This window comes from Pelagibius marinus (assembly GCF_014925385.1).
Lineage (GTDB): Bacteria > Pseudomonadota > Alphaproteobacteria > Kiloniellales > Kiloniellaceae > Pelagibius > Pelagibius marinus.
On the sequence record NZ_JACSDK010000014.1, the window covers coordinates 1 to 57671 of the forward strand.

Here is a 57671-nt window from a genome sequence, read left to right on the forward strand (position 1 = left end):
TCTTCCTCGGCACCCGGCTGACGCTGAACGACGTGGAGGACACCACGCTGCTGGCCGGCGTCATCCTGGACCTCGACCAGGAGGAGCGGGTCTTCTCGGTCGAGTTCGAGCGCCGCCTCAACGACAGACTGAGCCTGGAGATCGAAGGCCAGATCTACGACAACATCGACGAGAACGACCTGCTGAACGGCTTCGCCCACGACTCCTTCATCGAGATCCGGCTGTCCTGGTATTTTTAGTGCTGGCCCGGTAATGTCTCCACCGGCAACGAGCTTCACCAAAGACGGTTCGAACAGCTGCCCTGTGCCCTGGACTGAAGGGGGCCAATGTCCGGCGGACCCGCTTCGTAGGGCCGGCCGCAGAGGTCCAGCCCGCCATCTTGGATGGCCACTCCTCGGCCGATGACGCTTTGGCGATTCTTCAGCCGCAGATCGCCGAGCTGGAGATTGAAGTAGACGTCGCGGCTGACGGTGTCGAACGGTGCCGCATCTGGCGGCGCCAGGATGTTACCCTCCGAAGTAAAGGTGGCTCCCTCAACTGCGCGAAGGTCGCCATCCACGATATTGTTGCGAATGGTCGCCGACGTGCCGCGCCCTCGCAGCAGGATGCCTCTTGTGGCTACAAGAGAGTTGTTATGGATCAGTGTATCAGCGCTCTTATTCAGATAGATGCCGGCATGGTTGGGACAATTCATGATGACGTTGTTTCTCGCTATCCCTCTCTTGTGCTCGACCTCGCAGCGCGCATCACGGCAAAAGCGACGGCCGGTGCCGCCGTCGCCGAAGGAGAAGCCGATACGATAGAGCCCGGAGTGACCGGCCTCGCAGCGTACGAGGTTCTGCTCGAAGATGTTGTCTTCCCCCGAACCTTTGAAGAAGGCACCGTAGCTCGTGTGGTTGCCGCCGACCTTGGCAAAGTCGGCAATCAGGTTCTTCTGGACCCTCCAGCGGCTCACTGACACGAGATCCAGCAGAGAGACCGGTTTGTCGGTAATTCTCGGGCGGCTGTTGAGAAAGGCATTATGGCGGATGAGCCCGTCATCCGGAAAACGTCCTGCCTTGCCATTCACTTTGACGGCGGCATTGAAGTCGACAACCCAATTGTTCTGTATGACGACGCCCACTGCGTCGCCGACGACGTGGAAGGCATGCTCGCAATGGCTGTCATCGTCGCAGCTGCTCTCGATGACCAAATTTTCGAACGTCCAATAGGGGGCGATGATGTGGAATCCGTCGAGGAGCGCGAACCGCAGCCGGGCACCGCCTACGGCAGGGGCGCGCAGGACGATGCGTCGATCCGGAAGACCCGGTTGGTCGACCTTTATGCTGGCGCCCGAGAAATCATAGGTGCCCGGCTGGATTTGGATCTCAGTTCCGGGCGTGGCAGTCCGGACAGCGGCTCGCAGGTCACTCGTCGTCCGCACCAGCACGGTCTTCAATGCCGGCGGGCGAGGTTCGTCAAGGCCGGCGGTGCGGGGGCCGACGAGAGACCCCTGCCATGTCTCCGGCCCGGAAAGCGATACAATCTCCGCGGCCGGAAGGGGAGATGGCCGATAGTCCTGGGCCGCCGGCGGCGTGGCGGTCAAAGTGCTGCAGCTTGTGGCGAAAACCGCGAGGGCGAATAAAGGCGTCCGCCATGGGGATGCTCCCCAGTTGTCCAAGCGAGGCGGCGTGTCAGCTTTTGCCGTGGGAACGCGGTCAGCGGGCGTAGTCGTCGTCCAGGCGTGTGATATCGCTTTCGTCCAGAGTTTCCCCGAGTTGAACCTCGACGAAGACCAGGGGTTCGGCGCCGGTGTTATGGATACGGTGCTTCGCCCCACAGGGGATGGCGACGTGGTCGCCTGGCTGCAGCTTCGTACGGGTCTCGCCGACAGTGGCCTCACCGCGACCTGCGACGATAATCCAATGCTCTGATCGGTGGCGGTGGAACTGCAGCGACAGTCGATGGCCGGTGCCCACTTCGACGCGCTTGGTAATGAATGCAGACCCGGCATCCACGACGCGCCAACTGCCCCAGGGGCGATCTTCGTGATCGCCGATATCATAGCGAACTGCGCTCCTGCTTCTGGCCGTGGCGTCCATTGTCCGCACTCCTTTCGGTCGTCATGCAGGTCACTTTTGTTCAAGTGCCTGCAAACATGCTGAGCCGAAAGACGAGAGCAGGTCAAAGCTATTAAGCGGCATTTATCGTTGTGTCGCATTCGTCGCGACTAGAGTTGAGACGGAATGGGTAGCAGTGTCTGCCTGGGAACCTCGGAGCCGGCATAGGCACCGAGGTAGGTGTCGTCACGTGGATTACCTGCGAAGTCCATCTCGGCATCCGCATAAGCCGCAAGGAGGTGGCTGTCGGATGCAGGGGTTCGCAGCCGGCCGGGTTGTGGACGCAAGTCAAGTGCCCGCCAGTCGCCAAAGGGGGCCCGGAGGTGAGAGCCGGCTGCAGCATAGCCGACTGCGAAATTGTCCCATTGCTCCCCGCCGTCGATTGGCTGCTCCGAAAACACCGCATTTCGTGTAACAATCTGACGAAAGTCGGGATCGCCGCCGCGAATGCGTATGCCGGTTCCTTTTGCAACAATCGTATTATGAAAGACCGCAATTTTCCGCGGGCGGTTGTGATGGGGCTGGATCCACAGGCCGTCGCCATGGTGGTTCACCAGCAGATTGTCGTGAAAGGCGACGTTGCCCTCTCCTTGGAATAAGGGCTCATTCACGAGATTCTGATAGAGCAGGTTGCCGTAGATTTCGTAGATATCTTCGATCCCGGCGCCCAGAGGCGGAAAGTGGCCGACCAGAAGGTTGGGGCGGGGACCTTGGAAGCCCGCCTGCGGTTGTCGGGCCTTGCTTATGATATTTTGACGAATGATTGTCGACCCTGCCTGTGTCGGCATGTCGGAGATTTCCGGCCGTTCGCCCTGATGCTTGATCTGCAGACCGTAGCCGATGGTATCGACGATCAAGTTCCGTTCAATCAGGCCGTGCACGAAGGGAGCGGCTCCATTGGAATTCCCGAGATAGAGCCCGGTACCGGCGTGACGGATAATGCAGTTCCGGATTACCCAACCCCAGGCAGGCGCTTTGGTGCTGATCGCGACGGTCTGCTGGTGATTTGCATGGTCAACGATTTCCAGGTTCTCGAGCGTGACGTGATGGGTGAGGGCATGGGCTTTCACACCGTCAACCCCCGGTGTGTTACCGCCATCCAACGTCAGGTTACGAAGTTCGAGGTGGGAGACATTGCGGAGCTCGACGGTGTTGTGGCCGCGCTGGGCAAGGAAGCGAGCCGATCGGTCCGCGGGCCCCTGGATGACGATGGGATTGCCCGGAGCGCCATGGAGATCACTCAGGATGAGACTGCGGCGATAGGTGCCGGTCGTGAGCAGCAAGCGGTCGCCGGCACGAAGGTCTGCGGCCCTGTCCAGGTAGGTGGATGGGGTGGCGGTCAGAGACTCGCCACGGCCGTGCCCTGGCCGGCTCCCGAAGCCGGCGAGTAGGGCGGCGGCGGCCGCGAGAGCCGAGCGGCGATTGATCTGCATGCTCTATCTCCTGCCTACGGTTGCGCCGCCGGATGGCAATCCGGCGGACGGCCCGCCCTGCGGCGGCAAAGGCGGAGGCGGCCCGGGCCGGTCAGAGACCGAAACGCCGGTGCCGGCGCTGATAGGCGCGCAAGGCCCGCAGGAAATCGATCTTGCGAAACTCGGGCCAGTCGATCTCCGTGAAATAAATCTCGCTGTAGGCACTTTGCCACAGCAGAAAGCCGGAAAGCCGGAGCTCGCCGCTGGTTCGTATGATGAGGTCCGCATCTGGCAGGTCCGGAACATAGAGATGCTGGGCGATGGTTTCGGTCGAGATCTCGTCAACTGCGGCATCGGGGTTTCGGGCCTCGTCAATCGTCTTCCGCAAGATCGACCGCAGCGCGTCAACGAGTTCCTCGCGGCCGTCATAGGCGACGGCGATGGTCAGGACGAGGGTCCCGTGCTCCTTCGTCGCCTCCTCCGCAGCCTCGATAGCCGCGCGGGTGGAGGTCGGTAAAAGATCCAGGCGCCCCGCAGCGCGGACGCGTACCTGGTGCTGATGGATGAGGGGATCGACGGCAAGCTGCGACAGCTTGTTCTGGATCGCCGCGAGGATTCCCGAGACTTCTCTAGCGGGACGTTGCAGGTTCTTGGTTGAACAGACCCAGAGCGTGATCGCCGGAATCTCCAAAGTCGTACACCAGCTTAGTAGCTCGTCCAGCTTGTCGGCGCCCAGGGCATAGAGGGCGCGAGGATCTTCGATGTTCCGGCGCCGACCAAAACGTCGATTGCCGTCCAGAATGATGCCAATGTGTCGCGGCAGCTCGCCTTCGCGCAGCTGCTCCATGAGGCGATGCTCGTAAAGACGATAGAGGATCTGCTCGACCCAGTGCCGGGCACCGCCAAGTCTCCGCCTGGCGCGCCACCAGAAGGGACTGCGCAGCCACCGGACGTGTCGTACCCGCGAGTAGCTGCCTTCTGCCATATGCTGCTGCCTCAACTCCCCGCTGTTCCTCGACTTCAGCCCTTTGCCTCTCTCTCGGCTCCGCGGACGAGAGATGCATAGCGCGGGTCCTCTGCCAGATGCCTCACCATAAGTGAGAGGTCTTGCGACCGCTCACGTGGGCAGACAAGAAGAGCGTCCCTGGTGCCTACTACCGTGAGTCCGTCCAGGCCCAGGGCGGCAATCGGCATGGCGGCACTGCGCAAATAGCTGTTGTTGCAGTCAACTGCAACGACGTCGCCGATCAGTACATTGCCGTGGTCGTCCTTGCCCGTGACCCGGTAAAGGGCTTCCCAGGAGCCGACATCGGACCAACCGATATCAATGGGGACAACGACACCATAGCTCGTCCGCTCAGAAACAGCTACATCGAACGAGAGGCTCGGTTGACTACTGAACGCGTCCTCGTCGAGGCGGAGGAAATCCTCGTCAGCGATGCCCCTTTCAAGGCCCCCCCGACAAGCCAGAACGATGGACGCTTCGTAGCGTTCCATCTCGGCTAGCAGCCGCCTGGCCGACATCAGGTACATGCCGCTGTTCCACAGGTACTGGCCGCTTGACAGGTAGCCCTCGGCGGTGGACCGGTCTGGCTTCTCCACAAAGCGGGCGATGCGGAAGCTGCCGGGGAATTCGGCGAGGCTCTCGCCCTTCTGAATATAGCCATAGCCGGTTTCCAGGCGGACCGGCCGGGCGCCGAAGGTCACAATCCAGCCGCTTTCCGCTGCCGCGGTGGCGCAGTCGACGGCTTCCAGGAATCCTTTCTCGTCCTGGACAAGGTGATCCGAGGGCACAAGCATGAGCAGGGCATCCGGGTTCTCGCGGGCGATCAGGAGAGCCGCCGTGCAGGCTGCAGCCGCGGTATTGCGGGCCACCGGCTCCAGCACGACGTGTTGGGGCGTGGCGGCTACCTGTTGCAGCTGCTCGGCGACGAGAAATCGGTGCGCCTTGTTGCACACGACCAGGGGAGCAGTGAAACGCTGCGGGTCGGCCAGTCGTGCGACGGTCATCTGCAACAGAGTCCGTTCTGCGGCCAGGGAAACAAAGGGCTTCGGATGCAGTGATCTGGATATCGGCCAGAGTCGGGTTCCGCTGCCGCCGGCGAGGACGATGGGATGAATCTGCTGTGATCTGGCCATGCTGGGTTCTCAGACCTCTTTCACCATGGCAAAAAGCGCATTCAACAAGCCGACTGTGGCCTGAGGCAATTCATACCCGGCCAATCCGGATATGAGCCTGCTGCGATCGTCGCACCGGATCGTTCGAGGGATGTGCCCCTCTGCTGCTGCGAGATATGATCGAGAATACCAACGACGCCCTGCGGCCCAGCTGGCGTGCAGGCCGCAGGCACCGGCATCAAAAGAATGTCTCCGGGATGATTAGGATGTCGCCCGGGAGCAAGGCCACATTGGCCGAGATGTCGCCGTCTTCGAGCAAGTCATCAAGCCGCACGCGGTATTCCGCCAGTTGGTCGCCCTGCGCACGCACCAGGGTCGTATTGTTGCCGTCGGCAAATTCCGTCAAGCCGCCTGTGGCGATGACGACGTCGAGCACGGTCATATTCGCGCGATAAAGAATGGCCTGCGGCGTGGCGGCTTCACCAACGACCCGAACCTGCTGGGGAAAGGTCCCGACGAACCCGCCGACCATGACCGTGACGAGAGGGTCTTGGATGTACACACCGAGCTTGGACTCGATCTCTCTGGAGAGTTCGCTGGGGTTTTTCCCTTCAACATAAAGATCCTCGATGAGGGGAACGGAGATTCGCCCGTCTGGCCGCACGGTGACTGAAGTGGTCAGTTCTGCGTTCCGCCAGACGAAGATCGTCAATCCGTCTCCGGCGCCGATCTGGTAAAGCGGCGGCAGTTCCGGAACTCCAGCCTCTGCTGGCGGTACGTCGGGCTTGCTTGAGCAGGCGACTAAGGCGGCTCCTATCAGGACGGTCCCGGCCAGAGCAGTGAAGAACTTCAGTCCGCCTCGAAACATCTGCAGAACTCCTTGTCGCCGCAACCCCCGTAGGCGCGGGCGCGGCCGAATGGAAGGGCTTCTGATGCTGGCGCGGCCGGCCGCATGAAGCACGCTGCGGAAAGGGTCCGGATCACAGCAGGCGTCCTCTCGGCGGGCCGCTATGGCAGCACGTACTCTATCAGCACCCAGTAACCGGAAAAAGACCCCAGCACCAATGTCGAGAGTGCCAGGAGCGAGCGGAAACGGCGCACCGAACGAGGAAACTTGCTAGTGGCCCGGTGAATCACATCGATTGACATCGTAACCTCTCCCATCTGGCTTCTTGCCGAAGCCTTCTTTTTGGCAAGAGACCGATACTACCCGGGGAGCTCTTTTTCCCCGGGGTTGCGGGACGTAGAAAGTAAACCCAGCTTGAAGAAACGCCTTCGCAGGTGCTGGCATCAAGGGACTGGTTGTGCCGTTTACCTGCTCCCTGGCTAAAATGCTATTTCTCGCCTGGCAACCTTGTCAACGCGCACACCCGATCAAGGATCGCCGCCGGAATCTCATGTGAAGAGCGGGGCGATCATGATTTATCAATGATGATTCGACGGGGGTCACTATGAAAACAGGCAGCGTTCTCATTACCGGCGGGGCGGGCTACATCGGGAGCCACGCGGTGTTGGCGTGCCGGGAGGCAGGCCATTCGATTGTGGTTCTCGACAATCTTTCCAAGGGTAACCGGGAGGTGTTGCCGAACGACGTCCCCTTCTACCAGGGGGACGCCGGTGACCCGACGATAATAGCTCGGATTATCAAAGGTCATTCCGTAACGGCGGTGATGCATTTTGCCGGCGAAATAGTGGTGCCCGAATCTGTGGAAGCGCCGCTCTCCTACTACCTGAGCAATACATGCAAGAGTCGCGCTCTGCTGCAATCGTGCGTCGACCATGGAATCACCTCCTTCGTCTTCTCCTCGACTGCCGCGGTCTACGGGGAGCCGGACGTGAACCCGGTGGGGGAGGGGGCCCCAACCCGCCCGGAAAATCCCTATGGCAGATCAAAGTTGATGGTGGAGTGGATGCTGCGGGATGCTGCGCGCGCGCATGGTTTACGGTACGTGATCCTGCGCTACTTCAACGTGGCCGGAGCGGACTGCGCCGGTCGTGCCGGCCAGTCGGCGCCCGGCGCCACCCATCTAATCAAAGTGGCTTGCGAGGTGGCGGTAGGAAAGCGGCCGGAGATGGAGATCTTCGGCACTGACTATGATACCCGCGACGGCACCTGCGTGCGCGACTTCGTCCACGTCAGCGACCTAGCGAATGCGCACGTGCTCGCTCTAGAGCATCTGTGGCGCGGGGGCGAGAACCTCACACTGAACTGCGCATACGGGCATGGACACTCCGTGCGCGAGGTTCTCGACGCGATCCAGCACATAGCCGGAAGACCTCTTGCGATCCGCAATGCGCCGAGACGGGCGGGCGATGTGGGTAGCTTGATCGCCGAGGCATCGCGCCTGCGCGACGTTCTCGGCTGGGTTCCCGAGTACGACAGCCTCGACGTTATTCTGCGGACGGCGCTTCACTGGGAGCAGCGGGTGACTGCCTGGAAGGTGAAAGGGGACGCGACGTAGCCCAGCCCCTACTGAACCGTAGTCTTGCCTAACCTGTCCTGTAAGATGTTCCGTGAAGTCGGCCCTAGGGAGGTGGCCGGATTCTTATGATATTTCGATAAGGTGCGGCCCACGGTGGGTTTGGTTGTGGTGCTGCCGCCAGACATATCTGTAGACGCCATCTCGGCGAGGGCCGATGTTCCTCAGGCTGCCGCAAAAATACATTACACAACCGTTCATCTTCCTGATGATCGGTGAAGCGGCCGCGTTCTGCTCGGCATTTTATCTGGCCGCACTCCTTCAGAAAGGGGGGCTGGCCGGGCTGGGTGGCCTGCCTCGCTACCACCTTTGGGACGCGGTGACTTTTACATTGGCATGCACCGGGTCCCTGTTCGCAATGGGGCTCTATCATGCGCGCAACTCGACCCGTTTTCGCGACGTTTTCATTCGCACCATCCTCGGATTTGGCCTCGCATTCCTGGTGCTGTCGGTCGTGTTCTACCTCTGGCCGTCGCTCGCCGTCTGGCGAGGCCTCATCTTCATTGGCCTGCTCCTCTCGCTGATGGCGGCATTTCTGCTGCGTTACGCCTTTCTATGCCTGGTGGATACGAACCTTATTGCCAGACGCGTCCTGGTTCTGGGTACCGGCGAGCTGGCCGCAGAGATCGAAGAATTAGAGAATTCCGCCGAGAGCTGCGGATTGAAATGCGTCGGCTTTCTCGACATCGAGGGCAACCACGTCAAGGTGTCGGCGTCGCGCGTCGTCAAACCCTTCAAGCCGCTTCCGCAGCTTTGTCTGGAGCGGCGGGTGAGCGAGATCGTGGTTGCGGTCGAGGAGAGACGGGGGATGACACCAATCGACGAGCTGATGGACTGCAAGCTGTCGGGCATACCGATTTATGATTTTCTGACGTTCATGGAGCGCGAGACGGGGCGCTGCGATCTGAATACGCTGCGGCCCAGCTGGTTTGTTTTCGCCGAGGGCTTCAGTGGAGGGAGCGTGCAGAGAAGCGTTAAGCGTATACTCGATGTCTTGCTGAGTGTCGCTCTGCTGATCGTGACACTGCCGCTTGCCGGCGCCACCGCTCTGGCAATCCGCGTGGAGAGCCCCGGCCCGGTGTTCTATCGGCAGACTAGGGTCGGGCTGAATAACAAACTCTTCGAAATCATCAAGTTTCGCAGCATGGCCGTTGATGCGGAGCCGGACGGCAATGCGGTCTGGGCGGCGCAGAATGACCCCAGGATCACCGACGTCGGGCGCCTCATACGCAAATTCCGCATCGACGAGCTGCCGCAAATCATAAATGTGATCAAGGGAGAGATGAGTTTTGTGGGTCCGCGCCCGGAGCGCCCCGAGTTTGTCGCCCAACTGGAGCAGCACATCCGGTACTACAGAGAGCGCCACCGTGTGAAACCGGGTATAACCGGCTGGGCGCAGCTGCATTACATCTACAGTGATTCGGTCGAGGGTGGCTTGGCCAAGTTGCAGTACGATCTCTATTACCTGCGGAACTACAGCCTGCTTCTGGATCTTTTCATCGTCATCCAGACAGTACGTGTCATTCTCTGGCCCGCCGGGGCGCGGTAGGTTCGCTTGACTGCGGTACCGGCCGGCAGCGTCGCCATCTCGCCTGATCGCCGCCAGGCGAATGCGCGACATCTTCTGCATGTCTTTGCAAGCTTTGGACATGGCGGGGTGCCGATCCGCATGTGTGATGTCATCAACGGCCTGACCGGCAGCTTCCGCCACACTGTAGTAGCGCTCGATGGCTGTTTTGCCGCTGCCGAGAGGCTGGCGTCGCATGCCGTTGTAGATCTCCGGCCCCTCACCCTGCCGAGGTACAATCTGCTGCGTGGCATGGCGTCGGTGCGGACTTTGGTGCGCGAGGCGGAGCCGGACCTGCTGTTGACTTACAATTGGGGCGCCATCGAGGTTGCGCTGGCAAACCGCCTGTTCGGCGTTTGCGATCATATCCATTTCGAAAGTGGGTTTGGTGTCGAGGAGGGAAATGGTCAGTTGTGGCGGCGCAACCTTTTTCGCCGTGTTGCGCTAGGCCGCGTCCGGAAGCTGGTGGTTCCTTCCGCCACGCTGATGGAGATTGCCGCTTCGGCCTGGTCGGTGCCGCCGTCCAAGCTGATTCGCATTCCGAACGGGGTCGATCATCTCAGGTATAGTGGTGAGGCGGGCGTACGTAGGCCCTTGGCGGCCGTCGGCGCCGGTCCTGAGACCGTCGTTATCGGTACCGTTGCACCCCTGCGGCCGGAAAAGAACCTGGGCCGGCTCTTGCGGGCCTTTGCGCGCTTGCCTGGAAGCCCCTACTGCAGGCTGGTGATTGCAGGCGACGGCGCGGAGCGTGAGGCGCTGGGCCGCGCGGCCGAGCGGCTGGGAATCGCCCGGCGCACGACTTTTCTCGGACATGTGGAGGATGTTCCCGCGGTACTGCGCGGCCTGGATGTTTTCGCCCTTTCGTCGGACACGGAGCAGATGCCCAATAGCCTTCTGCAAGCGATGGCGGCAGCCCGGCCGATCGCCGCAGTGGATGTCGGCGACGTGCGCCGCATCGTGGCGCCCGAGAACCGGCCCTTGGTTGTCCCACGCGACGATGAAGAGGCGCTTGCCGGCGCGCTCGCGGCTCTCGCTTGCGATGCGCGACGCCGGCAGGCGCTCGGCTACCGGAATCAGGAACGCGCCAAGGTGGCATACAGCCTCGATGCCATGGTCGTAGCCTATGATGCCCTCCTGGGCGCAGCGTGAGGCAAGGCGGTGACGAGCCCGAGCGGCGGCGGCAACCTGCGCATCCTGACTTTCACGACTCTCTACCCGAACACGGAGAGGCCGCAGTACAGCGTCTTTGTGGAAAACCGTCTGCGGCAGCTTGTCGCTTCCGGCGAAGTATCGGCACGAGTGCTGGCGCCCGTGCCATACTTTCCCTTCCGCTCGCGTCGCTTCGGCACCTACGCGTCCTTTGCCAGGACACCACTGCATGAAGCCCGATTTGGCTTAGAGATCGACCATCCGCGCTATCTGGCCATTCCGAAGGTCGGAATGAGCATGGCGCCCTACCTGCTTTATGATTGCGCGCGTCGCGCCTTGGGGCGCCTACAGAAAGAAGGGAGACGCTTCGACCTGATCGATGCCCACTATCTCTATCCCGACGGTGTCGCCGCGGTTATGCTGGGCCGGACTGCAGGGTTGCCGGTGACGGTGACCGCGCGTGGGACCGACGTGAACCTGCTGCCGGACTTCTTTCTGCCCCGGCGCCTCATTCGGCAAGCCGCCCGGCGCGCAGACGGGGTGATTGCCGTAAGCAGCGCACTGGCGGAACGCCTCGCAAGGCTGGGTGTGGACCGATCACGCATCACGGTCCTGCGCAACGGCATCGACCCCACCGTCTTTCGCCCGAGGACGCCGTACAGGCGGGCCGGACAGCCACCGCCCCGGCCGCTTGTCGTCTCGGTCGGGAACCTGGTGCCGTTGAAGGGGCACGACTTGGCCATCTCGGCGCTCGCGGAGATCCCCGGGCTGACGCTCTGGATCGTTGGCACCGGCCCCGAGCGGGGGCGGCTGGAGCTGCTGGCGCGGGATCTGACTGTCGCCGACCGCGTCAGCTTCCTGGGCAGCGTGCCCCACAAGCGCATGCCGGAAGTCTACAGTGCCGCCGACCTGCTGCTGTTGGCCTCGGAGCGCGAGGGCTGGCCCAATGTGCTGCTGGAGGCGATGGCTTGCGGTACCCGCGTGGTGACAACCAGGGTTTCCGATGTGGCCGAGATCGTTAATTCGCCGATAGCCGGCATCTGCCTCTCCGAGCGGCGTGCGGACTGCCTTGCCCGAGCGATCCGTCGGCTTCTGGCCGCGCCGGTACCTTGCGCGCAGACGCGTGCACACGCGCTGAATTTCACCTGGGATGCCACAACGGCGGGTCAGATCGCGCTGTTCAGAGAGATACTTAACCGGCGCCACTCAGATGGTTGTTAGACGCCGGGATCGCACTCGTCTTACACTATCGGCAACGAGGCCACGGCGGATCTCGGCTCGTCAAATGATAATGCTTCAGGCGCTATCATATCAAAAGTCGACAGTAGATTGATAGGTGTCGGAAGCGAAAGCGATCGGAGCGAGACGGGGTGATAGAGTTCTACAAGCTCTTCTTTCATTACCTCAATGCGCTGTGGAAGCGCCGGTATGTCGCGCTGCTCACTACCTGGGTAATAGCCATCGCCGGGTGGATGGTCGTCGCCTCCCTGCCTAGCATCTACCAGTCCTCAAGCCGCATCTATGTCGACACCTCCAGCGTGCTGCAGCCTTTGCTGCGCGGCATTGCCGTACAGATCGACCTGCGCACGCAGGTGCAGCTAATAAAGCAGACGCTGCTCAGCCGGCCCAATCTCATCAAGGTAGCGCACGAGACAGACTATGATCTGTCGGTCAGCAGCGACGCCCAAATGCAGGCCGTCATTAACAAGTTGGTACGGGACACCTCCATTTCCTCCGATCGCCAGAACATCTTCACGATTTCGTTCCGGGACAGCGACCGGCATCGTGCCCACAAAGTCGTCGAAGCGCTTCTGGCTCTGTTCGTGGAGAGCAATCTCGGGCAAAGCCGGCAGGACCTGGATACTGCAGAGGAATTCATCGATCGTCAGATCGCCGACTACGAGGCCCGGCTGGTCGAGGCGGAGAATCGACTCACCCGCTTCAAGCAGGAGAATATTGACGTCGTCCTCGGGGAAGGCAGCTACCTCTCGCGCGCAAGGGCGGCTAACGACCTAAAGCAACAGTATGAACAGTCGCTGGAGGTAGCCATTGCGCAGCGCAACCACCTGCGCAGTGAACTGAAGAGCATTCCCGAAACATTGCCCTCCGAACTACTTAATACTGGCCCACCGGATGATACGGAGCGCCGAATTGTGGCGATCGAGGCCCAGTTGCGCGAACTGCGCTCTCGCTATACGGAGAAGCATCCTGACGTGGTATCGCTGCGCCGGCAACTGGCTGCACTACTCGTAAAGCAGGAAGAGACACAGAATGCGCTTGCAGAGGCGGCGAAGCGCGACGACGGCGGCGGCGTTGCCGAAACGGTGGCTTTTGGAACACCCAACCCCGTATACGGCCAGATACAGTTGCGGCTGATCGAGATTGAGACGCAGGTGGAAGACCTCAGACGGCGTGCCGCCTCGGCGCGCAAGGAGGCAGATGCGCTGGCCACCAAGGCGGAGGACGTTCCCCAGGTAGAGGCGGAATACCAAAGATTGAATCGGGATTACGGAATCGTCAAGGCGCGTTTCGACGAGTTGCTGTCCAGGCGTGAATCGGCCCGAATGTCGCGCAGCCGCGATGCCATAGGCCAGCAGGTGCAGTATCGTCTGATTGACCCGCCTGTCGTGGCCTCCAAACCGATCGGCCCGAACCGACCGCTATACCTCAGCGCTGTTCTGGCAGTCGCTCTTTGCGCGGGATTGGGGGTGGCGCTTGTTCTGGCGCTCCTGGACACAAGCTTCGAGTCGGCTGCGGAGCTTCGCGACTTTACCGGCCTGCGGGTTCTGGGCGCCATCTCAGACACCAAGCGGCCTGTCGTGACAGTGGGGTCCAGCGCGGCCATCCTCCTTTCGGGTGTTGCCGCTCTCGTCGGAACGTTCGGCATCCTGCTTGTCATCGAGCAGCAGTACGGCTTGAGCACGATCGTCGCCGGCAAACCGGGAGTCGACACGATCGAGAGCGGAACGAGCTTCGTGATTAATAAGTTCAGGGATATCTCCGATTTGCTGGCAGCCCATCTGAATTGATAGGGAGCAAGGTGACGTGGCGGACGAGACTCGGGGAAGCAATGGCAAGCGCGATCTGGAAGCGCGGTCGGCCTCACTCATCGAGCGGGCGGCCGCGAAGCTGGCCGCCGAGGGCGCCAGTGGTCAACGCAAGAAGGCGGCGCCGGGCGCCGACCTCTCACCAAAAGCGGCCCTGCAGATTGACGACGCTGCAAAGAAGCAGGCAGCGGAGGGAGAGCAGGGGCGCCGCCGGCGTCGGTCGAAGTTGGTCACGATCGCCACAGAAGGCCTCGCCAAGCGCGGGATTTTGACGCCGGGCGTCGAGCGAAGCCGCACTGTGGAGGAGTTCAGACTTATCAAACGCTTGGTGTTGAGCCAGCGCTGGGAGATTCAAGGGAGGCCTGGCAACACCATCATAGTCACCAGCGCCCTGCCGACCGAGGGAAAGACGACAACGGCTATCAATCTGGCAATGTCGATTACCGCCGAGGAGGATCTGCGCGCGGTCCTGGTCGATGCGGACTTCATCAAACCGGACGCCCTGCGCCAGCTCGGCATAAGTGCCAGGAAGGGACTCGTCGACGTACTGCGGGACCCCAGTATGGACATTGGTGAGGTAATGCTGAGAACGAACATAGAAAAACTGTCGCTCATTCCCGCCGGCCAACTGGATAACCGCTGCACGGAACTTCTGGCCAGCGCCCGTATGGACGCCATCATCAAGGAACTTTCCAACCGCTATGAAGATCGGATTCTGATTTTCGACTCCCCGCCGATCTTGGCGACAACCGAATCAGTGGTGCTGACCGCCCACATGGGCCAGGTGGTCTTCGTCGTTCAGGCCGGCCGTACCAAGAGGGAATCGGTGAGCAGTGCGCTGGAGTTGATTGGCGAGCGTCCAAACCTCGGTCTCATCCTCAATCGCACTACGGGTGGCTTCGGCAAAACGGGCTTCGGCTCCTACTATGACGCCTACTACTACTACGGCTATGGCGCTAAGAAGGAGCTGGACGGTCAATCCGCAGCGTAAATGGCGGTGCCAGGCGGGCTGCTGGGCGGAACTCGGAACCGCCGTATCTATTCCTGATGGACGGGCCATGAGGCGACCGAACTTCTTCATTGTGGGAGCCGCCAAGTCGGGCACCACTTCAATGCAGATGTACCTGGGGCAGCATCCCGAAATTGCGATGCCCCAGAAAAGAGAGCCGATTTTCTTTGGGCGCGATTTGACTTCCCACACGAAGAGGACCGTGGCCATCGAGGACTATCTCGGGATCTTTTCCGGGTGCGGCCCGGAGAAGATCGTGGGCGAGAAGACCGTATGGTATCTCTATTCCAAGACCGCTGCCGACGAGATCAGCGAGTTTGACAGAAACGCTAAGATTCTGATCATGCTAAGAAATCCGGTCGAAATGGTGCATTCTCTGCATCGCCAATTTCTCTCGACCGGGAACGAGGACACCCGGTCGTTCGACAAGGCGCTTGGCCTGGAGGAGGAGCGGGCCGCCGGCAGAGGCGTGCCGAGGGCCGCGCATTTCCCTGAGGGCCTTCTGTACAGCCAGGTCCCACTCTATTGCGATCAGGTCGCGCGCTACTTTCGGGCATTCGGCAAGGAGCAGGTCCAGGTCATTATCTTCGACGAGTTTTCGAGCAACACCGCGGAAGCCTATTTCAGGACGCTTGCCTTCCTGGGAGTCCGTGAGACTTATGTGCCACGGTTCGTGACATACAACAAGAAGAGGAAGCCGCGCCTGAAGGGGCTGGACCGTATCGGTAAGAGCCCGTCGTCTCCGCTCAGGCTACTGCCGGCCTCGCTTCGGTGGCGGCTCCATCAGATCAATCGAGTCGAAGAGAAGGCGCCACCGATGTCGCCAATAACGCGGGCGAGTTTGCAGCAGCTGTTTCGCCCCGATGTCGAGCGCCTCAGTGAACTGCTGGACCGCGATCTTACGCATTGGTGTCGACAGGATGTGTCCGGGCAGAGCGCGGCTACGACCTCGTAGAAGGAACGCTAAAACGGCAAGGCGCGCGGCGAGTCGAACACGCAGGGAGGGTCTAGCCGGTGCAAACTTATTTTCTTGCCGCGATCGTGGTTCTGCTGGGCCTGTCGATCAGCCTGAATCTCTACCTGCTCCGAAAGGTCCAGTGGGTATTTCGCATGGCCGATCGTCTGAAGCACACGGTGGATCGCCGCTTTCGCCAACAGATGCGCCAAATCCAGTGCCTGCAAGCGCTGCAGCAAGATCTCTCCTTTGCCAGGAGCCTGCCGCCGGCTGGGGGCAAGGCGGCCAGCCCGGATTTTCTGAAGCTGCTGGCAGATCACATCTTGCGGGAAAAGCCGGAAGTCGTCGTCGAGTGCGGCAGCGGGCTGTCTACCATAGTCATATCGCGTTGCCTGCAGCTGAACGGTAAGGGGCATCTCTTCAGCCTGGAGCATATGGAGGAGTTTGCCGAACAGACGCGCAAAGAGCTGGATCGGCAGGGCCTGAGCCAGTGGGGAAGCGTGCTGGATGCACCGCTGGAGCCCTGCCAGGTCGATGGCCGAGCCTTCAACTGGTACAGGTCGCACGAGCTTCCGGACCTGGTGATCGATCTCGTTATTGTCGACGGCCCGCCGGCGCGGACGGGCACCAGTCCGCGCTATCCAGCCGGGCCGGTGCTGTTTCCCCGATTGTCTTTCCGTGGGGCGGTCTTCATCGATGATGCGGGCAGACCGGAAGAACTGGCAGTCATTGCCGAGTGGCGCCGGAATTTCCCCAGCCTGAACTTTCGCACCGACCTGGACGAGTTCGAGAAGGGCGTCTGTACCGTCAGAATTGCCGACTCTTCCGGAAGCCAAACCGCTGCGCGGGCGGCGGCAGGTGCCGGCAGCTGACCGGCGTCATTGAGCCGCCTGTGCAGAATCCCCGCCGATTACTTCTCGGAGCCAATCCTCAAGTTGATCAGTGCGTCGGTTCCAGTCGCCGAAGCGTGCGAGTGAGCGGCGCGCCTCAGGAGTACCGCGCCCGCCGGTGGTCAAAGCGTCCTCGATGGCCGCGGACCATTCCTCGCACGTGGATGCAATATGTACCATTTCGGAATAGGGAGACATGGTTTCCGCGTTCCAACTTATGACCGGCTTTCCGGATGCGAGGTACTCGTAGAGCTTTGTCGGAAAACCCACGCAGGACGCGTTGAATGGCAGACTCAGGATATCGCAGCCATGGAGGTAGGCGGGGATTTCACGCCTGTTTTTGACGCCGAGAAAATGCACGTTGTCGAGGCTGTTTACCCGGTCCCACTCCGCCTTGACCTTCGGCTGGGCATCAAAGCTGAAAGTATTGCCGATGCCTGTCGCGCCGACGAAGACCCAATGCAGTTCAGGGCGTCGCGCAGCGAGGTCGGCGATAAGCGGAAAGTCCAGCTTGAGATTCACGCGTCCTGTGTAACCGATTCGAGGGCGGGGAATGGCGGCCAGGTCTGCCGGGCAGGCGGCACCGGCCCCCGCAGTGACCGCCGCGAAGTCGACGCCATGCGGCAATATGCGCGCACCGCCGGGGCCTATCCCCGGCAGGTTTCGCGACATGTTTTCCGCTGTTGCAATGATCAGGTCGGCGCGCTGTACCAACTTTTCGTGACGGCGCTTCAGGTGGTCCGCCCAAGCGTCCGAGTTCCAGGCGTCGTGGATGTGATACACGACGTAGTCGGCCTCAAGCAGCTCGACGTAAGGCCAGAAGCGTGGATGCCACAGATATGCGAGGCGGCCGCTCTTGCCGGTTCCGGCCCGCAGCAAGTGGCGGGCATGGCGACCTGTAGCGAACGTGTTCCATGCCCCTTCACGCCACAGCGGCAGACACCGTCCTGGCTGATCGACGATCACCGCCTCGCTTCCGCCGGTTTCCACGCGCTCGCAGTTGTGCACGAATCCGCCCCTGCGCCACTTGTCGGTGTGGCGCTCCCAGAGAGATTGCGGACCTGTGCTGTAGACCACGGCCCATCCGCGCCTGGCGAGGCGGGTGAAGAGATGCTGGCGCGCCATCCACCACGGTGTGTGCCATTCGTTTGAAGCGAAGGCGAAAATCTGGGGCGGCTCATGCTGCATTTCAGATGCCCTTGCCCGCAGCGCGGGCGATGACCGGGGCTTTACGCCGGCGCATCGTGTCCCGCAGGTAGCCGATCAGGTAGCTTTCCGAGCTTTCGGCCGGCCGGCGGCAGCACCACCAGAGCAGAAGATCTGCTGCGATGTACACGACGACGCCGGCGCCGACTGATGCAGAAAGCAGGATGAGAGCGACCATGGCGCCGTCGCCCTGAACCGGTGGAGCGGCCTTCAGGGCGAGGAGAGTAGCAACCATGAGCAGGCAGGCCGAGAGCGCTCGCCAGCTTGCCCGCAAAAGTTCCGAAAAGGAAAGGGCGAGCAGCCTGTGCATGTAGTAGAGGCTGCAGAAGAGGACCGCCACCTGGGCAACGGCATGAGCGATTGCCGCGCCGATGATGCCATATTCGACGAGGCCGAAGTAGAGGCCCGGAAGGAACACCAGAGCGCGCCCGGCGGAGGCGTAAGCACCAAGGCGAGGACGGTTCATGGCGAGGTAGACCGGCCGGACGTGGCTGCTGAGCGACCGGAGGCCGCTACTGATGACCAGGATCTCGATCAGCGGGACCGCCCCGATCCAATTCGGTCCCAGCAGCAAGGGAACGTAGTATTCGGCGGTAAGCCCTATACCGACCGCCGTAGGTAGTGACACAAGAACCAGCAGACCGTAAGCGTCGATAAAGGCTCTGCGAAGCGCTGCGACGTCGTGAGCGATCTGGGCATAGCCGGGAAAGAGAACCTGCTTGACGGGGGCGATGAGTTCCGCGGCGGCCATATTGGCGATCTGGCCCGCAATGGAAAAGGCGCCCACTGCCGCGGCGTCGAGGAATTTCCCGACGAAAAAATGCCCGGCTTTGCGGTTTATGAAGGCAGCGATGCCGGTCAGGACGATCCACTTGGAGAAGTTCATGATTTCTCGCCATGCGGCGAGCGATAGTCGCGGCCGATAGTTGTGCATGGCGTAACTCATGACAACCCGCATTGACCTGCCGCAAAGGGTGCCCACGACCAGCGCCCAATAGTTCCGCCAAATGAAAGCGAGGGCTATGGTTACGATCACGCCGGCGATGCGTGGCACAATCCGGAAAACGAACTCCTTGTTGAGGGTAAGTTCCTTCCTGAACGCCACCGTTCCTATGTTGTTGAGGCTTTGCAGGAGCGGCACGACGGCAAGTACGAGGATGACGTTCTCAAGGCGCGGGTTCTCGAGGAAGGCAGCCAGCGGCTGCGCTGCGAGCAAGATACCGGCACAGGCCACAGAGCCGCGCAGCAGCCCGAGAGTCCAGGCCGTATCATAGTGGCGGCGGTCGGCTTCTTGATTCTGAATTAATGCCAGCTCAAGGCCGAACTCGCTGAAAACGGAAACCGCCGCCATTAATGCCGTAGCGAGGGCAACAAGGCCGAAATCGGCCGGCATCAGAAGACGCGCCAGCACGATAGTGCTGAGAAAGCCGACACAGCGGTCGGCAAAGCGCAACCCTATCATCCAGGTCGCACCGCGGACCATGCGTCGGTTGAGGCTGCCGCCTCGCTCTTGAAGCGTCTCAGCTTCCATGTCCCGACCTATGCCCGGTCATGCGCAGGTCCTGGTGAGATCGCGCCCCGAATGACGGAAAAGACTTTCCGCCACCCGTGCCGCCGTCTTGCCGTCCCACAGCGCCGGGTGCCGTGTCGTTCGCAGTCCGCCGGTTAGCGCTTGATCGACCATCTCAGCCAGGGTATCCGGCCGGACCAGTCTGTTGGTGCCCTGGGTTATCGTGATCGGCCGCTCCGTATTGGGGCGCAGCGTCAGGCAGGGAATGTTAAGGTAGGTGGTTTCTTCCTGGATCCCGCCGGAGTCGGTGATCGCCAGTCGGGCGCCGCAGGCCAGGTTCATAAACTCGTTGTATCGCAACGGCTCCGACAAGCGGATGCCATCCTGTCGCGCCAGCGCGGCATCGAGTCCGAAGTCGTGTAAGCGTGCCCGCGTGCGTGGGTGGACAGCGAAGACGAGAGGCAGTCGGTGAGACGTTGCAATCAGCACATCGATGATCTGTGCCAGGCTCGACCGGTCGTCCACATTGGAAGGGCGGTGCAGGGTGACGATTCCGTAGCGACCGCGCTCGACACCAAACCTTTCCGCCACGCAAAGCGAATCGATTTGCGGGCGCTGCAGCTCAAAAGCGTCGATCATGATGTTGCCGACCAGCTCGATGCGCTCGCCGGAGATGCCTTCAGCCTTCAGGTTATCATTGCCATCGCTTGAGGGCGTCCACAAAAGGTCGGCGAGACGGTCGGTGACGATGCGGTTGATCTCCTCCGGCATGGTGCGGTCGCCGCTGCGCAGGCCGGCCTCCAGATGGGCCAGAGCAATACACAGTTTTGCGGCGACCAGCGCGCAGGCGAGGGTTGAGTTGACGTCGCCGACGACGACTGTCCAATCGGGACGGTGCCGCAGGCAGATTTCCTCGTAAGCAACCATGACGGCGCCAGTCTGCTCGGCGTGGCTGCCGCTTCCCACGCCCAGGTGATAGTCCGGCGGCGGCAGGCCGAGGTCCGAGAAGAAGGTATCGGACATATTGGCATCATAGTGCTGGCCGGTATGGACCAACTCGGCCCGGCACCAATCCTGACGCTTGAGGACGTGGTACAGCGGGGCGACTTTCATGAAGTTGGGTCGGGCCGCCACAATGAGGTGGATGTTCTGTCGTATCATTGCGGCCCAACATCCCTTAATTGCGCCCGATCTATCTGACGGTTATCGGTACTGGCAATTGAATAACCTGCCATGTTGCCTTGGGCGATCAACCCTATTTCTGCAGCAGCGTCGGCCGGTTGACACCGCTCATTCGCCGCCTGTGGGGAACTCGACGAGATAGTACCGGAAGTACTTGGCGGCACCGACAGCCTGCCAGCGGGTGATGGCGCCGATGGTCCGGTAGTACACCGGCGCGAAGCCGACCTTGCCGGATTTCGACATGTTGCAGGCATCGCTGTCGGAGCGCGACCAGTCCGCGTGCCATAGGCGGAACATTGTCGGTTCCGAAGGCTCGAAGAGGCGCCCGTCCTCCCACTGCAGCAGCCGGGCCGCACACCAGTAGCGCAAGCCGATCCAGACACTCACCCTGCGTTTGGTCAGCCCGAACGCTTCCAGCAGGAACTTGTGGTCCTCCCAGCTGTCAACCACCGCGAGGCGGCCTCGCACGCCCTTGTACGCCTTAATGCTGGCGCGTTCTCGAGCCGCCATCCAGTGACCCGGATAGACGTTGTCCTTGAACAACTGAAAGTAGCTTTTGGAGGCTGGATTATAGATCGGGGTTTGCGGCAGCGGCAGTTCTGCGGCCAGCAGCGGCGCGCTGTAGAGGGTGCAGACGAGGAAGATCGCGACAGCGCGGATCATAACCCAATGATAAGCCCGTGGCTTCCCTTCCATGGTTTGACAAAAATAATCAACCCGCCGCCCGCCGGGTGCCATGAGCTGAGCTTCGCACGTTGCACTGTTCATGGGGAAGCAGTTCACTCGGAGTTGATGCCCTAGGCTTCTGTGAGACAATGGTGTACGCCCAGCAATACCTAAGCGGCCTCAAGCGGTCTGTGATGCGGCTCTGGCCGAGCCGTTCGCCCCTCTGGCCGGCCGATGGCCGGCCTCTAGGGTCACTGACCGCTTGGCAGGGCGCGGCACCCAACAACGTCGGGGACCCGGCCCTCTGTATTGAGTTCTTCCGCACGCGCCTAGCTGCGGCCGGTTTTCTCAGCCTGGCGGAGGCGAGGCGAGCCGCGGCGGTCTATCGGTGCGACAAGAAGTCTTGGCGGCGGGAATTGCTCGCGGAAACTCTCCGGTTTTGCAATGAGGGCCTGCCCGTCTATGCCTTGCAGGCAGGTCCGCTTGCCGGCGGTCTGGATTGGCCCGCGCTGTCGAGACTCCCGTGCAGTGACCGGCTGTACCGACTGCGGCCGCACCGCTTCGGCTTCCTCCCGCGTCTGGCATTGGCGGCCTGCCTGGGAGCGGACGTCCTTCCCGCGCTGCAGGCCACCCTGGCGGGGTGGATCCGCCAGGGTCAGATGGCGGAACGGACCGGAGACGCCTATTTCTCAAACCTGGTGGTCGTCTATCGGCTGCTCGCCCTCACCTGGGCGGCACCGTTTCTCGCCGCGAAGGCCGAGGACGGCGACGAGACGGCTGCCCAAATCTGCCTGCAGCTTTTTCACGTCCTTGCGGCCGACTGCCGCCATCTGGCCCCCCGGCTGGGCGAGGCGGCCCCCAATAATCATCGCCTGGCCGACAGTTTTGCCGCATGGCTGTTGTCAGTCTGCTATCCGGAACTCGTCCCCGGGCCGGAGACGCCGGAGACGCCGGATACGCTGGAGCAGGCCTGGCATGCCGAGCTGGCCCGGCAGTTTCAGGAGGATGGCACTAACTTCGAGCAGTCGCTGCACTATCACGAGTTGGGCTGCGAGTTGGCGCTTGCCTATCTCGTCATCGCTTTGCGGCGTGGAAAGCCGCCGCCGGCCCCGGTACTAAAGATGATCGCCCGTATGCTGAGGTTCCAGGCGGCGCTGGCGGATCGCAACGGAAACGGTTTCGCCTTGGGCGACACAACCGACGACCCGCTTCTGCCGCTGGATGCGGGCAGTAGCTGGGCCCGTGGCGCGTGGCGCATCCTCTATCGCGAGCTGTTCGACCGCAGCTTCCAAGAGACCGCCGAAACAGCGGCAGGGGCGGAACGTGCCCACTGGCTGCTGGTTGCGCTACGCGGCATCGAACTCCCACTGCCGGTGACGGGCTTGCAGACGCTAGGCCAGCAAGAGATCTTCTCGAGCGGAGGCTACGTGGCTTTCCGGGATGAGGAGAGGGACGACTACCTGCTGTTTCGTAGCGGTCCGCGACCGGACACTCCCGTCTTTCCCGGGCACGCCATGTCCGACCTGCTGACGGTGTATTGGAATGTGGAAGGCAAGGCGGTGCTCGAGCCCGCAGGCACGTACTCCTATGCGGCCGCGAGCTTGATGCCTGATGGCGGCCCGTTCGCTCCACGCCACTATTTCCGCAGTCCTGCCGGCCACAACGGGCCCGTGCTTGGCGGGCATGATCCGCTGGGTCGGCCCAAGGGACGGTTCCGAGACCATGACAGCGGTGCCCGGGCGGTCACGAGGTGGCGCTCCCTCGAGGGTGTCCTGGGGTGGGCAGAGGCTCGGTTGCAGGAAGCAGGCCCGTTGAATGGATGGCGGCGCGGCATCCTGCGCATTCCCGGCCGCTACACCCTGGTCTATGATTTGCCGCCATCCCTGCCCGACGACGCGGACCTGGCCTGCCACTGGCAGTTCGCTCCGCAAGCGGCGGTCAGCCTTCCCTCGAGCCGGCGGGCAGCCGTGCGGCTGGATGGCCGTACAGCCTATTTCTGTGCCTCGCAGGGGATCGCCTCCATGAACTGCATTGCAGGACAGAAAGAGCCGCCTGCGGGCTGGGTGTCGCGCCGCTATGGCCAGATCGAGGCGGCACCGCAGCTGATCTGCCGGCTGCAGCCAGGAGCGGCCGCGGTTGCCTTCGCGGTTGGCCTCTGCGGCGGCGAAGGCCCGCCCCATTTGGAAGTGCCAGCGGCCGGCGATACGGGGATCTCGATCGTCGTGCGCCAGGAAGAAAGGTGCGCGATCGCCGTCTTCGGGCGCCTGTCAACTGTGCTGCAGAATCCTTTCCTCGACATCGAGTTCGACGGCGAGGGCCTGTGGCTTGAGCTTGCCGGCGACAGCGTCCTTCAGCTGCGCGCCCTGGGGCTGCGGAGGCTCACCTCAAGCAGCCTCGGGCTCGCGTTGGGGGCCGCCGATCCGGAGGCGACGCCTCCCGCATGGCTCCGCCTGGTCCATCGCGCCGACAGGGGCGGCCTCTGTGGCCACTGGGTGGCCTCGGGCCGCGGTTGACGCCCCGGGATGACAGCAATGCGCGGCAGGTGGGATGCAGCATGAAAACTTCTACGGCGCAGACTGGGCAGCTCATGGATACCAAGAGCGAAAAGGGAAAGGCGCCGGTTTCAAGCGCCGCCTTGCCCCAAGTTGCCACCGCGCCGACATTCCTGTTCGGGATGGAGCGTAGCGGCACCACACTGCTGTCGATGTTGATCGGTGCCCATCCGAGGGTGGCTGTTCCTCTGGCCACGACCGGCATGTGGCTTGAGTTCGCCGAGCGGCTGCAAGGCCGCTTCAATGATCTGGCCACCAGAGACGATGTCATCCGCCTCGTCGACGCGATCCTGGCGCACGAGCGAGTCAAGCTGTGGGACGCAGAGCTCGATCGTCAGGTTCTGCTGGCCGACTTGCCTTTGGGTGACTTCGGTGCGATCGTCGCGCGTTTCCACGAGGCCTATGCCCGGGCGAAGGGAAAACCTTATTGGGCCAACGTGGACATCGCGACCCTGGACAACATGGATGTAGTCAACGCCTGGTTCGAGGACGCTCGCTTCCTTCACATAATCCGCGACGGACGTGATGTCGCGTTGTCGCACCAGACTATGCCCTACGGTGCCGGGAACATTGCCGAGTGCGCTCGCGCCTGGGTCCATCGCACGGCGACCAATACGAAAATGGGGCATATTCTCGGGCCGTCACGCTACATGACTGTCCGCTTTGAGGATCTGGTGCTTGACACCCAGACGACTCTTGCTCGTATCTGCGCCTTCATCGGTGTCAGCTATGAAGAGCAGATGCTGCGCTATGCCGAAATGGTGGAGGACAAGATTCCAAGAGGTCGGCGCTGGCTCTGGCCGGCCATATCGTGCCCGCCCCAACAGTCGAAGGTAGGCCGGTGGCGCCGGCAGATGACCCGCAGCCAGCGCATCGTCTTCGAGGGTGTTGCGAATCGGGCGCTTAAGGACTGGGGCTACGAAGCCTATGACGAGGTCCCCCGATCCGCCGCCGCCTACCTGCTCGATCTTTGGTACTACCTGATCCAGGGCGGGCGCCTTCGCCGGCTGCGCCGCAGGCTCGGGTTCAAACGTGAATCGCTGCTTGAGCGCCAGGCACGCAAGTTGGGAGAGCGCACCTCGTGGCCCACAACCTGATCGAAGGGCAGAGAAGAAGCTTTGACAGCCTCGTCGAACGGGGCGTTTACGACGCGGACTTTGATCATGCCCCGGCGGCAAAAACCTTTGTCGCCAACGTGCTCGGGGAGGTCCGGCAGCAGTTACCGTGGAAGAAGCCGCTCACGGTGCTCGACTGCGGCTGTGGAACGGGCGCCTGGCTCACCTTTCTGCACGCGCAGCTTTCGCTCGTCGGCTTCAACCCGCTGCGCCTCTGCGGGTTTGACCTGTCTTACCGCATGGTCGAGGTGGCACGGGAGAAGCTGCAAGGGCTGGCGCTGCCCGACGACCTGCGGACCGGAAATGTCCTGGACCGGCAGAGCTATGCCTTCGAGGGACTCTCCGTGGGATTCGACCTGATCTTTACCTATGACGTGATACAGCAGCTGCCGCGCTCCCGGCAGGCGGAAGCCTGCGAGATGATGATTGCGGCCCTCGCACCGCAGGGCATGGCCCTGATCTTCGACAATGACAGCGCAACCCGCTTCGGCCGCCGCATGGCGTTGCGCAAGTTTCTCACACGCTATTGCGGCCTGCGGCTCGTTCCCCGCTATTATTGCAATGCCAGCTATCCGCCGCTGGAGCGATTCCGGCGGCAGTTTGATCGCACGCCGCCGATGCGGGCACGGATCATGGCGCGTGCGGATGGAAGCAAGCGGGCGATGATCGTGGATTGTCGGGGAGACGCCGGCCAATGAGCGCCGCCGCAAGCCAGGGAGCAGGTGCAGCCTTGAGCGCCGAAGAACAAAAGCCGCCAATCTTCCTGCTCGGCGCGCAGCGTTCCGGCACGACCATGCTGCGACTGATGCTCAACAATCATCATAACCTGGCCATTCCGCACGAGACCGCCTTCATCACGATCTACTTCCAGCGGCTGGGCGATTACGGGGATCTCGGCAGCAAGGACAACGCTCGCAGGCTGCTTGACGACGTCGCGCGCCATCCGCTGGTCCGGCGTGGCAACCTGATCGCCGACCCGGAGGCGGTTCTGGCCAGGGAGATCGGCGACTACAAGGACTTCGTCGACGCGATTTACCGGTGCTATGCCGCGGCCCGGGGCAAGGTGCGTTGGGGCGACAAGACGCCCTTTTACACCCCGGATATAGATATCATTCGCCGCATCTTTCCCCATTCGAAGATCGTGCATCTCGTCCGGGACGGCCGCGATGTCGTCCTTTCGCAAAGATCAATCGAGTGGATGTCCGGAAACCTTCCGAAGCTGGTGCTTGACTGGCAATGGAAGACGACGATTGCGCACAAGGTCGGAGCTGTGTTGGGCGATGATTTCCTTGAGGTTCGCTATGAGGATCTCGTGCGTCGGCCGGAAGAGGTGCTCCGCGAAATCTGCACGTTTATTGATGAAGACTACGACCCGTCGATGCTGAACTACTGGGCCGATGCTGAGAGTGTGGTGCCGCGTGAAAGCCTCAAGTGGCACCGCAACTCTGTTCAGCCGCCGGACCCAGGCAAGCTGCAAAAGTGGAAGAAGCAACTGTCCAAGTCGGAGCGCATTGTGTTCGAACAGCTGGCCGGAGAAACGCTCGATCTCTTTGGCTACGAACGCGAGCATATGTCGCCGACGATAGCCAGCCGGGCGCTGAAGGTTTACCATACCCTGTTGAAACGCAAGTGATGGCACAGGGCGGAAGGGATCGGTAAAGCGGTGCTGAAGGCTCTGCATAATGCTCTCTCCCGTCGGCGCCTGCCCAGGGAAGCGCGCGCGGAGTGCGATCGCGACCGCCGGGGCTTGCCGGCCGAGGACCCGGGAAGCGCGGCGGTAATCGATGCCGGCCTTGCCTGGTTGGCCCGCGCCCAGGATTGCTCATTGAGCGCCGACGGCGGTGTGGCGCGGGACTTCAGTCTGATCTCGGGCTGGTCGACCTCCTATCCCGAAACCACGGGCTACATCGTCCCGACATTCCTTGCGCAGTTGGACGAAGCGGGCGCCAACGACCACCGGGAGCGTGCCCGCCGAATGCTGGACTGGTTGTCCGCAATCCAGCTGGAAGGCGGCGGCATTCAGGGCGGCAAGATCGACGCACCGGTCAAGCGGCCGGTGACTTTCAACACCGGGCAGGTTCTGCTCGGCTTCTGTGCCGGCGTACGGGCCTTTGACCGATATCACGACAATATGCATGCAGCAGCCCGCTTCCTTCGCGATACACTCGATGAGGACGGCTGCTGGCGCAGTCACCCGACTCCCTACGCTGCCGCCGGCCAGAAGGCCTATGAAACGCATGTCTCTTGGGCCCTTTTCGAGGCAGAGCGCCTGGCGCCGGGAGAGGGGTACGGCATAGCGGGGCTGCGGCAGGTGGACTGGGCGCTTGGCAAACAAACCGAGAACGGCTGGGTGGCCGACTGCTGCCTCAACCGGCCGTCCCGACCGTTGACCCACACCCTGGGCTACTACCTTCGTGGCGTTGTCGAGGCGCATCGGCTATCGGGTGAGCGGCGCTTTCTTGCGGCAGCATGCAAGACCGGGGAAGGGCTGATCAGCGCGCAACGAGCCGACGGCTCCCTTGCCGGAAGATTGAATGGCGATTGGACCGCAGCCGCAGACTGGGCCTGCCTGACCGGCATCTCTCAGATCGCCGAGAGCTGGTTTTATCTCTTTGAGGCCACCGGCGACCCCCTCTATCTCGAGGCGGGTCAGCGGGCCAATGCTTTCGTGCGTCGTACCGTTCGTACTGAGGGCCCGCAGAATATCCGCGGCGGCGTCAAGGGTTCGTTTCCCGTGGAGGGTGCCTATGGTCGCTTCGAGTATCTGAGCTGGGCGGCGAAGTTCACTATCGACGCCAACCGGAGGGAAGTGGACTTGTTGGGATCGTAGAGGGCCGCATGACGGACAACTGGCCCTAAGAGCCTGCTGCATGGCCGTCCAAAGCGTGCGGCCTCGTCCCCTGCCGGGGACCGGCGGGAAGCGGACGGCCGGCGGAGCCTTCTTTTGCCAGCTCTATCAGCACAATTTGCCCAGCCAGGAACACTATCGCGATGAGATGGAAATAGAGGTCGAAGAACGCGAGGTTTTGGAAGGCGCCGGCAATGGCAAACCCGACAAGGGAGACATGAACCATGCGGGCGAGATCGCAGGCCCAATGCAATTCCGGCCGGTTCCTTGTCTGAGCGATGACCCGGCTGCCGCTTCGCCACGCTGCCCAAAGCACCGAGAGATAGATAAGCAGGCCGACGTAGCCGAGTTCGCCGAGAATCTCGAAATATACGCTGTGATAGTTTCGCCCGCGTCCTTTGCGAGCGTCGGGTACATATTTCAGATAAATGGCGTCGTTGTAAGACGCACGGAATCCGCCGCCGGTCAGCGGACGGTCCCTGGCGACCTTTATGGCGAATTGCCAGACTTCCAGCCGTGAGAGCGCGGAGCTGTCTTGCTGGTAGGTCTCGATCGTCTTCATGCGGTCAATCCAATGCTGCGGCACATAGAAGACGCCAGCAGTCATGAACCCGGCGACTAGCAGCGAAATGATGAAACGCTGGCGCGACTTGATGATTAAGAAGCCGGCCATTGCGACGCCGCCGAGAAAGGCGCCCCGGGACTGGCTTCCGACAATGGAAAGCGCGAAGAGAATCATGAGGCCGTAGAGCCCCATACGGATCAGCTTCGATTCCGTTTGTAGTTGCAGGTAACGCACCAGCGGCAAGCACATGATCAATGCCATCGCCAGGGCGTTGTTGTCGGCGATGAAGCTCCCCGGCGGCCCCCAGACGCGCGACGCGCCTCCGCCGAGGGCCGTGAAAAGACCGCCTTTCGCACCATAGAATCCCAGAGACAGAACGATGATCCAGATCAACGCGTGCAGTCGTTCGCGATTCCTCATGAGTGCCATGGTTGCGAAGGTCATCAGAAGAATCTTGATGGACTGGGTCCACTTCTGGAATGCGAGGTCCGGGACCATGGCAAAGAGGTTGGCGAAGGACATCCAGAAGACGAACGCCAGGAGGAGAACCGATACCGGATTCAAGGGGAGTTTCTTGGATTCTTTGGAAAGGGCCCAGGCAATCAGCGTGGCGATACCCACGACCATTGCGACCGGGAACTCATAGGCAAGGCCCCAGGTGAGGCGATGGGGGTTCATATAGGAGATCCAGCACCAAGCGAGGATGCCAACGTGGGGCCGCAGAAAGACCATCGGTACCACCGAGAAGATCAGAAGGAGGATCAAGAGGTCGCGCATGGGCGATGGCTCTTCCGCATGTTGGAGTGCAGCCTGTAAGCGTTGGGGTCGGGGCTTGCAGCCGTTGACCGCGGCGCGCTCCCGCCAGCTTAACTGCTGGAGCTGCAGCGGTGTGACCCGCTTTGTCGATTGCTGAGGGCGTCGGCGAGCCGGTCGGCGTCGCCGGGCAGCCGTGCGATGCGTTATGATAATTTATGATAGTCCGCAAGCGGCCTAGTGGCCGAAGGAACGCGCCGGGTCTATCGTCACCAGCCAGGGCGGGCTTGCACCGCATTCGCAAACCTTTCTGGGCAAGCAGCGGAGAAATGACCGCTATCGCGCGAATAGCCGTTCCTATCGTGCTGGTGACGCTCCTGCTGGTGCTGAGCCTCGATGTTGGGCGCCTGGTGCTGGCACCGACGCGTGAAGCCTCGATCGATGCGGTGCGGATCCGCAACGCCATGGTGGCCGAACTAGGCAGCCCGGCTCAGACCACGTGGCGCCCGGACCGCATTCCTACCGATTTCCAGTGGGAGAGCCTTCCCGTGCCGGATTACTTTGCCGCGATCGTCGACCGGCTCCGGCCAAGCGGTGGTCAGTCGGAGCCGCCCCTGGCGACCGCGGTGCGGCTGGCTCGGCATCTGCGTGAGACCTCGCGAAGGGGACCGCCAATCCAGGCGAACACTCGCGAAACCTACGAGAAGATAGTTGGTGGACTGGGCGGCTACTGTTCCGACTACACCCAGAGCTTTAATGCGCTTGCGCTCGCCGCCGGTCTCGACGTGCGAGAGTGGGGCTTCGCCTGGGAGAATATGGCCAATGGTCATGCCCTTAACGAAGTATGGGAGCCACTGCTGCAGAAGTGGGTCCTCATCGACAGCTTCATCTCCTTCTACGTGGTTGACCGGAACAACGGTGTTCCGCTGTCGGTTCTGGAGTTCCGTGACGCGCTGCTCGATGCATCCCGTGCGAATGAGATCGAGGTGGTGAAGATAGTGCCGGAGCGCTTCGGATTCCGGTCGGTCGACGAGGCGCTGGCGTGGTACCGGCGCGGCATGCCGCGGCTGTTCCTCGTGCTCGGCAACAATGTATATTCCTACGATGCCGATCCCGTCGTCCGAGCAACCGAAGCCCTTCCCCGCTCGGTCGAGATGACCGCGGCAATACTCCTCGGCAGGCATCCGCGTTTTCTTTTCGTGCCGCGGCCGACCGATGTCGAAGTGAAGGAACAGGTCAGAGAAATGGGTTGGAGCCTGGCCTGGGTGCTGGGGAAACTGGCGGCTATCGTGACGCTGGCCATCGCCCTGCTGGTGATTCTGTGGCGTCTGCTGAGAGCCCGGTTCCGCAAGGCGGCGGCCGTCTGACCGGATCGGGCATGCTATTCCTGTGCATTGTAGCGTTGGAACAGGTACTCCATCGTGGCGACTCGGTTGAAGGCGTCGGGGTCGTGCAGACGTGAGGGGTGGAAAAAGCGCCGCATGTAGGGCATTTCCGTGTCCATGAAGCGAGCGAGGTGCTGCTGGCCAAGATAGGGGGGGAATGCCATCCGCCGCGCGAAGCGCAGGCGATAGGAGCGGCGTCGGAGCGAGGGTGGTCGGAACAGCGTCAGCCAGTTCCGGGCACGATGGCGCAGCGGTGGCGGATCGCAGAAGCGATAGCCGTAGCCGCTCGGATAGGCGGCCAGCTCTGGGGCGAGGCGCTCGATGACCTTTGATTCCAGATAGCCGTAGTTCTTGAATGAGAGCGGAATATCCTCCGTACCGGCGATGACTTGCGCCTGCATGAAAGGGAAGACCATGCGGCCGAAGCGCAGGTTGAGGTTCACGTCGCGGCCGGTCCAATAGCGGCCGCGCACGAGCGGATAGAGTCGCTCCACCTGGGCCCGCGAGACGCAGTGCTCCTGGCTGTGCAGTTCCTCCTGGAAGGTGCGTACCAGGGCGTCCACGTAAGCGGCGGCACGGAACCGCTCAGTACAGGCGCCCGGCGCATAGGCGGAAAAAAAGCTGTCGGCCACGGCTTTCAGCGCCGTCTCGCCGTCCGGTATATAGAAGAAATTGCGGTAGATCTCACCTAGAGATCCGTTGAGCGGTACAGCACCGTCGACGTGTCTGGACATTCGGTCCACCGCGTCAGCGCCGTCGTCGAAGATGCCGTCTACCTTCCAGGCATCGAACCGAATGAAATCGCGCTTCTGACGGCTCAGCGAGGAAGCGGTGTCGGAGTCAACCAGGCGGCTCTTGTCGATGACGTTCAGCACCAGACCCTCGCCGATTGCGATCTGCCTGGCGATCTCTACATCGGAGTCGTGCTCCTGGCCGTAGACGAAGAGCCTGGGCCGGAGACCCGCGGCCTTGAGCCCGGCGAGCATGAGGCGCGAATCGTATCCGCTGGAGAAGGAAACGTGCAGACGGCCATCGAAACCTTTCGCAAGGTCTGCGAAGAGAGCGCGGAGGCGCTGGCTGTGCGTATCGACCAGTTCCGCGAACGACATGGCGGTCTCGCGAGGCGGTGTGGGAGGAGCGGAACCGCGTCCAACCGTCATCCGCTCGCCAAACACAACGTCGGCACCTGCAGGAAGGCGCCGAATTTCGCTGATGAAGGTCCTGCCGCCGAAAGTGGCGCCGTTCCACGCGTACTGATAGACGCCCGTCGTGTCGATGGAAAGCCTGGGCGCCAGTTCCAGCAGTGCCCAGAACGAACTGGAAGCAATTTCCCCCTCACGGTTCACGTACACCTGGAAGAATCCCATGGCATCGGTGAGAAGCCGAATGCCCTTGTCCTTGCAGAGTAGAAGGGCGAACTGGCCAATGACTCTCTCCTGGTCGACGACGTTCTGTGCCAGGTCTGCGCAATAGAGCCGCAGGGCTTCGTCGCCGATAGTGCCGCGGTAGAGGAGCTGGCCGGTGAGGCAGGCGAAACCGCCGTCGGGGGTGTCCACGCAGAGCCCGCCTTCGCCGTCAAGCTTGCGGTATTGGAAGAGCGTGTGGCCGCCGATCTCGACCCTCCTGGCCAAGGCTAATCCCGCAGCACGGTGGGCTGCGTCAAGAGCCTGCCATCTGGCTGACGAGTCATTGCCTGCAATGAAGAATGCACCCATGCCTGTCTTTGCGCCCTCTGCAGCGGGAGTGTAACTATTGCTAGTCCTTGAGTTTTTGCGGCCGGCGCAGCCAGCCGAGGGCCACCTCGGCCACGCGGTGCCAGTAGACCCCTCTGTCGCCCGGGAAGGCGTAGTCCGAGGCAATGGTTGGATTGCACAGCCGCAGCAGGAAGGCCGCCGTTTCCCGCAGGCGGAGGCCGGCGTCGAAACGCGGCGACCGCAGAATTTCGAGCATGCGCGTCAGCTCCCCCGGCCAGAGATCGCCGCAGGTAACCCGTCGGGCGCAGGTGGGCGGCGGCAGCGGCCGTCCTTCGAACCATGCCATCTGGAGGCGGGGAAAGTCGATGCCGGCGAGCAGGTCGAGATGTAGCGACTGCCAGTAACGCGGATTGAGCTCTATGAAATCGAAACTGCCGTCGTTGTCACGGATCCGGTATTCAAGCATCGCAGCCCCCTGCCAGCCGAGGTAACGCAGGCGCTGCACCGCATCTTTCACCAAGTGGTGATTCTGCCAAGTGCGCCGCAGGCTCATAGTGCCGCAGCGCGTCGGGTCCGGGTGAACGTCGACGAAGCAATTGGAGGCAAGGGCCGTCCCTCCCGCGTCCATCAGCAGCGTAACGCCAGCTTGGCGGCCGGTCACGCCGCCTTGCAGCAAGACCTTGCGATAGGTTCGCAGCGCCCGGAGCGTGGCGTCCACGGCTTCCTGGGCCTGCAACGGTCCGCAAAGCATATCGTCTGCTCCCGGAGCGGCATGGCGGGCATCTGCCTTCAGGTAGAGGGGCTCACCCAAGTGCGCGGCATCGTCTTGTGACAGCCGGGCGGCTGCGCGGTCGATGACGAGCGTGGGAGGGTGGTGCTTGAGCAGGCCCAGGCTGGGTGGTGCTTGGCAGAAAGCCTCGAAAACCTCCACCTTGCTCAGCGCCCGATAGACGACCTGCCGGTCCCGGGCGATCGGCAGCAAGTGCCGGAATTCGTCGAAACAGGGTTCGATGGCGAGCAAAAGGGCGCCACCGGGAACAATGGCACCGATACCCTGGCTAGCGACATAACCGCGCAGCCAGCCGGTATAGTCAGGGCTGCCGTAAGGGGGGCAGATCTCCTTCACGGCGCAGAATCGCGAGGCGAAGCCGATTGCATCTGCTCGCGGGGAAGCGGCGTGAACCGGATAGCCGGCCCGCCCGAGCGAGCGGATAGCGGCCAACATGCCGAGCGCATGGGCCTCCGGAACCAGGACCGGCATGGCTTCGGCCCTAGGCGGGACGGCCATGGCACCTTTCTCCCACGTGATGCGAGCAAGGATAGATATACTTTGGCCACAAGCGCGGCAGCTCGGGTACTCCTGACATCCGATATATGATTGCCCGGTCTGGCATGCGTCGGCAATCGTAAGCGGGGGATGATTGGCTCATGGGCTATTGCGAAGAGAGATGCCGGGCGTCTCGGACGGCCGGTTGCGGGCGATGAAGAAGCCGCTGCTTCGGATAATTCTGCGCCTCGCCAAGTTGACCGGCCTGTTTTTACTGGCACGGCGCCTTACAGCAGGGGATCTCCGCATCCTTTGCTATCATGGCGCTGCGCTGCGGGACGAGAATCACTTTAGTCCCGGCCTCTTCATGAGCAAGGAGACCTTTGCGGGGCGCATGGATTTCCTCGCTCGCCAGGGTTATCCGGTGATAGGCCTGGATGCCGCCATAGCCGGGCTGCCGTCCGGCGACTGGCCGAAGGGGGCGACGGTCATCACCATCGATGATGGCTGGTTCGGGACCTACCGCGAAATGGCGCCGGTGCTGCGGAAGAGGGGTTTCCCGGCCACGCTCTACATCGCCAGCTACTATCTCGAGAAAGAGACCCAGGTCTTCAATGTTGCTGTCAACTACGTACTATGGCGAGCAGGACGCCAGACTCTGGATCTCGCAGAGGTGTCCGATGAACTGGGCGGCCGCTACGACATCGCCGATGCCCGCCTGCGCGAGGAACTTCGCCGCCGGCTGGGCGACTTCGCGGATAGCCTCGGCAGTGCAGAAGCGCGCCAGGAACTGTTCCGCCGTCTTTGCGAGACCCTTGGCATCGATGCCTGCTGGATAGAGCAGGAGCGGCTCTGCGCCTTCATGCGCATTGAGGAGGCCCGTGAACTCCAGGCCAGTGGCGTCGATATCCAGTTGCACAGCCACCGCCACCGTTTTCCGACACAGAGCTATGAAGCCGTTGAGGCCGAGATCGCGGATAACCGGCGAGCCCTGGCGCCGGTCGGGAATCCGGCCCTGCGGCATTTCTGCTATCCCAGCGGCGACTACGACGAGCGCCAGATCTCGTGGCTGCCACGGCTTGGCATCGTCAGCGCGACGACCATCAAGGCCGGCTTCACGCGCAGGGGAGACTCGCCCTACGAGCTGCCCCGTTTCCTCGACAGCGAGCGTGTTTCGCTGCTCGAGTTTGAGGCCGAACTGAGCGGCTTCTTTGAGCTGATCCGCCGCTGCGGCTATGCCATCTGAGGGGGGGAGAGCGTTTCGGGCACGGATGACCGAAGCTTCTCGGGTAGCCGCTGGAGTGGTCCGGCGCGAAGCGCCGGCCTCGCTCTCGCTTTGAAACTTGATGGCTACCGCCGGGCCAGAGAACTAGAATTGACCCCGCATAACTGCAAGAAGGTCGAATTACGAATGATGATTCATTGCTGCGGATGATTTGATTGTCGTCCGTGGCGGGATGGCGGCATGGCTGGATATTTCAAAGACACGGTCAAGTTGATCTGGGAGCATGGAGGAGATGTAAAGAGAGCCTCCGGGAAGGGCTATCTGGCGCAAATGCTGCAGATCTTGCTCTACAGGCTAAAGGGGTATGGCGCCAAGGATTATTATGTCTTCTTCCTGTACAGAGGCCTTTCCAAACCAATTATCAATTCCGTCAAGTATGCAACCTGGGTCCGCCGGCTGAACAAGAAGCATCCCGGCGTGTTTCCTTTTGATAAGTGGGTCTTCGGCAATCTCTGTGAAAACTTCAATCTGCCGAGCCCGAAATGCTACGGGGTCTTTCACCCGGTCTGGGGAGTTCAGGGCAACGGACGCAGCCTGAGATCAGAGGCCGAGCTGCACGCATTCCTCGCCGAAAAGGGCGGAAGCCTGGTTTTCAAGCCCGCTGCGGGTGCGCACGGCGCGGACGTCGTACTCATCGACAGCTATGACCAGGAGCGAAAATGGGTCCATCGCGCCAGTGGTGAAGCAGCCAGCCTCCATGATTTCTTCGAGTGGCTCTGCGCGAGGGATATCAGGTGGCTGATTCAGGACCGCATCGTCCAACACCCGGACCTGGCGCGCCTCAATGGGAGCTCGGTGAATTGCCTGCGCATTATTACCTACCTGGATGATGAGGGCGTGGCCAAGGTCGTCAGTGCGCTTCTCAAGGTCGGCCGGGCCAACAGCGAAATCGACAATGCGACTGGCGGCGGCATGATTGCCGCCGTCGACCTGGAAACAGGGCGGACGGGCACTTTCGTCGAAATCTTCAATGAGCATCGCTTTACCCATCATCCGGACAGTGGCGAGCAGATTGCGGATTTCCCGGTTCCCTATCTGACCGAGGCCCTGGAGCTGACGAAGACCGTCCACCGGCTCTTGCCCTATCCCCGCCATCTCGGTTGGGACGTTGCCATCTCGCCGGACGGTCCGCTGCTGATTGAACCGAACAGCTACATGGCCCATCATCTTATCCAGGAAGCGGGAGCCAGGATCTTTGATCCGGACTTCGTCGCAAAGCAGTCCCGATAGCGATTGCTGCTCGCCACGACAGCCGCATCGGGCTGTTTCGGAACGCGCCAAGCTCGCGGGGGCCAGCCAGATCAATCGACATCGACGGAGGTCGATTTGAAGGTTCTGTTCGTTTGCTGGTATTTCCCTCCAGCCAATACGATCGCCGCCGTGCGGCTGGGAAAGCTGGCGAAGTACCTGCAAAAGACCGGCAACGAGGTCCGCGTGCTGACCGCCAGAGATCTGCCGTATGCCGCGACGCTCCCCCTTGAGATTCCCGACGAGCAGGTCGTTCGCAGCGACTGGTGGGACATCAATGCCATTCCCGGGACTATCAAGCGCAGGTTGATGGCACCGTTTCGGGGGCGGCCGTCGGACGGCTCGGCAGCGAGAGCACCGGACCGGCGCTTGCGGCAGGTAGAGCGGAAGGAGCCGAGACCGCCGGAAAAAAGGGAAAGCAAGTACGGCGGGAAGCTCTCCGCCATGTATCAGCGCGCCGTGAACATTCCCGACGGGCAAATCGGTTGGGTGCCATTGGCGCGCCGCGCCGGCCGCCGGTTACTGGAGAGCTGGAGGCCGGACGTGATCTTTGCGAGTGGTCCGCCATTCTCGGCGCTGCTGGTCGGGCAAGGCCTGAGCAGAACCACGGGCATCCCGCTGGTCGAGGAGCTGCGGGACCGCTGGTCCGACGATCCCTATTATCCACCCGGCCCTCTGCGGCATCGCTTCGAAAGCTGGCTGGAAGGCAGGGTGCTGGGACAGGCGAGCGCTTTGACGACTGTATCCGGTCCCTGGGCGGAGGCGTATCGCGCAAAGTACGGCAAGCCGGTCGAGGTGATTTACAACGGCTATGATCCGGCGGACGCCCCCGCGGAAGCGCTGGAAGGCTGGCCCGATCCGAAAGTGCTGAGAATCCTGCATACGGGAGGCATCTATCGGGGCAGAAGGGACCCGAGCCCGCTGTTCCGGGCGATTGCCCGCTCCGACGACCTGCGCGAGAAGGTGCGGGTCGTCTTCTATGGTTTATCCACTCAGTATATGCCCGCCATGGCCAGGGAGCACGGTATCGAGGACTGTGTGGAAGTGTACCAAAGGGTCGACCATGACGAAGCGCTGAGGCAGCAATACAGCTCCGACATCTTGCTGTTGCTGCAGCACGACAGCCCATCGGAGCAGGGCAACGTGCCGGGAAAGTTCTTCGAATATCTCGGTGCCCGCCGCCCGATCCTCGTGCTGGGCTATCGTGAGGGCGTTCCCGGAGCGATCGTGAAAGAGCGCGCGGCAGGTGTGGTCACCACAGACCCGGACGAGATCGCCGCGCAGCTCAGGCGGTGGTCTGCCGAGAAGGAAGCGCTGGGCAGGCTTCCAAATCTGCCCCCCAGCGTCAGTGCCGGCTTTACACATGAAGAGCAGGCTTTGAAATTGGAGTCCTTCTTGCGGGAAGTTGTTGTGGGAGGTCAGGCGGGATGAGCGCCACATGATTGCTCTGGATCAGGTGCCGAGCCGTTTGCGGAGCAGCGGGTGAGCCCTATGTCGATCAAGGAAGCCGTAAAACGTCCCCTGGAGCGTGCGATGACCGGACTCGAGCGGAAGCTGGTCGCGCGGGATCGGGAGCCGTCCTTTCGGCCGATCTTCATCGTTGCGCCGGCGCGCTCTGGCTCGACGCTGCTGTACCAGGCAATGACGCGCTATTTCGATCTATGCTACTTCTCCAATGCGATGACACGGTTTCCGGAGAGCCCGGTTTGCCAGGCGATCCTGCTATCGCCCTTTGGCGGCTGCGACCCGCCGGACACCTTTCTCAGCAACCGGGGGCATGTCGAAGGGGGCAGGGGGCCGAGCGACGGCACCAAGATCTGGGCCCAGTGGTTTCGCAATGAGCCTCAGCGCATTCCGAACGGGGTTCTGACGCCGCGGCAGAGGCGGGAGGTCCGCACTGTGATAAGCCGTTTCCAGGACGCATTCGCGGCCCCATTCATCAACAAGACGCAGAGAAACTGCGGACGCATCCTGGCGCTGGCTGAGATTTTTCCCGAGGCTGTATTCGTCTGCATGCACCGGGACCCTTTCGAAATGGTCAGATCACGCTGGCAGATCTTCCAGTCCCGCGATGATGAAGACAGGCTGTGGCAGTCGTATCGGCCTCACAACGCCCACGAGATCGTCACCGACGATCCCCTCGAGCATTTATGCCAACAGGTTGTGTTTACCGAAGCGGAGATCGAGAGCGACAGGCGGATGCTGGGGCGGCAGGCGTTCTTTGATGTGCACTATGAGGATTTTTGCCGGCAACCGGCCGCGAACCTCGAGGCCTTCGCCGGCTTCTATAGCGAAGGGTTCCAGGGACCGGCGCTCAAGCGGCGTCACGGGATCCCGGCGAGCTTTGCGGCGGGCGAAACTAGAAACCTGCCGGCTGGGGAGGCTGAGGCCATAAGGAGCCATCTCAGGCGGCTTGCGGAAGCACGTCCGGCGGTGGATGTGGATGCCTAGACGGAGCGGGAATTCAATTTCCGGCATGCTGCGGGCTGTGCCCCTGCTTCAGGTCTTTGAGCTTACTGCGGAGCGGCCGTGACATCTCTCCGAACCAGTCCTTCCACTCGAAAAGCCGATGCTCCGCGAGGCCGCGCCATCCGCCGGGAGTCCGCAGGTTGAAGGCAATGATTCCGCAGCGCGTACGCTCTTCCGACGCCCAGATCTTCTTGAAGCTTTCCCGGTCCCGGCCGAAGTCGAACTCGTCCACCGGGCGGTCCTCGTTCAGCAGATGCTGAACCATGCGCAGCTTACCGATGGCTCCCACCGAAACCTTTGCAAACGCGGGATCGTAGGCGGTCCGGTAGAAGAGTGCCCGCTGACCGGCGAGAAATACCAGTTGGGTCGCGGCCGGTCGACCGTCCAGGTAGACGATTCCAAGGCGCAGGGTGCCGGCCTGCGCGGCAGCCCGGATACACGCGGGCAGGAAGCCCGGATGGTAATCCGGCTCCTTCCAGCTCGCTTCCAGCACGGCATTATAGTCTTTTAGGGCCTGGTCGAGCCCGGCTTCGGAGGTGAAGAGGTCCCACTTGAAGCTGTTTCTCTGCCTGAGCTTGCGTTCCTTGCGCTCGTAATTCTTGATCTGCTTGCGTGCCGATGCAGGCCGCTTGGTCAGGTAGGCGTCGTAATCCTGTCCTCGCGTCGGTTCGAAAATACCGAGAAAATGTGGGTAGCCGCGGACCGCAAAACCGGCGCGGCGGAGCGCAGCCATCAGGACGTCATAGCTGTGCGCTTCGGCGTCCATCGCTGCGAACTCAATGACTTCCCATTGCGGACGCTCGCCGCGCAAGTGTGCGGCCAGGCTATCAAAAATTCCTTCGTAGCCCGGATCTTCGTCGCGCACGAGCGGCGCGAAAAGATAGGTCTGGTACCCCGTCAGCCCGGAGAGGGTTCGCTTTCCGAGGTGCCGGTTGCGGAGCAACGAACCACGGCGCGCGGCCGGCGTCTGGGCCACGAACAGCCCGCGGGCCTGCACCTCAGAGTGCGTGGATTCAACGCCATAGAGCCGAAGTGTCGCTCCTTCCTGCAGAGCGGTGCGCGCAAATGCAAGAAACCAAGCCCTGCTGAAAGAAAAATTGATCTTGGCCATATCATCCAGGAGGTGAGCATAGCAGCCGGGCAGTTCCTCGAAGCTACGGTAGGTCCGCACACGGAATGGCGCCTGTTGCCCGCCTGTACCCTGCATCTTCAATGCGAACCTCCCGGTTTCGTCATTCGGCACCATGATGCCGGCCCGCAGAACGGAGGACGAGGGCAGCCGCGGAGGGGAGCGCGGCGGGCCTTGTTGCTGCAAAGTCTTTTTGTACTCAGGTCGGCCAGCAAAATGCCCGGTTGAATGCCGCCCGTCGCCGATCCCGACCTCCTATCGATGTTGGTGCCTTGCATCCGGAAAACGTTCCGAGAGAAATTGCAAGGCATGCGGTTGCAAGCTCTCACCTTACTTGTTTTCCTCGTAGCAATCGGCTCAGCTTGGCATGTCCCGATTGTGAATGTCGACCGAAGCCGAGGTGCTCCAAGGCTACGATAGACGGCAGGGAAGGAGCCTCTTGTGCCCCGCGCCTCAGGTAGCAGGATGATGAGCTTTGGCCGCTGGGCTTTGCATTCGGCAAGCATTGCTCTGCCCATTATCATAATTATCGGCACGGCATCGGCGCAGGACGGCGCACCTCTGGCGGGGGGCCTGCCGCCGGCACCAACCTACACTCCCGGCACGGCAATCACCCCTGAAAGCGAGGCGAAAGGGGCAGTCGCGAAGAGGGCCAAAAGCAAGGCCTGGCGGGGCGAGATCGAGCGGAACGAGGCCGGGCACGGCAGGCAAGCGGTGCAGGACGCGGGACCGGTGGCCGCGATGGAATCCCGAGAATCTCTTCTCCTTGACAAGATTTCACCGGTACAGACCGATCTCCCGGTTTGGCAGAACCTGGTCCCGCTGCTTCCGGGGCCGGGTGACTTCGCGGTCATTCCGGGCAGCGAACTGCGGCCGCGTCTCGTGCGGAAGGATGAATTTTCCTTCTGCGACGAGCTCAAATGCCACCGCTCCGGTGCGGTGCTGTCTGCCTGGAACGGCGCGGCATTCGACGGAACAAAGGGTGAGCTGCGCCTGCACGGTGGCGGCCACGCGGACTATGGCGGCAACGAGGTCTATGCCTTCGATTTCTCCAGCTTGACCTGGATGCGAGAAACTGATCCGCAACCGCTCACCGGACCGATGCTGAGCGACAGCGACGGGGACGGTGTCGCTGATGCCTGCCCGGCGCCCGCCGAGGGGCCGCCGGCGACCCATACCTATCAAGGTTTCGTGTACGTCCCCAAGATCGATCGCTATTGGCTGTTCGGCACGGTCGAATACTGCGCCTCGGGGACCGGGGGGCAGTCCGCCTGGGAATATGACGCCCACCGCCGAAGCTGGACGCCGATGCCCGAGCTCGATCGCTATGCCAAGTTCTCCCGCGCAGTGATCGATCCGGCCACCGGCAATGTTATTGTCCATGTCGGCCGGAAGAACGGCTGGCATGAGATCGATCCCCGGTCGCGGACCCTCGTGCGGTCGTTCAGGCGGGACCCCTTCGGCAGCTACATAGATGGGACGGCCGTCTTCGACCACGTGAGACGGGTCATCTACGCGGTGGTCGAGGCTCGCACCAGGGATCGCCTCGTCGCCTACCAGTTGCCGGACCCGTCATCCGGCGCCCAGTCCGAGAAGATCAGCGGGCGTGTCGTGGCTGAGTGGGAGAAGCAGGGCAAGAAGGCCTGGGGCATGGCCCAGCACGCTTCCGGCCTGCTGGTCCTTTGGGACGGCAATACGCGCATCGTGACGGTCAACCCGCAGACCGGGCAAGCCTGGGAGATGCAGACCGGCGGCGATGCCTACCGCGCCCACAGGGGAGGGGGCAAACCTGGAAGGGTCTATTCAAAGTGGGCCTATATCCCTGAACTGGATACGTTTTTCGGCATCACAAATGCCGACATGGGTATGGTGCTCTACCGGCTCGGTGGCAACGCAACTCCGGATCCCGGCCAGCTGACCTCCTCGGCGGCCCATCTGCGCAAGGGCGCCGCCGCGCCGGCCACGGACAGGCGGCCGAAAGAGCCGGCCGCTCGTGCCTTGCCTGCCCCCGGAGCAGCGGCGATGCCTGCGGCCAGCGGCACGGTCAACGCCAAGCCCACGCCTGTTTCGGAGCCGCACAAAGACGATGGCTGGGCGGTTCCGCTTGAGATTGAAGCCTCCGCGAGCTGGGAGAGCGTCTGCAGCACGGCCGTGCTCTGTGATCCGCTGGGAAGTGGAGAGGTGCTCTACCGCGGGCGGGTAGTCGAGGCGGGCCCGCCCCAAAGACGTGGTGGCTGGCGACGGGTCAGCCAGAGATCCAAGCTGCCGGATGCCGAAGTGCCTTCCGCCGATCCCGTGACCGGTGGCTTGCGTTTTACCTTCCCCTCCCGATCAGGTTCCGGCGCCGCCGGGAACTTCGCCACCAATTTCAGCCCGGACTATTCCTTCCAGATAGGACCCGCGGACGCCGGTGCTCCGGCACAGGAAGTCTTTATCCAGTTCCAGGTCCGCTATTCTTGTACCTTCATATGGACGGATTGCGATCCGTCGAGTGCGGGTTATCGAAAGCAGCGACGCTGTTTTCTGAGCAAGCGCGGCGAGGGCCGGTGCACTGCATCGAAGATCGCCCTGATCTCGACGGGAGATCAGGAAGGGTTCACGGCGGATGCCTGTACCCGGATTCAGATCGCGCTCAATCACGGGACAGATCACAGTCTCCACGGATTTCACCGCTGCCCTCGCGCCCAGGGTTTCGGGCAGCGTCTGGGCCGTGTCGGCGGACGCCGCCAGGGCGACTCGCAGCCGAACGGACTCTACTACTGCCCGCGCATCCGCAATGACGGCAGTCAAAAGACATGGAACAATAGCCCCGATACGTGCTTTCGGCTGATCGACGATCGATGGATAACGATTCAGGTCCGCTTGCGCTTCGGGCCATGGCAGTCGAACCGGGAGAAAGGCGCGACGAAGCTGAGTCACGTCAGTATCTGGGCCGGTATCGAAGGTCAGGACGCTGGACGCCAGCGGCTGGTAATAGACAACGATTTCTATGCGGTGGATCCGAAAGGCAGGGACTTGATCGGGAAGATCTGGCTGATGCCGCATCTATACAACAAGACGCCTAAGGAGGATCATCCGCCCTTTTTCGTATGGTACCGCAATCTCGTGGTCGCCGAGACCCTGGTTCCCAATCCAGTGTGAAGCCTTGCCATTTTCTCCTCGGTGATCGCTACAATGAGTGGCGGTAGATGCAGCGACACTACAGAAAGCAGGATGTAGCTTCTTGAGCCAAGGATAAGGGGATGGCGGAAGAACCGCTGGAAACGAGATCCTCGCACATGGACAGGCCGATTCTTTTTGTTTTCGGCGCTGCCCGGAGCGGCACGACGATCCTGAACAATCTTCTTTACCGCCATTTCTCCTATGGAATGGGCCCGGAGGGCACCTTCGTTGCGCAGTGGGCGCGCCGCCTGCCGGCCTACGGAGACCTGCGCGACGATGCCAATCTCGAAAGACTGGCGCGAGACGTCTCGCAATGTCGCATGCTGGAGATCGCGCGCCACAAGTACCGCCGAAATCCTTTTGATGTCACTCCCGAGCTCATCCTCAGCCGGATGCAAGAGCGCAGCTATGCCGGGGTCGTCTATTCCGTTTTCCAGTGCATGGCGGAGCTGCAGGGATGTTCACGGGTAGGCAACAAGAACCCGGACTACGGCCGTCACTTTCCGCTGCTGCACCAGCTCTTTCCGATGCAGGCGAAATATCTCTCCATCGTGCGCGACGGCCGGGACGTGGCCCTTTCGATCGTCAAGACGCGCTGGGGCCCGAGTTCCTGCTACGCGGCTGCAAAAGCCTGGATGCGGGCCCTGACGGATCTCGGACGGATGGAGGAGAAGCTAGGCCCGGACCGCCTGCACGTGCTCAAGTATGAGGACCTGCTCCGGCAACCCTGGGAGACCCTTGAAGGGATGCGCCAATTCCTCCGTATCCCCCCGGCGGAGGCACAGGTAGCTGCGGCTGCCGCAGAAATCGCCGACGGCAAGAAATCGGCCAACTTCGACAAGTGGCGGCGCCAGATGTCCGCCGACGATCTACGTGTCTTCGAAGGGCTGGCCGGCGACCGGCTGCAGAGATACGGCTATGAACTCTCGGGAAATGGAGGGAGCGTTCGCTGGCGGGACTATCTGCGGTATGAGTCCAGGGAGTACATGCGACTGGCGATGGTGAACGCGAGGCACAGCGTATCGAGGTTGAGCTGATGTGCGCGGCGCTGCCTCGAATATCGCAGACATCGATCGCGCGGTGGCGCCCGGGGACTTGTGGCAGTCCATGAGAACCAAGGTGGCCATCACGGTTGATACGGAACCGTCTGTAGCCGGCGCCTTCGCCGACCCGGCGCGCTACAAGCCTCTCCTGCACGAACCGGTGTGGGGCGCGGTGAACGGCAGGAGTGAAGCGCTCGGCTTCGTTGTCGACACGCTGTTGGCTCACGGCCTCACTGCATCCTTCTTTGTTGAGACCGTGCATCTGTCTTGCTTTCCCGAAGACGCTATGGGCGGCTACGTCAGGTGGCTGCGGGAAAAAGGACAGGACATCCAGTTGCATCTCCATCCGGTGTGGAGCCGCTTCGAGGGAGCGCGCTACGCGAGTGTGAACGACCGCTGCAGGGAGTTGCCCGAGGATCGCCTGGTGGAGCTGATCGCCGCCGGTAGTGAGCGCATCGAGAAGTGGTGCGGAAGGCCACCTCTGTGTCTTCGCACCGGAAATTTTTCCGTGTCGACCAGCGTCTACCGAGCGATGCGCCGCGCGGGCCTGAAACTGGGGTCGAATGTTTGCCTGGCGGTCGCCCCGCCCAAGGAGGCGGCGCTTCGCTTCAGCGGCGGTGTCCACCGTGTTGCGGGAGTCACCGAGCTGGCTGTCACCTGCTTTCGCGACCGCGGGCCCGTCGGACGCGGACGGTACAGGCCGCTGCAGGTCTCGGCATGCAGCTTCGATGAGTTGCGCGACCTTCTGATTTCGGTGAATAGGGCGGGCGGCACGGTCGCGGTCGTTGTCACGCATCCCTTCGAGTTCGTGAAATGGTCTGGCCCGGATTTTTCTCGGCTGCGGGCCAACACGGTCGTGCAGCGGCGGTTTGCGCAGCTATGCCACTTTCTGACGCAAGCCGCCGATCGCTTCGAGGTCGTGCCCATGGGCCGCATCGCCGAGGCCGGTATCGAGCCGGAAGAAGCGGTGTCCTTGCACGGGAGGGCTTTATCCTCGACCCTGCGCGCGGTGGAGAATTTCGTGAACGACCGCTTCCCGCCGCTGACCTGGATGGGATAGGCGGAACGATGCAGAATCAAACCGCTCTTGGCGCACAATGCGCAGCACCGCGCCGGGCCACGGCGGATGCCGGCCACGAGCCGTCGCGGCGTGAGGTTGAGCTCAAGTTCTGGTTCGGGCCTTTCAGGTTGTGGACTGCTGTGTTCGACATGCAAGTGGAGCACTGGTCCGGCGATCCCCTGGGGCAGACGGTGCCGGATCCGGCAGCGCTGCCGGAAGGCGTGGACGGACTCTACAGGCCGTCCCAGATTGTTCGGGGTGAGGAGCCGGATTTGCGGTTCTCGAGCACGACGGTCCGCTATATCGAGAGCCGGTTCCGTCGGAGGTTCATCGACCTGACCACCGGCTTTGACAACTACATGAGCAAGTTCTCCGGTAAGACCCGTTCAACATTCCGCAGAAAATTCAGAAAGTTCCGAGAGGCGTCCGCCGGAACGATCGACTGGCGTGTCTATCGCAGTGCCCGCGAAATGGAAGAGTTCCACCTCACGGCACGGCAGGTCTCCAGGCGGACCTATCAGGAGAAGCTGTTCGACGCCGGACTTCCCGATGACGCAGACTTCGTCGCCGGCATGCTTGCGCGCGCCGAGTCAGGGCAGGTGCGCGGATTCATTCTCTTTCTCGGCGGAGAGCCGATCAGCTATCTGTATCTCCCGATTGTCGACGGGCGCGTAATTTACGGCCGCCTTGGCTTCGATCCCGCCTACGCAGTTCTGTCTCCCGGCACCATCCTGCAGCTGCTCGCCTTGGAATCCCTGTTCGCCGAGCAATGCCACCGGATCTTCGACTTCACCGAGGGCGAGGGGGAACACAAGCGGTTGTTTGCTACTCAGGAAGTCCTCTGCGGAAACGTCTACTACCTGCGAGCGACAACGCGGCACCGGACGCTGGTGCGGCTCCATTGCGGGACGCGCCGCCTGGCCGACCTTGTTGATCGCCAACTCTCGCGCGTTAAACTGAAGACGCATTTGAAGCACATCTTGCGTGGCCAGTATCGCGCTCCGCAGGAACGTGGCCGGAAGTCTTTGCCAAAGCGCTAGCGCCCGCTTCGAGCCGGCTAAGGAGCGTTCAGACGGCGGGAGGCCGCGCTGGGGTCAATGCCTCAGGTGGGATGCCAGATGTGGGAGCGGATCGCTTACCGCCTGGTAGAAGCCGCGCCAGTTGGCCCGGTCCAGTCGGGCCAGGTGCCAGGGCCGCCGGGCCATGGCAACAACGGTTCCCGGCTGGAAGTAGGCGCCAGGCCGAGTTGGGGAGAAGGGAATCCGGCGGCCCTGCGCCAAGTCCACGGCGAGGGCCGGGAAGTTGCCGCCGTGCCACAGGGATACCGGCAGGCTGTACCAGTACCGGCAGTTGAATTCGAGGGCGTATAACCGGCCGCTTTCGCTTTCTTGAACAAAGTCAATATGGCCGGGGCCGCCGTAGCCGAAGAGAGCGACGATGCGCCGGCCGATTTCCAAGATCGCCGGGTGGTCTTCGAAAATCCGGGCGCCGTCCTCCGCGTGGCGCTGGATGTCGTAGCAAAGGATCTCGCCGTTGAGGGCAAGCAAGGACAGTCCAATGGTTGATCCGACGATGAAGCGCTGCAGCTTCAACGGCAGGGCCGTGTAGGGGCCGGGCTTCATGAGGTACTGCCGGAGGGTGGGATAGTCATGGAAGCGCCGGATCCCGTGGCCGGACTCTCCGTTTAGTGGCTTCACCAGCAGCGGATAGCCCACGGCGGCGGTTCCGGCTTCCGTCAGACTGCTCAGGTTCTCCACCTGCGCGGAGGGAGGCACAGGCAGACCATGGCGCAGCAGGTGCGTGTAGAACGACCACTTGTCGTGACAGACCTGCAGGAGGCCGCCCGTCGAGGGCGCGAAGGCCGGCGCCGTGATGTCGCCGGCGATGTCATGGAGAAGCGCATGCGATGCAATGTCGTCACCCAGCACCGCGGCGACCGGGTAGGCCTGGGACAAGGCATTGATGCGCTCCACCAGGCGGCGGCGGTGCCGATCCGAGTTTGCCGCACCGATGGCGTGGAAGCCTTTGCAATAGCGGGAGTACTTCAGGTAGCTGGCAGGGTTCGCGGCGATGACTTCAACCCTCTTACCGGCATAGCTGAGGCAATAAAGAACCTTCAAGCCGATGGCCGGGTTACGGGAGTAAAGAATGACAATTTCCATATATCATTGCCGCTCCGGTTGGCCACTCCACCACCCGCCGCCTATGCTAGCACCCGCGATCCGATGTCACCGCGGAAAGTGCAGGACGCTTGTGGTTGGCTGGAAATTCTGGGGGGCGGTGGATGTCCATAGATCGTCGTCTCGCAGCGCTCATCAAGCTGAACCTGGCCGAGTACCTGTATGTGACACGCACGACAGAGGCCACGCGGTTCGGCAAGGCGCTGGATGCCTTTCTGGCATTTCTCAAGAAATGCGAGACAAGCGCGTACAACCTGCCCTGGTTCTATAGCGATTGCCCCGACTCGGTGCGAAGATTGCACGACCTGGCTTTCCGTGCGCAACGGAATGCGGCTTCATCCAGGCTGCTGCCGGTTCTGCGCACGATCTTGTGGCCTGGCGTCGGCCTGTCGTTGTGCATGCTATTCCTGGCGCGGAATGGGGCATGCGTCCGCAGGCATTTCGCCGTGTCGGTCGTTCGACAGATGTTCGGCAGCCTCCACGCCTTGTATCGCTACAACGTCGCGCCATCGGACTATTTTTCCCTGCACTTGTTCAATTGTCCCTCCACGCGGGCGGTCCCCCTCTACTTCTGCCAGCGTGAGAAGGACGCGATCCTCAGAGCGACGCAGCCCGGAAGCAAGGAGGTACGCATCGCGAACAACAAGGTGCGGTTTTTCCGGCACTGCCAGAGCGCCGGCCTGCCGACTCCTGAAATCGTGGCCTCCTTCTCCAACGACGGAGCCCCCGCGGCATGGTTCGGCGATCACAAGGAACTTCCCGGGGTGGATCTTTTTAGGAAGCCCCCGGACCGGTTCGGCGGCAGTGGGGCGGAGCTTTGGCGGTACCGCAGCCGCACCGACAGTTGGAGCAGCAATGGCCGAACGCTCGCGCGGAGCGAGTTCCTGGTGGACTGTGGAAAGCGGCACTGCATCCTGCAGCCGGCTCTCCGGAACCATGCAGATCTTCAAGCGCTGGCGGGCGAAGGACTGGCAACCTTTCGCGTCGTCACTGTGTTGTCCGCTGAAACAGGGCCGGCTGTTATCGGTGCTCTGCTCAAGATACCCATGGGCGGTGCGGTGATAGACGCGTACTGGGCCGGCGGCCTGGTTTCCGGTGTCGATATGGAGCGGGGAACATTGAAGGCGGCGGTGGCTAGGGATCTCTGCAAGGGAAGATTTCAGCGGCACCCAGTTAATCAGGAGATCATCGCGGGGAGGCCAATTCCCCACTGGAGTGACGTCCTCGCCGTGGCAGTTCTTGCGCAGTCGTCTCTTCCCGGCCTCACGTCGATCGGCTGGGATATCGCGGTGACCGACGAGGGAGCGTCGATTGTCGAAGGTAATGTCGGGTGGAACTTCGAGATGTTTCAGGTCGGTCTGGGGTGTGGCCTGGGAGATACCGGGTTCCTGCGCTGGGCGGGGGAAATGCTGGGCTAGCGGCTTGCCGCAGGGGGGCGGTCCCTTTCATAACCGGCGAAGACTATGATAATTGCCGCCGCCACCGCTGGTCAGCCCGAGACGGGCAGCTTCGCCTTGACGGTTCTTGCGATCGTGTCCGCCAGAAGTGCGGGGTGGGAGACCTTCCGAACATAGTGGTCCAAGAGCGCCCGCCGCTTGCCGATGAGGCGGGCGCAGCGTTTGATCCTGGCCGGTTCCCGGACCTCGAGATAGTCGGCCAGACGGGCCACTTCCTGCGTCGGATCGCCGATCAGGGCTTCATAAGCAATCTGGCATACCGGTATGCCGAGGTGATCCGCGGTCCATGCGGAATTGACGTCGTAGGCTTCCGTCATTTCCAGGGACCGGCTGAAGTCGTTTCCGCAGTATTCCCTCACCTCTCTGTGCTTCATCACGCTCGCAGCGGCTGCCTCCAGGCGCCGTGTTACGCGTATCACTTTCAATCCGTCCCGCTTGAGGCGGCCGACCTGGACCCAGGACCATAAGGTGGTGCTGAAGCGGGGATCTTTCATTCCGAACGACGCGGCGTTCTCCACCCATGGGATGCTTGTGCTTGCGAGAATTTTCCAGTCACCATTCTCGAAGAGCTTGTCCGGGGTTCCGGGATTGGCCTGGGTTCCCCCCGCGGAAGCGATAAATCTTGTGTTTGCGGAAACGATTTCACGGCGCTGAAAATAGCCAAGCGGATTGAAGCGGTCCGGTGGGGGAGAGGCCTCTGCGGCAGGACCGAAGTATACGTCGAGACCGGCCAGGATCGCGCTAACCAGAGAGGTGCCGGAGCGGAATGGTCCCATTACGATAACGGCGGTCGAGTTCTGGCCGGTTGAAGCCAAAATTCACCTCCAGCATGCTGTGAAGGAGCACCAATTCTTGCAGAGCAGAGAGCGGGGGGCTAGGTGCGGCAGCGCCGTCCGGCTAGGAAGCGGCATTTGGCGGCAACCCGTAATGGCGATGGGGCGGAGCGAGTTGGTTTGCAGGTGTCGTGGCAGTTGTGAGACCCATTGACCGCAGAAGAGAGGCCGCAAGTCGACACAATGAATGTCTCAATTTTTGGCCTCGGCTATGTCGGTGCCGTGTCCGGCGCCTGCTTTGCCCATTTTGGTCACAAGGTTATCGGCGTCGATATCAATCTTTCGAAGATTGAAATGATCAACGCCGGCTTCTCGCCGGTTGTGGAGCAGGGTCTGGCCGAGCTCATATCAAAAGGCCATGCGGCGGGCATGATCTCGGCCACCGAGGATGTCTCTGCGGCGGTCATGGGGAGCGAAATCTCCCTGATCTCGGTAGGGACACCGAGCGACACCAACGGAAGCCAGTCGCTGACCGCGGTTGAGTCTGTGGTGGAAGCAATCGGCCGCGAGATTAGGCGGAAGCAGGAGCCGCACTGCGTGGTGATACGCTCCACCGTGGCGCCAGGAACCACTGACGGGCGCATCGCCCGCCTGCTGCAGGAGGCGGCTGGCCGCGAGATAGGCGAAGAGCTGACTCTCTGCTCCAATCCGGAATTCCTGCGGGAAGGGTCGGCTATCAAGGATTTCTTCCACCCTCCCTTCACTGTGGTCGGGGGGGTGGGAACGGAAGGCTGCCAGGCGCTGGCGACGCTCTACGCCGGTCTCGATGCGCCATTCATTGCGACGACGGCGCGAGTGGCAGAGTCGCTGAAATACGCCTGCAACTGCTTTCACGCCGTGAAGATTGCCTTCGCCAATGAACTGGGCGTGCTGATGAAAACACTCGGGATCGATTCCCGCGAGGCAATGCGAATCTTCTGCGAAGACCGGCTTCTCAACATCTCTTCCGCCTACCTGCGCCCTGGGTTCGCCTTCGGCGGCTCCTGCCTGCCCAAGGAACTGCGCACCATCGCGGATATGGCGAGGGCCGCGAACCTGCCGCTGCCGATGTTGACCAGCGTGCTCGAAAGCAACCAGCAGCACGTCGAGCGGGCCCTGGAGATGATACAGCGGCGTGGGCGGCGCAAGGTGGCGCTCTTTGGGCTCGCGTTCAAGCCCGGGACCGACGATCTGCGGGAGTCGCCGCTTGTGACCCTGGCGGAACGGTTGATTGGAAAGGGCTTTGACCTCGCCATCTTTGACCGCTCGGTGGATCTCGGACGGCTCACAGGCACCAACCTCGAATACATCAGGTGCGAGATCCCGCACCTCGATCGTCTGGTGAGCAACTCTATCGATGGAACCCTGAATGGCGCCGGAACCATTGTAATCGGCCACGCCCCGAGAGATGTCGTGCCGAAAATCGCCGCGGCAGCGGTTGGCCGGAGCGTCATTGATCTGCAGGGTGTGGCGGCTCTGCAGAACCGTCCAGGCATCGACTATGAAGGAATCTGCTGGTAGGGCAATGGCGGTGGCGCTTGACAGCCGGGGAGGCGAACGGCGGTGAGAATCCTTCACCTTCTGGACCATTCTCTGCCGCTGCAGAGCGGTTATAGCTTCCGCACCATCGGAATTCTGGCGGCCCAGCGAAAGCGGGGCTGGGAAACGGTCCAGATGACGACTCCCAAGCAAAACAGCTTCAACGGGCCGGTCGACAGGGTCGATGGCTGGACCTTCAACCGCACGCGGCCGCCGGCTGCCGTTTCGCAGCGGTTGCCGCTGCTGCGCGAACTCGCCCAGATGCACAGGACCCTCCGTCGCCTCGATGAGGTCATCGAGGAAACCCGCCCGGACATCGTTCAGGCTCATTCGCCGGTGCTGAACGGCATCCCCGCGCTTCAGGCGGCACGGCGTCACCGCCTTCCGATGGTCTATGAGGTGCGCTCCCTCTGGGAGGACGCCGCAGTGGACTGGGGCACGGCCCGCCAAGGCGACCTGCGCTACCGTACCACACGCAACCTGGAAACCTTTGTCCTGCGACGGGCCGATGCCGTCACCACCATCTGCGAGGGTCTTAGGCGGGACATTCTCAGCCGCGGCCTGCCGTCGGGACGGGTGATGGTGGTGCCGAACGCCGTAGATGCGGAGAGGTTTTCCATGCGACGGCGGGTAGATGAAGCCTTGCGGCTCGCTCTGAGGCTCGACGGCTGTGTCGTTCTCGGCTTCATCGGTTCCTTCTATGCATACGAGGGGCTGGATCTCTTGATGGAAGGCGCCGCGCGGTTGTTTCGTGATCGGCAGGACGTCAAGCTGTTGATGGTCGGCGGCGGGCCCGAGAAGGAGCGCCTGGTCGAGCAGGCAGGCCGCCTGGGTATAGCGGACCGGGTGGTCTTCACCGGCCGAGTGCCTCACGAGGAGGTGCAGCGCTATTACGACCTCGTTACCCTTTTCGTCTACCCCCGTCACCGTATGAGGCTGACGGACCTGGTCACCCCCTTGAAGCCGTTAGAGGCGATGGCGCAAGGTTCTATTGTGGTGGCCTCGGATGTTGGCGGCCACAGGGAACTTCTGGTGGACGGCGAGAGAGGTTACCTCTTCAAGCCGGACGACGCCGGCGCCCTGGCGTGCAAACTGGCGGAGGTCATCGACCGGCAGGAGGACTGGCCGGCCATGCGGGCAGCCGGGCGGCGCTACGTGGTGGCCGAGCGCACCTGGGATGCCGTGGTGGAGCATTACGCGCCGATCTACGATCGTCTGGTGAACGGGAAAAACGGAGCCTGAAGGCGACATGTGCGGCATATACGGCATGGTGGCGCTGCGGGCGCCTGCGGACTGCAGTCCATTTCTTCTCGATCCCATGGCGAAGGTCACCGTCCACCGTGGGCCGGACGACGAGGGCCGCTACTGGGATCGCGGCTTTGCGATGGGTATGCGGCGGCTGTCGATCATCGATCTCAGGACTGGTCACCAGCCGATCGCCAACGGCGACGAAACCATCTGGACCGTCTGCAACGGTGAAATCTACAATTTCCGGGAAATCCGCCGCGAACTGGAGGCCGCCGGGGTGCGCTTCCGTTGCGGCAGCGATACGGAGGTGCTGGTTCATCTCATTCAGCATCATGACACCGCCTTCGTGACCCGCTTGGAGGGCATGTTCGCCTTTGCCATCTGGGACACGCGGCGCCGGCGCCTGGTTCTCGGTCGCGATCGTCTCGGCATCAAGCCGCTCTACTACATCGAGCACGAGGGCCGGCTCATCTTCGCATCCGAGATCAAGGCGCTGCTGACCGTTCCCGGCGTCAGCCGCACCGTGGATGAAGGAGCGCTGCAGGACTATCTCTCCTTGGGCTACAGCGGCAACCACCAGAGTCTATTCCAGGGCATCCGCAAGCTGCCTCCGGCCAGTCTTCTGATCTGCGAGAACGGCGGCTATCGTATCGAGAGGTACTGGCAGAGTCCGGCGGAGGCCGACGGCTCCCTCAGTGAAGCGGACTGGGCTGAGGCGCTTTCCTCCGCCATCGAGGCCGCGGTCGCTTCCGAGATGGTCAGCGACGTTCCGCTGGGCGCATTCCTCAGTGGGGGCATCGATTCCAGCGCCATCGTCGGGTTTATGGCTCGCCACAGCGAGAGGCCGGTCAAGTCCTACTCGATTGGCTTCAAAGGGGACGCGGCCAGCGAGGTCTACAACGAGCTGCCCTATGCCCGCCTGACGGCGGAGCGGTACGCCACCGACCACCACGAAGTCATCGTGCGTCCGGAGGTCGCCCGCTTGCTGCCGATGCTGGCCTGGCATCTCGACGAGCCGATTGCCGACTCCGCCGCGGTCACGACCTACTTGGTGAGCGAGTTCGCACGGCGGGACGTCAAGGTGATCCTCTCCGGTGTCGGCGGCGACGAGCTGTTCGGTGGATACAACCGTTATCTCGGCGACTACTACGCTGATTACTACCGACGTCTTCCTGCCTGGATGCGTGACACCCTGATCGCGCCTCTGGTGCAGTCCATGCCAAGCGATCGGCACGGCCGGCTGTCGGGGATCGCCCGCTATGCCCGCACCTTCGTCGCATCGAGCAGCCTGCCATTCGAGGAGCGCTATCGCAGCTACGTGCAGGTTTTTGGGCCCGATAGCCTGGAACGGCTTCTTAAGAACGGGCGCGCGGGCGGAATAGACAGCTTGGCCGAAGCATTCTCGGTAGCGACTTCGGGCGACGGGCTAAACCGGCTAATGCGGGTAGACCTCATGACCCAGATGCCGAACGACCTGCTGATGCTGACGGATAAAATGACCATGGCGAGCTCTCTGGAGTGCCGAGTGCCGCTTCTAAACCACCATCTGGTGGAACTGGCGGCGCGGGTGCCGGCGGCGTTGCGCATCGACGGGCGCAATCTCAAGAGCTTGATGAAGCGAGCGCTAGGCGACGTGCTGCCGCTCGAGATCCTTGAGCGCAAGAAGCGCGGTTTCGGGGCGCCTTTCGGTGCGTGGCTGAAGCGCGATCTCCAGCCGATGATGAATCACATCCTGTCGAAGCAATCGGTGGAAAGGCGGGGGCTTCTGTCCTGGCCGGTGGTTGAGGAAACCATCGCTCTCCACATGGCCAATCGAGAAGACCACACGGACCACCTGCTGGCGCTTCTGAACCTGGAGATCTGGGCGCAGATCTATCTCGATGGCCGGACCGCCAGCGACATTGCGGACGAGCTGAGCGGGGAGGTCGCGGTCGCCGGATGAGGATCCTCTATCTCTGCCACCGTTTCCCCTTTCCACCGGCCCGCGGTGGGAAGATCCGTCCTTTCAACATGATCCGGCATTTGAGCCGGAAGCACGAAGTCGTCGTCGCTTCTCTGGCGCGCTCGCCGGAGGAGGCGGCGGCAGGGCAAGGGATCGCCCCGCACTGCGCCGACTATGTCATGGGTGAGGTGAGGGCACCGGCCGCCTGGGCGCGGATGATCGCGCGCCTTCCGACACCGTATCCGTCCTCGATGGGATATTTCTATTCTCCGGCGCTCGCCCGCAGCATCCAAGAGCGTTTGAGGCGGGAAGCGTTCGATCTTATCTTCGTGCATTGCTCTTCCGTTGCACCCTATGTTCGCCAGGTTACGGGCATTCCGAAGATTCTCGACTTCGGCGACATCGATTCCGAGAAGTGGCTGGTGTACCGGCAATTCAAGCCATTTCCCTTGTCGTTGGGTTACTGGCTGGAGGGCAGAAAGCTGGCAGCGGCGGAAAAGGCGCTAACTCATCAGTTCGATTTCTGCACCTGTACCACCAGGGCAGAGCTGGAGGCGCTGCGCAGGCTGCAGGTAACGACGCCGTGCGATTGGTTTCCCAACGGCGTCGACCAGAGCTATTTCGCGCCGTCGACGAAGTCTTACGACCCGGATGCCATCTCTTTCGTCGGGCGCATGGACTATTTCCCGAACCAGCAGGCTATGCTGTTCTTTTGCGACGAGGTATTTCCGGCGATCCGGCGGCAAAGGCCGTCAGCAACCTTGACGATCATCGGCGCTGAGCCCTCCGCCGGAATCAGGCGGCTGGGTGAACGCGAAGGCGTCACTGTGACCGGTACTGTGCCTGACGTGCGCGAGCCGGTTCGGCGCTCGGCTGTGAACGTGGCGCCGTTGGCAATCGCGCGCGGTACGCAAAACAAGATTCTTGAATGCATGGCCATGGGGGTACCGGTGGTGACCAGCCCGGAGGCCGCCGGCGGGGTGGATGCGGTCCCGGAAGAGCATCTGCTGGTCGCCCAGTCGCCGCAGGATTACGCTGACAAGCTGCTCTGGTTGATGGAGGACGCCGCTGCCCGGCAGGCTTTCGCCGTTGCCGGCCGGGCCCGCGTGGAGTCGCACCACAGTTGGGCGGTATCCCTGGCCAAGCTGGATAGTATCATTGGAGCCTGTCTGGAACGCCACAGCGCTGGAAAGCGGTGCAGCGCCTAGCGGCCCTTCAGCGACCCTCAAGGCTCGATGGCGTGCTGTTTGAGGAGTTGGTAGAGCGTCGGCCGGCTGGTGTCGAGCACCCGGGCCGCTTCCGAAATGTTGCCGTTGGCAATGGCGAGAGCCTGGCGCAGGGCCTTGCTTTCGGCGAGGAAGCGAGCCTGCTTCAGCGTCAGCGGGCCTTCCGCCGTCTCCGACGTGCCGCCAAGGCGCAGATCGTTTGCCGGGATCACCGGGCCTGCAGCTGAGGCCACTGCCCGCTTGATGCAGTTCTGCAGTTCGCGGACATTGCCGGGCCAGGAGTGCGCGAGAATGGCCGCCAAAGCTGACCGGCTGAGGCTGTACGGTCTGCGGCCGAGTTCCTGCGCATAGTCGCGGGCGAGCTTGTTGGCAATCAGAGCGGCGTCCTCCGGGCGGTCGCGCAGCGGCGGAATCTCGACGACACCTTCGCTCACGCGATAGTAAAGATCCTGACGAAAAGAACCTTCCTGGATCATTGCCTGAAGATCCTGGTTGGTTGCCGACACAACGCGAATATCAACGGGTATCTGCCGGTGGCCACCGACGCGCTCTATGGTGCGTTCCTGCAGGAAGCGCAGCAGCTTAGCCTGCAGCGGTGGTGGCATATCGCCGATCTCGTCGAGAAACAACGTGCCCTTGTTGGCGCATTCGACCTTGCCAGTAGTGGTCTTGAACGCGCCTGTAAAGGCGCCTTTCTCGTGTCCAAAAAATTCGCTCTCCAGCAGAGTTTCGGGAATTGCCGCGCAGTTCACCGCGACGAACGGACCCTTGGCGCGCGGGCTGAACTCATGGAGGGCCCGGGCCAGCAGCTCCTTGCCGGTGCCGCTTTCGCCGACGACAAGGACTGAGACGTTCGTGGCCGCGAGGGCAGCGATGTCGCTGCAGACTTCCAGCATGGCGGGATTGGAGGTCAATACACCGGGCAGCGGTGTGCCGCCTTGGTGCCGTGCCAGCCTGCGGTTCTCCTGCTCCAGTTCATAGAGGCGCTGAGCGCGACCGACGATCAGCCGTATCTCATCCACGGAGAGCGGCTTTTGGTAGAAATCATAGGCACCAAGGGCTACCGCCTTCAGTGCGAACTCCCGCTCGGTCTGACCGCTCATCATTATGACCTTGCTATCGGGCGAGGCCCGCAGCACGGCCTGCAGGGTTGCCAACCCCTCGCTGGGACCGTCAGCGTCCGGCGGAAGGCCCAGGTCGAGCAGAACGACCGACGGCTTTTCCTGGTCTAGCACCGCCTCCGCCGTTGGCCGATCCTCCGCCTTCAGCACTTCGAAGTCGTCGAATGCCCAGGCCAGCTGGCGCTGCAGGCCTTGGTCGTCTTCCACCAACAGGAGCTTGGGACGTTTGTGCTCAGCCATTCCGTTCAATCAGCACAGTTTTGAATCTCTTGCAACACGGGCAGGGTGACTCGCATGGTAGTGCCGGCGCCGACACTGCTGATGGCTTCCAGGTCGCCGCCCAGTTCTCGGGCATAGGTGCGACACTGGAAGGCGCCGATTCCCATGCCACCGCGCTTGGTGGAGCTGAAGGGCCGGAACAGTTCGTTGCGGATGAACGCCAGATCCATGCCGCTGCCGGAGTCCCGCACTTCGATGACCGCGGTGTTTCTGCTCTGGCTCAGGCCGACAACGATCCCGCGGTTGCCGGAGCATTCGATGGCATTCTGGAACAGGTGGCGCAGGATGGCATCCACCCGCCGAACATCCGCCCTGACCTGGAGGTCTGCGAGGTCGGGCGGGCAGTTGAAGGAAACGCCTGCGCTTGCGAGGGACTTCTCACCGATGATTGCCCTGATCAGGGGGCACACGGCCACACCTTCCAGGCTGGCGGTATCCGGTTCCTCCTTTAGGCGCGCCATGAGGTGGTTCATCCGCTCCACCGCGGACTTGACCGTCGCCAGCATGTCCTGTTGAAACTCCGGCCGGTCACCGAATTTCTCAAAATTCTGCACGATTAGTGAGAGCTGGCTGACCAGATTCTTGATGTCGTGCGTGACGAAGGCGTAACGCTGGTTGAACTTCTCGAACTCGCGAGTCTCGGCCAGAGCGCGGGCCGCGCGCTGCTCGGACAGGTAACCTGCAGCCTCGCGGCTCGCCATGGTCACCAGCTCGATATCCTCCCGGTCGAGGCGCCTGGACACACGAGGCGCGGCCAGCAGCACGAGGCCCATGAGCCTGTCGTGATGAAACAGCGGCAGCAGGAAGCGGGCAGTGTCGATCTCGGTGATGGCCGGCGGCAGCCGTGGCCTATCCCGGTCATGGGCAAATTCGTCGAGATGCCTGAGATCCAGAACTTCCTCGTGGTCGTGGAAGGTGGAGATCACCTGGATGGCGTCACTGCCGGCCATGCTGGAAGCCGGAAGGTTCCAGGTCGCTGCGAGCGCCAAGCCGGAGCCTTCG

General features: G+C 62.2%; 46 protein-coding genes (1 of these 46 running past the window's edge). 28 read left to right on the forward strand and 18 right to left on the reverse strand.

Annotation, left to right across the window (positions count from 1 at the left end; genetic code table 11):
* On the forward strand, window positions 1-239 hold a 239-nt coding region (locus tag H7X47_RS16095; RefSeq protein WP_227010548.1), incomplete at its 5' end, for a hypothetical protein.
* Between the two features lie 35 nt (window positions 240-274).
* Here H7X47_RS16095 and H7X47_RS16100 read toward each other — a convergent pair.
* The 6 genes from H7X47_RS16100 to H7X47_RS16125 form a co-directional block, all read right to left on the reverse strand.
* Complete coding sequence (locus H7X47_RS16100; RefSeq protein ID WP_193369744.1) at window positions 275-1585, reverse strand: NosD domain-containing protein; 1311 nt, start codon at window positions 1583-1585, stop codon at window positions 275-277.
* A 112-nt stretch (window positions 1586-1697) separates the two neighbouring features.
* Entirely contained in the window at window positions 1698-2081 is a 384-nt protein-coding gene (locus tag H7X47_RS16105; RefSeq protein ID WP_193369745.1) for a phosphomannose isomerase type II C-terminal cupin domain, read from the reverse strand.
* 128 nt (window positions 2082-2209) lie between these two features.
* Entirely contained in the window at window positions 2210-3532 is a 1323-nt protein-coding gene (locus H7X47_RS16110; RefSeq protein WP_193369746.1) for a right-handed parallel beta-helix repeat-containing protein, read from the reverse strand.
* A gap of 91 nt (window positions 3533-3623) precedes the next feature.
* On the reverse strand, window positions 3624-4358 hold the full coding sequence (gene uppS / locus H7X47_RS16115) for a polyprenyl diphosphate synthase (RefSeq protein WP_227010549.1): 735 nt from the start codon (window positions 4356-4358) through the stop codon (window positions 3624-3626).
* Window positions 4359-4531: 173 nt separating this feature from the next.
* Window positions 4532-5650, reverse strand: coding sequence for a mannose-1-phosphate guanylyltransferase/mannose-6-phosphate isomerase (locus H7X47_RS16120; protein ID WP_193369748.1), 1119 nt, complete (start codon window positions 5648-5650; stop codon window positions 4532-4534).
* A 217-nt stretch (window positions 5651-5867) separates the two neighbouring features.
* Window positions 5868-6497 (reverse strand): XrtA/PEP-CTERM system exopolysaccharide export protein, encoded by a 630-nt coding sequence (locus H7X47_RS16125; protein ID WP_193369749.1) that lies wholly within the window; start codon window positions 6495-6497, stop codon window positions 5868-5870.
* Window positions 6498-7080: 583 nt separating this feature from the next.
* Here H7X47_RS16125 and galE point away from each other — a divergent pair.
* The 8 genes from galE to H7X47_RS16165 all read left to right on the forward strand — a co-directional run bounded on the left by galE (window position 7081) and on the right by H7X47_RS16165 (window position 16708).
* Window positions 7081-8091: a UDP-glucose 4-epimerase GalE gene (gene galE / locus H7X47_RS16130; RefSeq protein ID WP_193369750.1), complete on the forward strand. Its 1011-nt coding sequence runs from the start codon at window positions 7081-7083 to the stop codon at window positions 8089-8091.
* Window positions 8092-8266: 175 nt separating this feature from the next.
* Complete coding sequence (locus tag H7X47_RS16135) at window positions 8267-9658, forward strand: TIGR03013 family XrtA/PEP-CTERM system glycosyltransferase (protein WP_193369751.1); 1392 nt, start codon at window positions 8267-8269, stop codon at window positions 9656-9658.
* A 6-nt stretch (window positions 9659-9664) separates the two neighbouring features.
* Window positions 9665-10825 carry a glycosyltransferase gene (locus H7X47_RS16140; protein ID WP_193369752.1) on the forward strand — a complete coding sequence of 387 codons (1161 nt, stop codon included), beginning with the start codon at window positions 9665-9667 and terminating at the stop codon, window positions 10823-10825.
* 9 nt (window positions 10826-10834) lie between these two features.
* The gene (locus tag H7X47_RS16145) at window positions 10835-12046 is read left to right on the forward strand and encodes a glycosyltransferase family 4 protein (protein WP_319633620.1); all 1212 of its coding nucleotides are present in this window, start codon (window positions 10835-10837) and stop codon (window positions 12044-12046) included.
* Window positions 12047-12195: 149 nt separating this feature from the next.
* Window positions 12196-13854: an XrtA system polysaccharide chain length determinant gene (locus tag H7X47_RS16150; RefSeq protein ID WP_193369753.1), complete on the forward strand. Its 1659-nt coding sequence runs from the start codon at window positions 12196-12198 to the stop codon at window positions 13852-13854.
* A gap of 16 nt (window positions 13855-13870) precedes the next feature.
* Entirely contained in the window at window positions 13871-14863 is a 993-nt protein-coding gene (locus tag H7X47_RS16155; protein ID WP_193369754.1) for an XrtA-associated tyrosine autokinase, read from the forward strand.
* 67 nt (window positions 14864-14930) lie between these two features.
* Window positions 14931-15836 carry a sulfotransferase domain-containing protein gene (locus tag H7X47_RS16160; RefSeq protein ID WP_193369755.1) on the forward strand — a complete coding sequence of 302 codons (906 nt, stop codon included), beginning with the start codon at window positions 14931-14933 and terminating at the stop codon, window positions 15834-15836.
* Between the two features lie 59 nt (window positions 15837-15895).
* The gene (locus H7X47_RS16165) at window positions 15896-16708 is read left to right on the forward strand and encodes a class I SAM-dependent methyltransferase (RefSeq protein ID WP_193369756.1); all 813 of its coding nucleotides are present in this window, start codon (window positions 15896-15898) and stop codon (window positions 16706-16708) included.
* Window positions 16709-16714: 6 nt separating this feature from the next.
* Here the strand turns inward: H7X47_RS16165 and H7X47_RS16170 are convergent, their stop codons facing one another.
* The 4 genes from H7X47_RS16170 to H7X47_RS16185 all read right to left on the reverse strand — a co-directional run bounded on the left by H7X47_RS16170 (window position 16715) and on the right by H7X47_RS16185 (window position 21287).
* Window positions 16715-17914, reverse strand: coding sequence for a glycosyltransferase (locus H7X47_RS16170; RefSeq protein WP_193369757.1), 1200 nt, complete (start codon window positions 17912-17914; stop codon window positions 16715-16717).
* 1 nt (window position 17915) lies between these two features.
* Window positions 17916-19463, reverse strand: coding sequence for a lipopolysaccharide biosynthesis protein (locus H7X47_RS16175; RefSeq protein WP_193369758.1), 1548 nt, complete (start codon window positions 19461-19463; stop codon window positions 17916-17918).
* Window positions 19464-19481: 18 nt separating this feature from the next.
* A complete protein-coding gene (wecB, locus tag H7X47_RS16180; protein WP_193369759.1) occupies window positions 19482-20603 on the reverse strand; it encodes a non-hydrolyzing UDP-N-acetylglucosamine 2-epimerase in 1122 nt (373 codons plus the stop codon).
* A 129-nt stretch (window positions 20604-20732) separates the two neighbouring features.
* Window positions 20733-21287 (reverse strand): C-type lectin domain-containing protein, encoded by a 555-nt coding sequence (locus tag H7X47_RS16185; RefSeq protein WP_193369760.1) that lies wholly within the window; start codon window positions 21285-21287, stop codon window positions 20733-20735.
* 152 nt (window positions 21288-21439) lie between these two features.
* Between H7X47_RS16185 and H7X47_RS16190 the strand changes: the two genes are divergently transcribed.
* From H7X47_RS16190 to H7X47_RS16210, 5 genes are all read left to right on the forward strand, one after another.
* Window positions 21440-23803 (forward strand): heparinase II/III domain-containing protein, encoded by a 2364-nt coding sequence (locus tag H7X47_RS16190; RefSeq protein WP_193369761.1) that lies wholly within the window; start codon window positions 21440-21442, stop codon window positions 23801-23803.
* Between the two features lie 74 nt (window positions 23804-23877).
* Window positions 23878-24939 (forward strand): sulfotransferase family protein, encoded by a 1062-nt coding sequence (locus H7X47_RS16195; RefSeq protein ID WP_193369762.1) that lies wholly within the window; start codon window positions 23878-23880, stop codon window positions 24937-24939.
* On the forward strand, window positions 24924-25655 hold the full coding sequence (locus H7X47_RS16200) for a class I SAM-dependent methyltransferase (protein WP_193369763.1): 732 nt from the start codon (window positions 24924-24926) through the stop codon (window positions 25653-25655). The genes H7X47_RS16195 and H7X47_RS16200 overlap by 16 nt, the downstream gene beginning before the upstream one ends.
* Complete coding sequence (locus H7X47_RS16205) at window positions 25652-26590, forward strand: sulfotransferase family protein (RefSeq protein WP_193369764.1); 939 nt, start codon at window positions 25652-25654, stop codon at window positions 26588-26590. Before H7X47_RS16200 ends, H7X47_RS16205 begins: the two co-directional genes overlap by 4 nt.
* A 30-nt stretch (window positions 26591-26620) precedes the next feature.
* Entirely contained in the window at window positions 26621-27787 is a 1167-nt protein-coding gene (locus H7X47_RS16210; protein WP_193369765.1) for a prenyltransferase/squalene oxidase repeat-containing protein, read from the forward strand.
* Window positions 27788-27812: 25 nt separating this feature from the next.
* On the opposite strand, the gene H7X47_RS16215 is transcribed toward H7X47_RS16210, so the two are convergent.
* A complete protein-coding gene (locus H7X47_RS16215; RefSeq protein ID WP_193369766.1) occupies window positions 27813-29147 on the reverse strand; it encodes a putative O-glycosylation ligase, exosortase A system-associated in 1335 nt (444 codons plus the stop codon).
* Window positions 29148-29452: 305 nt separating this feature from the next.
* Here H7X47_RS16215 and H7X47_RS16220 point away from each other — a divergent pair, with 305 nt between their 5' ends.
* Complete coding sequence (locus H7X47_RS16220; RefSeq protein ID WP_193369767.1) at window positions 29453-30490, forward strand: transglutaminase domain-containing protein; 1038 nt, start codon at window positions 29453-29455, stop codon at window positions 30488-30490.
* Between the two features lie 14 nt (window positions 30491-30504).
* Here H7X47_RS16220 and H7X47_RS16225 read toward each other — a convergent pair whose 3' ends face one another.
* Window positions 30505-32223, reverse strand: a complete 1719-nt coding sequence (locus H7X47_RS16225; protein ID WP_193369768.1) for an asparagine synthetase B family protein — start codon at window positions 32221-32223, stop codon at window positions 30505-30507.
* Window positions 32224-32263: 40 nt separating this feature from the next.
* Complete coding sequence (locus H7X47_RS16230; RefSeq protein ID WP_193369769.1) at window positions 32264-33490, reverse strand: hypothetical protein; 1227 nt, start codon at window positions 33488-33490, stop codon at window positions 32264-32266.
* 160 nt (window positions 33491-33650) lie between these two features.
* Between H7X47_RS16230 and H7X47_RS16235 the strand changes: the two genes are divergently transcribed.
* The 4 genes from H7X47_RS16235 to H7X47_RS16250 all read left to right on the forward strand — a co-directional run bounded on the left by H7X47_RS16235 (window position 33651) and on the right by H7X47_RS16250 (window position 38453).
* Window positions 33651-34715: a polysaccharide deacetylase family protein gene (locus H7X47_RS16235; protein WP_193369770.1), complete on the forward strand. Its 1065-nt coding sequence runs from the start codon at window positions 33651-33653 to the stop codon at window positions 34713-34715.
* 219 nt (window positions 34716-34934) lie between these two features.
* Window positions 34935-35984 (forward strand): sugar-transfer associated ATP-grasp domain-containing protein, encoded by a 1050-nt coding sequence (locus H7X47_RS16240; RefSeq protein WP_193369771.1) that lies wholly within the window; start codon window positions 34935-34937, stop codon window positions 35982-35984.
* A gap of 96 nt (window positions 35985-36080) precedes the next feature.
* Entirely contained in the window at window positions 36081-37433 is a 1353-nt protein-coding gene (locus H7X47_RS16245; RefSeq protein ID WP_193369772.1) for a glycosyltransferase, read from the forward strand.
* A 60-nt stretch (window positions 37434-37493) separates the two neighbouring features.
* Window positions 37494-38453, forward strand: a complete 960-nt coding sequence (locus tag H7X47_RS16250; protein WP_193369773.1) for a sulfotransferase — start codon at window positions 37494-37496, stop codon at window positions 38451-38453.
* Window positions 38454-38466: 13 nt separating this feature from the next.
* Here the strand turns inward: H7X47_RS16250 and H7X47_RS16255 are convergent, their stop codons facing one another.
* The gene (locus H7X47_RS16255) at window positions 38467-39678 is read right to left on the reverse strand and encodes a GNAT family N-acetyltransferase (RefSeq protein WP_227010570.1); all 1212 of its coding nucleotides are present in this window, start codon (window positions 39676-39678) and stop codon (window positions 38467-38469) included.
* Between the two features lie 387 nt (window positions 39679-40065).
* On the opposite strand from H7X47_RS16255, the gene H7X47_RS16260 reads away from it, so the two are divergent.
* The 4 genes from H7X47_RS16260 (at window position 40066) to H7X47_RS16275 (ending at window position 45905) form a co-directional block, all read left to right on the forward strand.
* A complete protein-coding gene (locus tag H7X47_RS16260; protein WP_193369775.1) occupies window positions 40066-42741 on the forward strand; it encodes a hypothetical protein in 2676 nt (891 codons plus the stop codon).
* 101 nt (window positions 42742-42842) lie between these two features.
* Complete coding sequence (locus tag H7X47_RS16265; protein WP_193369776.1) at window positions 42843-43799, forward strand: sulfotransferase family protein; 957 nt, start codon at window positions 42843-42845, stop codon at window positions 43797-43799.
* Window positions 43800-43881: 82 nt separating this feature from the next.
* Window positions 43882-44865: a polysaccharide deacetylase family protein gene (locus tag H7X47_RS16270; protein WP_193369777.1), complete on the forward strand. Its 984-nt coding sequence runs from the start codon at window positions 43882-43884 to the stop codon at window positions 44863-44865.
* An 8-nt stretch (window positions 44866-44873) separates the two neighbouring features.
* Window positions 44874-45905, forward strand: a complete 1032-nt coding sequence (locus H7X47_RS16275; RefSeq protein WP_193369778.1) for a GNAT family N-acetyltransferase — start codon at window positions 44874-44876, stop codon at window positions 45903-45905.
* 54 nt (window positions 45906-45959) lie between these two features.
* Here H7X47_RS16275 and H7X47_RS16280 read toward each other — a convergent pair whose 3' ends face one another.
* Window positions 45960-47027 carry an ATP-grasp domain-containing protein gene (locus H7X47_RS16280; protein WP_193369779.1) on the reverse strand — a complete coding sequence of 356 codons (1068 nt, stop codon included), beginning with the start codon at window positions 47025-47027 and terminating at the stop codon, window positions 45960-45962.
* A gap of 122 nt (window positions 47028-47149) precedes the next feature.
* Between H7X47_RS16280 and H7X47_RS16285 the strand changes: the two genes are divergently transcribed.
* Entirely contained in the window at window positions 47150-48463 is a 1314-nt protein-coding gene (locus tag H7X47_RS16285; protein WP_193369780.1) for a sugar-transfer associated ATP-grasp domain-containing protein, read from the forward strand.
* Window positions 48464-48534: 71 nt separating this feature from the next.
* Here the strand turns inward: H7X47_RS16285 and H7X47_RS16290 are convergent, their stop codons facing one another.
* The gene (locus tag H7X47_RS16290) at window positions 48535-49317 is read right to left on the reverse strand and encodes a sulfotransferase (protein ID WP_193369781.1); all 783 of its coding nucleotides are present in this window, start codon (window positions 49315-49317) and stop codon (window positions 48535-48537) included.
* 168 nt (window positions 49318-49485) lie between these two features.
* Between H7X47_RS16290 and H7X47_RS16295 the strand changes: the two genes are divergently transcribed.
* From H7X47_RS16295 to H7X47_RS16310, 4 genes are read left to right on the forward strand one after another with little or no spacing between them, the layout of a single operon-like run.
* On the forward strand, window positions 49486-50835 hold the full coding sequence (locus tag H7X47_RS16295) for a nucleotide sugar dehydrogenase (protein WP_193369782.1): 1350 nt from the start codon (window positions 49486-49488) through the stop codon (window positions 50833-50835).
* Window positions 50836-50877: 42 nt separating this feature from the next.
* On the forward strand, window positions 50878-52095 hold the full coding sequence (locus H7X47_RS16300; RefSeq protein ID WP_193369783.1) for a TIGR04063 family PEP-CTERM/XrtA system glycosyltransferase: 1218 nt from the start codon (window positions 50878-50880) through the stop codon (window positions 52093-52095).
* A gap of 7 nt (window positions 52096-52102) precedes the next feature.
* Window positions 52103-54043: an asparagine synthase (glutamine-hydrolyzing) gene (gene asnB / locus H7X47_RS16305; RefSeq protein ID WP_193369784.1), complete on the forward strand. Its 1941-nt coding sequence runs from the start codon at window positions 52103-52105 to the stop codon at window positions 54041-54043.
* A complete protein-coding gene (locus H7X47_RS16310; RefSeq protein ID WP_193369785.1) occupies window positions 54040-55251 on the forward strand; it encodes a TIGR03087 family PEP-CTERM/XrtA system glycosyltransferase in 1212 nt (403 codons plus the stop codon). Before asnB ends, H7X47_RS16310 begins: the two co-directional genes overlap by 4 nt.
* Before the next feature lie 17 nt (window positions 55252-55268).
* Here H7X47_RS16310 and prsR read toward each other — a convergent pair whose 3' ends face one another.
* On the reverse strand, window positions 55269-56630 hold the full coding sequence (gene prsR / locus H7X47_RS16315; protein ID WP_193369786.1) for a PEP-CTERM-box response regulator transcription factor: 1362 nt from the start codon (window positions 56628-56630) through the stop codon (window positions 55269-55271).
* 5 nt (window positions 56631-56635) lie between these two features.
* Window positions 56636-57671 carry the 3' portion of an XrtA/PEP-CTERM system histidine kinase PrsK gene (gene prsK / locus H7X47_RS16320; protein ID WP_193369787.1) on the reverse strand. The gene runs 1025 nt beyond the window's last position, so the window shows 1036 of its 2061 coding nt (coding positions 1026-2061); its start codon lies beyond the right edge, outside the window; it ends in the stop codon at window positions 56636-56638.

Bases quoted from the DNA above. Each gene is read 5' to 3' on its own strand.
- H7X47_RS16160 (WP_193369755.1), top strand. From the start codon at position 14,931: ATGAGGCGACCGAACTTCTTCATTGTGGGAGCCGCCAAGTCGGGCACC.
- H7X47_RS16205 (WP_193369764.1), top strand. From the start codon at position 25,652: ATGAGCGCCGCCGCAAGCCAGGGAGCAGGTGCAGCCTTGAGCGCCGAA.
- H7X47_RS16285 (WP_193369780.1), top strand. From the start codon at position 47,150: ATGTCCATAGATCGTCGTCTCGCAGCGCTCATCAAGCTGAACCTGGCC.
- H7X47_RS16170 (WP_193369757.1), bottom strand. From the start codon at position 17,914: ATGCAGCATGAGCCGCCCCAGATTTTCGCCTTCGCTTCAAACGAATGG.
- H7X47_RS16230 (WP_193369769.1), bottom strand. From the start codon at position 33,490: ATGGCCGTCCCGCCTAGGGCCGAAGCCATGCCGGTCCTGGTTCCGGAG.
- H7X47_RS16275 (WP_193369778.1), top strand. From the start codon at position 44,874: ATGCAGAATCAAACCGCTCTTGGCGCACAATGCGCAGCACCGCGCCGG.
- H7X47_RS16280 (WP_193369779.1), bottom strand. From the start codon at position 47,027: ATGGAAATTGTCATTCTTTACTCCCGTAACCCGGCCATCGGCTTGAAG.
- H7X47_RS16260 (WP_193369775.1), top strand. From the start codon at position 40,066: ATGATGAGCTTTGGCCGCTGGGCTTTGCATTCGGCAAGCATTGCTCTG.
- H7X47_RS16235 (WP_193369770.1), top strand. From the start codon at position 33,651: ATGCCGGGCGTCTCGGACGGCCGGTTGCGGGCGATGAAGAAGCCGCTG.
- H7X47_RS16225 (WP_193369768.1), bottom strand. From the start codon at position 32,223: ATGGGTGCATTCTTCATTGCAGGCAATGACTCGTCAGCCAGATGGCAG.
- H7X47_RS16215 (WP_193369766.1), bottom strand. From the start codon at position 29,147: ATGCGCGACCTCTTGATCCTCCTTCTGATCTTCTCGGTGGTACCGATG.
- wecB (WP_193369759.1), bottom strand. From the start codon at position 20,603: ATGATACGACAGAACATCCACCTCATTGTGGCGGCCCGACCCAACTTC.
- prsR (WP_193369786.1), bottom strand. From the start codon at position 56,630: ATGGCTGAGCACAAACGTCCCAAGCTCCTGTTGGTGGAAGACGACCAA.
- H7X47_RS16250 (WP_193369773.1), top strand. From the start codon at position 37,494: ATGTCGATCAAGGAAGCCGTAAAACGTCCCCTGGAGCGTGCGATGACC.
- H7X47_RS16125 (WP_193369749.1), bottom strand. From the start codon at position 6,497: ATGTTTCGAGGCGGACTGAAGTTCTTCACTGCTCTGGCCGGGACCGTC.
- H7X47_RS16110 (WP_193369746.1), bottom strand. From the start codon at position 3,532: ATGCAGATCAATCGCCGCTCGGCTCTCGCGGCCGCCGCCGCCCTACTC.
- uppS (WP_227010549.1), bottom strand. From the start codon at position 4,358: ATGGAGCAGCTGCGCGAAGGCGAGCTGCCGCGACACATTGGCATCATT.
- H7X47_RS16265 (WP_193369776.1), top strand. From the start codon at position 42,843: ATGGCGGAAGAACCGCTGGAAACGAGATCCTCGCACATGGACAGGCCG.
- H7X47_RS16195 (WP_193369762.1), top strand. From the start codon at position 23,878: ATGGATACCAAGAGCGAAAAGGGAAAGGCGCCGGTTTCAAGCGCCGCC.
- H7X47_RS16105 (WP_193369745.1), bottom strand. From the start codon at position 2,081: ATGGACGCCACGGCCAGAAGCAGGAGCGCAGTTCGCTATGATATCGGC.
- H7X47_RS16310 (WP_193369785.1), top strand. From the start codon at position 54,040: ATGAGGATCCTCTATCTCTGCCACCGTTTCCCCTTTCCACCGGCCCGC.
- asnB (WP_193369784.1), top strand. From the start codon at position 52,103: ATGTGCGGCATATACGGCATGGTGGCGCTGCGGGCGCCTGCGGACTGC.
- H7X47_RS16240 (WP_193369771.1), top strand. From the start codon at position 34,935: ATGGCTGGATATTTCAAAGACACGGTCAAGTTGATCTGGGAGCATGGA.
- galE (WP_193369750.1), top strand. From the start codon at position 7,081: ATGAAAACAGGCAGCGTTCTCATTACCGGCGGGGCGGGCTACATCGGG.
- H7X47_RS16120 (WP_193369748.1), bottom strand. From the start codon at position 5,650: ATGGCCAGATCACAGCAGATTCATCCCATCGTCCTCGCCGGCGGCAGC.
- H7X47_RS16190 (WP_193369761.1), top strand. From the start codon at position 21,440: ATGGTGTACGCCCAGCAATACCTAAGCGGCCTCAAGCGGTCTGTGATG.
- H7X47_RS16220 (WP_193369767.1), top strand. From the start codon at position 29,453: ATGACCGCTATCGCGCGAATAGCCGTTCCTATCGTGCTGGTGACGCTC.
- H7X47_RS16255 (WP_227010570.1), bottom strand. From the start codon at position 39,678: ATGCAGGGTACAGGCGGGCAACAGGCGCCATTCCGTGTGCGGACCTAC.
- H7X47_RS16135 (WP_193369751.1), top strand. From the start codon at position 8,267: ATGTTCCTCAGGCTGCCGCAAAAATACATTACACAACCGTTCATCTTC.
- H7X47_RS16185 (WP_193369760.1), bottom strand. From the start codon at position 21,287: ATGATCCGCGCTGTCGCGATCTTCCTCGTCTGCACCCTCTACAGCGCG.
- H7X47_RS16175 (WP_193369758.1), bottom strand. From the start codon at position 19,463: ATGGAAGCTGAGACGCTTCAAGAGCGAGGCGGCAGCCTCAACCGACGC.